Here is a 56,105-nt window from a genome sequence, read left to right on the forward strand (position 1 = left end):
CCCCCCCCCTTCTTTCTCCCCTCCCCTTCGGCGTTCCCCCGCTCGCACGCCCCCGTTGGACGCTCCGGGGTCCGCATCGTGCCGAGCGGCTCGCGGTGGCCCGCCGCCCCCGTGCCGGCGGGCCCCGCACGAGAACAATGTGCCCTGCACCGGCCCCGGTTGAAGCCCCCCGACGCGTCTTCAGAGCTTCATTTGAGGTTGGCGTACCGGCTCTACGCACGATCCCTACGCTCCCCGGCGTATGCCGTGGGCGCTGTCCCGCGGCTGCGACGGCGCCGTCACGGGGGCTGGACCCTCATCCCGGCAAGCCCACGGAGGCAACCACTGGATACTTCCAGCGAGGAGCGGTTCCCTGCGAGGTTCGCCCCCGCGAGGAGCGGTTCGCTGCGAGGTGCGGTTCCCTGCGAGGTGCGGGCGGACAGCGCGGAGCGCTCCCTCGCCGGTGTCCGGCCGGCTCGGGAGCGCTCGGTGTCGTATGACCGTCCGATGGCGCGAGGCTGGGCGCGAGTCAGTACGTTCGCGCCACCGGACGGGGTCGGTGGGCTGGGACCGCGGCGGTGGCGACGGATCCGGGGCGCCTTCCCTCAGGTCGAGAAGGGGGCCCGGGTCCTTGACCACCGCACTGGCTCGCACGCCGCCGCGGTCCTCACCTTGCCCGCCGTACCGCGCGATCACCCCTCATCCGGATCGCTCGGCGGTGGCGGGTCGGGCGCGTCCGGGCTTGACCTCCCCGTCAAGTCCCGGACGCCGTCAGGGGGTTCAGTCCTCGCGCAGGGCGCGGACCGCCTCCTCGACACGCCGCCCGTACTCGGGGTCGGCGGCGTGGAAGTGGGCCAGGTTCTTCTCGATCACGTCGTTGCGGGAGACCTGGGACAGGCTGCCCGCGATGTTCGCGACCAGGCGGGACCTCTCGTCCGCGGACATCAGCCGGTACAGCTCACCCGCCTGGAAGAAGTCGTCGTCCTTGGTGTGCTGCGGCGCCTCGTGGGTGCCGGTGTGGCCGGTCACCGCCAGCGGGGCGGACAGCGGGCGGCCGGTCTCGACCGGGCCGTCGTAGGAGTTCGGCTCGTAGTTCCTGGCGTGCCGGCCCTGGCCGTTGACCGCCATGTAGCCGTCCCGGCCGTAGTTGGCGGCGCCGCCCGGCACGGCCTTCGGCGCGTTGACCGCCAGCAGCGTGTGGTTGACGCCCAGCCGGTAGCGGTGTGCGTCGGCGTAGGCGAACAGGCGGCCCTGGAGCATCTTGTCCGGCGAGGGGCCGATGCCCGGCACGAAGTTGTTCGGGGAGAACGCGGCCTGCTCGACCTCGGCGAACACGTTGTCCGGGTTGCGGTCGAGGACGAGGCGGCCGACGCGCCGCAGCGGGTGGTCCCGGTGCGGCCAGACCTTCGTCAGGTCGAACGGGTTGAAGCGGTAGTCCGCCGCCTCGGCCGCCGGCATGAGCTGGACGTACAGGGTCCACGAGGGGCGCACGCCCCGCTCGATGGCCTGGAGCAGGTCGGTCTGGTGCGAGGTGGGGTCCTGGCCCGCGAGTTCGGCGGCCTGCTCGGCGGACAGGCAGCGGATGCCCTGGTCGGTCTTGAAGTGGTACTTGACGAAGAACGCCTCGCCGTCGGCGTTCGTCCACTGGTAGGTGTGCGAGCCGTAGCCGTTCATGTGCCGGTACGACGCCGGGATGCCGCGGTCGCCCATCAGCCAGGTCACCTGGTGCGTGGCCTCGGGGGCGTGGGCCCAGAAGTCCCAGACGTTGTCCGGTTCCTGACGGCCCGTGAAGGGGTCGCGCTTCTGCGAGTGGATGAAGTCGGGGAACTTGATCGGGTCCTTGATGAAGAACACCGGGGTGTTGTTGCCGACGAGGTCGTAGTTGCCCTCGCGGGTGTAGAACTTCACGGCGAAGCCGCGCGGGTCGCGGACCGCGTCCGCCCCGCCGAGGCTGTCCGCCACGGTCGAGAACCGCAGGAACACCTCGGTGCGCCGGCCGACCTCGCCGAGGAAGTCGGCGTGGGTGAAGCCGGTGACGTCGTCGGTCACCTCGAAGTGTCCGTAAGCGCCGGAGCCGCGGGCGTGCACCACGCGCTCCGGGATGCGCTCGCGGTTGAACCGGGCGAGCTTCTCCAGCAGGTGCTGGTCCTGGAGGAGGAGCGGGCCGCCGACGCCGGCGGTGGCGGAGTTCTGGTTGTCGGCGACGGGGGCGCCGGACTCGGTGGTGAGCACGCGCTTCGACATCGAGGACCTTCCGTGCGGGAGTCAGCGGAAATGTGTTTCCGCTTCGTGGAGCCTAGGAGTGGGCGATCGGAGCGTCAACGTTTTGTTGAAGGGGATTCCGGGCGGCGCCGCCGCCTGGGCGCGACAGGACAATGTCAGCGGCGGCGCCGCCCGGAAGTCGGGGGGAGGGGCGGTCAGACCTGGGCGCCGGACAGGCGTTCCACGGCCCGCAGCAGGGCCGAGTGGTCCAGGCCGCCGTCGCCCTGGGCGCGCAGCGACGCCACCAGCTGGGCGACCGTCGCGCCCACCGGCAGGGCCGCGCCGACGGTGCGGGCGGCGTCGGTGACGATGCCCATGTCCTTGTGGTGCAGGTCGATGCGGAAGCCCGGCTTGAAGTCGCGGTTGAGGAAGTTGTCCTTCTTGCGGGTCAGCACGGTGGAGCCGGCCAGCCCACCGTTGAGGACGTCCAGCGCGGCCTTGAGGTCCACGCCGGACTTCTCCAGGAAGACGACGGCCTCGGCGCACGCCTGGATGTTCACGGCGACGATCAGCTGGTTGGCGGCCTTCACGGTCTGGCCCGAGCCGTGCGGACCGCACAGCACGATCGTCCGGCCCAGCGCCTCGAAGATCGGCTCGGCGGCGTCGAAGTCGGCCTGCTCGCCGCCGACCATGATGGACAGCACGGCCTCGACGGCGCCCGCCTCACCGCCGGACACCGGGGCGTCCAGGACGCGGATGCCCTGGTCCGACGCGGCCTTCGCCAGGTCGACGGAGGTCTGCGGGGTGATCGAGGACATGTCGATCAGCAGGGTGCCGGGCCGGGCGTTGGCCAGGATGCCGTCGGGGCCGTAGGCGATGGCCTCGACCTGCGGGGAGGCGGGCACCATCGTGATGACGACGTCGGCGTCCCGCACGGCCTCGGCGATCGAGCCGGCCGCGGTGCCTCCCGCGGCGGCCAGCCGGTCCAGCTTGTCCCGCTCCAGGGTGTAACCGGTGACGGAGTAGCCCGCCTTGATCAGGTTCTCGGACATGGGGGAGCCCATGATGCCGAGGCCGATCCATGCGATCTTGGGAAGGTTGTCGGTGCTCATAGGGGTGCCTCTCACATACAGGGGGTCAGCGGGACAGCCACTCGAAGGCGTCGGCGCTCGGGCGGTCGCCCGGCTTGTACTCCAGCCCGACCCAGCCGTCGTAGCCCGCCTCGGCGAGCCGGTCGAGCAGCTTCTCCAGGGGGAGGGAGCCGGTGCCGGGGGCGCCGCGTCCCGGGTTGTCGGCGATCTGGACGTGGCCGGTCTTCGGCGCGTACGCGTCGATCACCGCGGGCAGGTCCTCGCCGTTCATGGACAGGTGGTAGAGGTCCATGAGGAAGCGGGCGTTGCCGAGTCCGCTCGCCGCGTTGACCTTGTCGACGATCCCGACGGCGGCCGGGGCCGACACCAGCGGGTACAGCGGTGACTCGGGCTTGTTCAGCGCCTCGATCAGCAGGATCGCGCCGATCCGGTCCGCGGCGCGCGCGGCGAGCACCAGGTTCTCCAGGGCGAGCGCGTCCTGCTCGGCCGGGTCCACGCCCTCGACGCGGTTGCCGTACAGCGCGTTGAGCGCCGTGCAGCCCAGCGACTGCGCGAAGTCGGCGGCCACGTCGATGTTGGCGCGGAATCGCTCGGACTCCTCGCCGGGGACGGAGAGGGCCCCGCGGTCCGGTCCGGGCAGCCGGCCGGCGTAGAAGTTCAGGCCGGTGAGCTGGACGCCCGCGTCCTCGACGGCCTTCTTCAGCGCGGCCGGCTCGGAGCGCTCCGGGGTGGGGGTGTCGGTCCAGGGCCACCACAGCTCGACCGCGGTGAAGCCGGCCGCGGCGGCTGCCGCCGGGCGCTCCAGGAGCGGGAGTTCCGTGAAGAGGATCGACAGGTTGACGTTGAAGCGCTGGTCTGCGAATCCCATGGATCCCGCGCTCCCTTCCGTGGTGTATTCCGTATTACGGAAGTTAGTTTCTGCTTAATGGAAGACTGCCGTCGGTGCTCGCGGCTTGTCAAGGGGTCCCGGACGGTGCCGACGGTCCGCGCCCTCCGGGGCTGCCCCGTGGGGCGTGTCGCGCGTTAGGTTGAGCGAGTGCGATTGAGAGTGGAGTTCACGACCGAACCCTTCGACCTGGACGAGGCGCCCGCGCACGCGGTGGTGGCCCGTGAGGTCGTCGAGGCGGCCGAGCTGGACGCGGTGGACGTCGGCCCGTTCGGCAACACCGCCGAGGGGCGCGCCGACGCGGTCCTCGGCGCGGTGGACGCATTGCTGCGCAAGAGCCTGGAGGCCGGCGCCACCCGTGTGTCCCTCCAGGTGAACGTCATAGAGGAGGGCGAGTGACCGGCACCGGGGAGGAGTCCTTCATCGCGGCGGTCAAACCGCTGGTCGACGCCATGGGCGGGGAGCTGCTCCCGCCCGACGAGGCCGGCCCCGAGGACGTGGTGCTCGCCTGGGCGGGTGCGGACGTCGTCGCGGTGCGCCTGCCGCAGCTCGCCGACTCCCTGGACCACATCCTGGCCGCCATGGAGCGCAGGCGGGGCAAGCCGCTCTCCGACCTGGACCGCAAGGCCAAGCAGGAGGTCGTGCGGACGCTGGAGGCGCGCGGCGCCTTCTCCGTCCGGCACGGTGTGGAGACCGTGGCGAGCGCCCTCGGCGTCAGCCGCTTCACGGTCTACAACTACCTCAACCGCCAGAAAGAGGGCTGATCGACGGCCGGCCGACCGGGCGGGGTGGCCGTGCGGCGGACCGGCAACGCGTTTGTCACCCCGAATTTTCAACAAAGTGTTGACGTGGGGTCGCGACGGGGCGTTAGCTGACCGCAGCCCGTTCAGCACGAAGGCCGAAACGGCCACGGAGGCCCCCGTGACTTCGACTTCCACGCCCCCGGGCCTGGCCCGGTTCAACGACCTGGAGGACACCGCGGCCGCCGCCGCCCTCCACGAGGCGTGTGCCTCCACCGCCTGGGCCGGCCGGCTGCTCACCGCCCGCCCCTACGCCACCGCCGACGCCCTGTACGCCGCGAGCGACGCCGCCATGGCCGAGCTGACCCCGGCGGACCTGGCCGAGGCCATGGCGGGGCACCCGCCGATCGGCCGGCCGAAACCCGGCGACCCGGCCTCTGCCCGCGAACAGCGCGGCATGGCCGGCGCCTCCGAGCGGCTCAAGGAGGAGATGCTGGAACTCAACCTCGCCTACCAGGAGAGGTTCGGCCACGTCTTCCTGATCTGCGCCACCGGCCGGACCGCCGAGGAGATGCGCGACGCGGTCAAGGAGCGCATCGGGAACGCGCCGGAGCAGGAGCGGGAGATCGTCCGCACCGAGCTGGGCAAGATCAACCGGATCCGTCTGGCCCGGCTCGTCGAAGAGGAAGCCTGACCCCATGAGCACCAGCACCACCGCTTCGGTGTCCACCCACATCCTGGACACCAGCCTCGGCCGCCCCGCCGAAGGCGTCGCCGTCCACCTCAGCGCCCGCTCCGGGCGGTCCGCCCATGACGGGCGGGAAGGGGACTGGCGGCCGCTCGGCGGCTCCGCGACCGACGCGGACGGGCGGTGCAAGGACCTGCCGGCCCTGCCGGAGGGAACCACCCACGTACGCCTCGCCTTCGACACCGAGACGTACTTCACCAAGAAGCAAGCCGCGGCCCAGCAGGACGCCCCCGCGCTTCGGGACAGCGAGAACGACCGGCCGGTGTTCTTCCCCGAGGTCACCATCGCCTTCGCGGTGGTGCCCGGCGAGCACTACCACGTTCCGCTGCTGCTCAACCCGTTCGGCTACTCCGTTTACCGAGGGAGCTGACCGACACCATGACCCGCTTCGTCCTGGGACAGAACCAGTACGGCAAGGCGGAGAACCGCGTCGTCAAGATCACGCGTGACGGCGACACGCACCACATCAAGGACCTGAACGTCTCCGTCGCCCTCTCCGGCGACATGGAGGAGGTCCACCGCAGCGGTTCCAACGCCAACGTCCTGCCGACCGACACCACCAAGAACACGGTGTACGCCTTCGCCAAGGAGCACGGCATCCGGAGCGCCGAGGACTTCGGCGTCAAGCTCGCCCGACACTTCGTGGACGACAACGAGCCCATCCACCGGGCCCGTATCCGCGTCGAGGAGTACGCCTGGGAGCGGATCGAGACCTCCCAGGGCGGCGCCCGATTCGTCGGCGCCGACGAGATCGCCCATTCCTTCGTCCGCAAAGGCCAGGAGACCCGCGTCGCGCAGATCACCTACGACGGGCACGGCATCCAGGTGCTGTCCGGGTTCAAGGACCTCACCGTCCTGAACACGACCAACTCCGAGTTCTGGGGCTTCCTGAAGGACAAGTACACGACCCTCCAGGAGGACCACGACCGCATCCTCGCCACCACCGTCTCCACCTGGTGGCGGCACAACTGGGACGGCGTCGACTCGCACGCCCCCGACTGGGACCGCTCCTACAACGGCGTACGCAAGCACGCGCTCCAGGCGTTCGCCGAGACCTACTCGTACTCGCTCCAGCAGACCCTCTTCGAGATGGGCGTGCGGGTGCTCAACACCCGCGACGAGGTGGACGAGATCCGCTTCTCGATGCCCAACAAGCACCACTTCCGCTCGGACCTGTCGCCCTTCGGGATCGACAACGAGGCCAAGGACGGCGCGGTCTACTACGCCGCCGACCGCCCCTACGGCCTGATCGAGGCCACCATCCTGCGGGACGGCGCCGAACAGCTCATCCCGGTCGACATGACCAACCTGTAAGCCACACCGGAACATCGGCACCCGTTGCCGGCGGGTACTCCGCCGGCAACGGCACTCAAATCCCCACGGGTCCTGCCGTGCCCACTCCACCTGAAGCGCAAAGGACGAATCATGGCAGCAGCCCAGCGCATCGTCATCGAGAACGCGGCGATCGCGACGGTGGACGCGAACGACACCGAGTACGCCGTCGGGCACGTCGTCATCGCGGACAACCGCATCGAGTCGCTCGGCGCGGGCAAGGCCCCCGAGGGCCTGACGGACGTCGTACGCCGGATCGACGCCACCGGGCACCTCGTCACCCCCGGCCTGGTCAACACCCACCACCACTTCTACCAGTGGATCACCCGGGGCCTGGCCACCGACCACAACCTCTTCGACTGGCTCGTCGCGCTCTACCCCACCTGGGCGCGCATCGACGAGCCGATGGTCCACGCGGCCGCCCAGGGATCACTGGCGATGATGGCCCGCGGCGGCGTCACCACCGCGATGGACCACCACTACGTCTTCCCGCAGGGCTCCGGCGACCTGTCCGGCGCGATCATCCGCGCCGCCCGCGACATGGGCGTCCGCTTCACCCTGGCCCGCGGTTCCATGGACCGCAGCGTCAAGGACGGCGGCCTGCCCCCGGACTTCGCCGTGGAGACGCTTCAGGGCGCGCTCGCCGCCACCGAGGACACCGTCCGGCAGCACCACGACACCTCCTTCGACGCGATGACCCAGGTCGCGGTCGCCCCCTGCTCGCCGTTCTCCGTCTCCACCGAACTCCTCCGCGAAGGTGCCGAGCTGGCCCGCCGCCTCGGGGTCCGGCTGCACACCCACGGCTCGGAGACGGTCGAGGAGGAGAAGTTCTGCCACGAACTGTTCGGCATGGGCCCGACCGACTACTTCGAGTCCACCGGCTGGCTCGGCGAGGACGTGTGGATGGCGCACTGCGTCCACATGAACGACTCCGACATCGACGCCTTCGCCCGCACGAAGACCGGTGTCGCCCACTGCCCCTCGTCCAACGCCCGTCTCGCGGCCGGCATCGCCCGCGTGCCCGACATGCTCGCCGCCGGAGTCCCCGTCGGCCTCGGCGTCGACGGCACCGCCTCCAACGAGTCCGGCGAACTCCACACCGAACTGCGCAACGCCCTGCTGATCAACCGGCTCGGCGCGCACCGGGAGGCCGCGCTGAACGCCCGACAGGCGCTGCGCCTCGGCACCCACGGCGGCGCCCAGGTGCTCGGCCGGGCCGCCGAGATCGGCTCCCTGGAGCCGGGCAAGCTCGCCGACCTGGTGCTGTGGAAGCTGGATACTCTCGCCCACGCCTCCATCGCCGACCCGGTCACCGCCCTGGTGTTCGGCGCCGCCGCACCGGTCACCGCGTCCTTCGTGAACGGCCGTCAGATCGTCGAGGACAACCGGCTGCTGACGGCCGACGAGGACGCGATCGCCCGGGTCACACGCGACGAGGCACGGCGACTGGCCCGGATCGCCGACCGGTAACCCGGCGCCGTCACAGGGCACTTGAGCTCCGGTCGGGAGGGACGGCTCCCGACCGGTGTCCGTGGACTCCAGCGGAGTCCACGGCGGCCGGCTCCGGGGCGCGCACGCGCGCCCCGGAACGGTCACCGTCCCGTCCTCTCCGGTCCCGCACGGCCGGCGCACCACCTCCCTGCACCCACGTCAGAGCCGACGTGCCACCGACCGGAGGAGAGCCGCAGTGTCCGCTCAGTCACCCCACCCCGTCGACGAGAAGCTCCCCGTCCTCAAGATGGCCACCACGGGTCTGCAACACGTGGCCGCCATGTACGCGGGAGTCGTCGCCCCACCCCTGATCGTCGGCGCGGCCATCGGCCTGTCCGCCACCGACCTGACCTTCCTGACCGGCGCCTGCCTGTTCACCGCGGGCCTCGCCACCTTCCTGCAGACGCTGGGCATCTGGAAGATCGGCGCCCGGCTGCCCTTCGTCAACGGCGTCACCTTCGCCGGCGTCGCCCCCATGACCGCGATCGTCGCCGCCACCGACGACAAGTCGGACGCCCTGCCGGTCATCTTCGGCGCGGTGATCGTCGCCGGTCTGCTGGGCTTCCTCGCCGCACCCGTCTTCTGCAAGGCGGTCCGCTTCTTCCCACCCGTCGTCACCGGTACGGTGATCACGCTGATCGGCGTCTCCCTGCTGCCGGTCGCCTTCGGCTGGGCACAAGGCTCCAGCCCCGCGGCGGACGACTACGGTTCCGGCACCAACCTCGGCCTGGCCGGCGCCACCCTGCTGATCGTGCTCCTGCTGCGCCGCTTCACCAGCGGCTTCGTCAAGCAGATCGCCGTCCTGCTCGGCCTGGTCGCAGGCACCCTCGTCGCCGTCCCCTTCGGCGCCACCGACTTCGGCCCGGTCGCGGACGCGGCCGTCGTCGGCTTCCCGACACCGTTCCACTTCGGCGCCCCGCAGTTCCAGCTCGCCGCGATCCTCTCGCTGTGTGTGGTCATGGTCGTCTCCATGACCGAGTCGACCGCCGACATGCTCGCCCTCGGCGAGATCGTCGACCGCCCGGCCGACGAGCGGACCATCGCGGCCGGCCTGCGCGCCGACACCCTCGGCTCGGCGCTCAGCCCGCTCTTCAACGGCTTCATGTGCAGCGCCTTCGCCCAGAACATCGGCCTGGTCGCGATGACCCGGATCCGCAGCCGCTACGTCGTCGCCACCGGCGGCGCCTTCCTGGTCCTGATGGGCCTGTGCCCGATGGCCGCATCCCTCATCGCGGTCGTCCCGCGCCCGGTGCTGGGCGGCGCCGGCGTCGTCCTGTTCGGCTCGGTCGCCGCCAGCGGCATCCAGACCCTCGTCCGGGCCGGCCTCGACAAGGACAACAACGTCCTCATCGTCGCGGTCTCGCTCGCCGTCGGCATCATCCCGATCACCGCGCCGGAGTTCTACCACGCCTTCCCGGAGACCGCGAGGATCGTCCTCGACTCCGGGATATCCACCGGCTGCGTGGCGGCGGTCCTGCTCAACCTGGTCTTCAATCACCTGGGGCGGGGTGGCGAGGCCCAGGACGTCACCCATCCGATGGAGGCGGGGGAGGAGATCGCCGCGGTGCACTGATCATGTGGGCACGGCAGCCGACCGCCCGGGGGAGATGCCGCCCCCCACGGGGCGGTCGCCTGCTCGTCGGTGATCCCCGGCCCCGTGCCGGGTGGTCTGCCCTCTTCTCGGACCACGACGGCCCGGCTCCGGAAGCCCTGCTCCGTGCTTCCTGACGGTGCCACTACGGTGATGAGCACCGGTCGCGTGCCGTCTGACCAGAGGTACTGCCATGGCCGGATCGACGATCGACACACGGGAGGAAGGCGTGCCCGACCGAGCCACGTCCGATCCGGCATCCGACGACGTCCTCAGCGGGCGCGTGCGTGAGTGGCACGAGGAGGAGGGGTGGGGTGTCCTGGTGACGCCCACCCTGCCGGACCACCACGTGTGGGCCCACTACTCGGCCGTTCAGGCCGAGGGCTTCCGCACCCTGACCGACGGTCAGCCTGTCACCTTCACGGTGGAGCGGGCCGAACAGGACGGTTTCGACTGGAGAGCCGTGCACGTCTGGCCGTCCGGGCCGTCGCAGTCACCGACGGAGTCCGGCGGAAGCGCGCACGGTACGGGCTACTCCTCCCGCCTCGACATCACCTTCGACACCTGATCGGTACGCCCTGGCCAGGACCGGCCGGCCACATGTCACGCACAGGCACGCGGATCGACTGAACAGGGCACTATGCGTTGTGGCGCCAACAGCGGGTGCTGAAGACACCTCAGCCTCCAGGAGCCGTATTCGCTCGGTCGCATGCGGGCTCACCGCAGCACGACCGTGACGCCGCACCGTTCGAGGAGCCGCACGACGTCCTCGAAGTAGGAGAGCCCGTCCTCCGGATCCCCCACGACGTCCCGAAGCGCGCGGCGCGCGATCTCGGAGTCGTGCCAGGTCAAGGTGAAGGGAGGGGCCACCCCGAAGCCACCGCCCAGACAGTCCTTGAGCGCGTTCCACTCCCGGCCGAAATAGCGGCCGGGCCCGAGCAGGGCCTCGGCGACCGCGCAGTGCAGCCCGGAAACGTCCGTGACGAATCGGCCGTCGAGATGGTGCTCACCGCCGGACCGGTCCGGGTGGAGCGCGGGCGCCCGCCAGGCACGTGTGGTGAGGTCCAACCATGCGGCCCTGCCCTGTGAGTCGTACGGCGCCCACAGGTTGGGCTCTGTCGGCGGGCCCTGGTGCCACTCCGACCAGATCGGGCGGGCCGCCAGCGGTGGCCGGTCGTCGCCGCCATCGGTGAGGGTGATGTCGACGAGCGTGCCGCCGAGCACGGATGGTCGCGCTCCGGTAATGGCCAGGCCCACGGGGCGGGAGGCCATCACAGCACCATGACGGTCCAGCACCAGGAGGTAGGCCCAGTCCCGCTCCCATCGACGGGGCCGCCGCAGCGCCGCGAGCAGGGGCTCCGCAGGCTCGCAGCCGATGAGCTGCAGCGGAACGGGAGCTGGTTCCACTCGCGCTTTGAACAGGCCGTCCACGGCGGAGCACCGGCCTGCCTTTGCCGCAACGACTGTCGTTCCCGCGAAGAGCTCGAAGCGCGGCGCCGCAGGCAGTTCGAAGAAGCCTTCCTCGTTTCTGACGCCGGCGCCGAGCACGATGTCGTACCGCGCCGGATCGGCCGAGTAGGGCTGATGGGCCACCACGACGGCATCGACGAGCGTCCACCACTGCACGGGGTTCTCGTCGTTCCAGACCTCGACGCACACGTCGCCCAGACCGCGCAGCGACGCATCGGGCTCAGCCAGAACCTTGCTCAGGAGGCCGTCGGGGCGGCATCCGCGGAGGGTGAGAACCTCCCGTGGCGGCGGGACGGGGTCGGCGAACAGTCCTTCGGCGCCCGCGCACCTCCCCCAGAGCTGTTCCACGCCGTGATCGTCCTCCTTCACCAAGAGGTACTTCACTGGAAAACCCCGGTCCCACACGGCGTGATCTGCGATACGCACCCAACCCCCGAGCATGTGAGCGACCTTCGCGCCAACGATACGGAAACGGAAAGGGGAGGCCGCAGCTCATGCACGATCACACCACGGACCGTCTGGCACGAGGGCGTCGAGCACCGACCGGTCAAGGACGGCAGCCGGGTCGAGTCCGGTTTCCTCGGCCCGTTCACGTCGCGCCGTCACCAGCGGCGTTTCGCCGGACTCGATACCGCCACCGGGGGGCTCCCAGAGCCACGTTCCGTCGAACGGGTCCCGCCAGTGCAGAAGAAGCAGGCGGTTGGCGGCGTCAAGGCAGATGACCCGGGCGGCGGGCCGGTGCGTAGTTTCCACCGTCCTGACGCTATGCCGTGCTCGAAATGTCGATCAAGAACTGTGCTGATCGACATTTCGAGCGACCTGGACTTCGCGTGAGACTCCTGACGCTCGGCGAGGGCCCCCGCGGTCCGTTCCGCCGGGGCGCCTGTCCGACCCGTGGCCCACCCTCAACGGGTATGTTCAGAGACCGAACAGGCTCAGGTCGGTGGCCAGTTTCCTGAAGTAGTCCTGCGGGTCGGCCACCATCCGCCGCTCCTTCAGGTCCAGCAGCCCGCCCACCGCCGTGATCTCGGCGGCGACCGTGCCGTCCGTCTTGCGGATGAGCTGCTCGATGCGGAAGGTCTTGCCTCCGCCCCACTCGAAGACGCACGTCACGTCGACCTCGTCGCCTGCCAGCAGTTCACGCCGGTAGCGGATGGTGGTCTCCAGTGCGACCGGGCCCACGCCCGTGCCGACCATGTCGGCCTGGCTGATGCCGGCCGCCTGGAGCAGCGACCAGCGAGCGTGCTCGGCGTAGTTGATGTACACGCTCTGGTTGAGGTGGCCCTGTACGTCGGTCTCGTAGCCGCGGACGGTCACCCGGACGGAGAACGGTTCGCTCACTGCTTCCCTTTCACGCGGTCGGTGCATGACTCACCGATCTTGACATGCCGGTCAGGTCCGGCGTGGCGAGGCGAGCAGATACCGCTGCCGCGACCGCGGGTCCGTGTGCTCACCGACCTGCCACCCGGCCCCCTCCAGCGTGCCCGCGCACGCCCGCAGGAACTCCCCGCCCGGCCCGCCGACCGCCACGGCCTCCGGCTGCGGTGTCTCCCGCACCCGGTAGCCGTCGCCGTCCGGACCGGCGGGCCGGTGCCCGGCCGCCTCCAGCGCGAGCGCGGCGGCCCGCACCAGATGCGCCCGCTCCCAGCCGCACGGCCGCTGCGTCGAACCGTCCGGATTGGTCATCCGCCGCAGCTCCAGCAGCCCCTGCCAGGCGCTGTGCACCTCGCGGGCCCGCGCCGCGGGGTCACCGGGCGCGTCCTGCTCCCCGCCGACCCGCGCCGCGAACCCACCAGTGTCCGCGCGCTCGATCGGCACCGGCACCGGTTCCGGTTCCGGCTCCGGTGTCCTCATGGCTTCCCGCGCCCGATGGCCGGCCGGTGTGAGGAAGTGGTCGTGCGGCGGCCGGGGGTGCCGGAACGCGAGCCCGCGCCTGACCAGGGCGTCCAGTTGCGCGGGCGTGGCCTTCAGCCGCCCGGTCACCGGATCGGCCGCCTCGACGACCCGCCGCTGCGCGGGGCTGAGCGGTCGGTTCACTCGGCGGCGTAGGTGAGGAAGGCGGCCCAGTGGCGGGGTTCGAAGGCGAGGCGGGGGCCGTGTATGTGCTTCGAGTCGCGGACGTGGACGGTACCGGGGACGGAAGCCACCTCGACGCAGGCCGCTCCGTCGGGATTGCTGTGGCTGCTCTTGAACCACTCCAGTTCGGTACTGACACCGGCCGTGGGCTTCAGGCTCATGTCTCTCCAAGCAGTTTCTCGATGAAGGCCAGCGACTCCCGTGGGGTGAGGGCCTGAGCTCGGATGATCCCATAGCGCAGCTCAAGGATCTGGATCTCCCTGCGGTCCGAGATCAGTCGGCTGACGAGTTGGATGTCGCTGTGCCCCACTGTGGTGCCCTCGTGCAGCCGCAGAAGGTGGAAAGGGCCGTCGAGGCCCGCGTTGTCCTCGCAATCCATGGGCAGCACCTGAATCTCGACGTTCCGCATCTGCCCCACCTCCAACAGCCGTTCGAGCTGTCGGCGCCACACCATTCTGCCCCCGACGGGCCTCCGCAGGGCAGCCTCATCATGGACGAAGCTGAAGGCGGGGATCATCTGGTCTCCCCGGATGATCTCCTGCCGGGCCAGCCGTGCCGCGACCAGTTGCTCCATCTCCTCCTCGGAGAAGGCAGGACGGCGTGAGCCGAACACAGCTCTCAGGTACTCCTCCGTCTGTAACAGCCCATTGACCACGGAGTTGTCGTAGGCACAGATCTCGACGGCCTCGGCCTCGTACTTGGCCAGATCCCTGACCTTCTTCGGATACCGAGCGTGCTCCACGTCCTTCCTGAGCCCGTCGATCAGGCCACCCGCGTCCAGAACCCGGTCGGCCTCCTCCAGGAACTTCGCGCTCGGTGCCCGGCGCCCCCGTTCCACCGACGACACCTGCTCGTCGCTGTACCCGATGGCCGCGCCCAACTCGGCCTGTTTCAGGCCCTTCCGCTCGCGGCAGGTCTTGATGACCCTGCCGACCATGCGCAGTACCGCCGCCGACTCCTCGTCGTCGACGAGTCCGTCACTCATCCCGGACACCTCCCGCGTGCCGTCCGCGCCACGCCACCCACACCGCCCGGACCGCGCCGGACAGCGACCGGACAGTGACGCTGCGTACTGCCGTTGCCGCTGTTCAGAGTAGAGTCAGCCGACCACGCTGAGTGACATGAACGTCGATATCGCGCACCGGGCGACACCTTTCACGCTCCAGCTCTCGGCGACCCGCAGGGGTGCCCGCCTGGCCCGCCGCCTGGCCGCCGGACAACTGGACGCGTGGGGTTGGCCGTACGGTGCGGAGGCGCACCGCACCGCGACGCTGCTGGTGGCGGAGCTGGTCACCAACGCCGTCCGGCACGGTGCGACGCCGGGCCGGGACTTCCGCCTCCGCCTCGTCCTCGACCCGGCGGGGCCCAGCCTGCGCGTCGAGGTGACGGACACCCGCCCGGACCGGCGCCCGCCCGCCCCCGGGGCGCTCCCGCCGGCCTCCGGCGAGTCCGGCCGGGGCCTGCTCCTGGTCGAGGCCCTGTCCACCCGCTGGGGGACGATCTGCGACGACCCGTGTACGAAGACGGTGTGGTGCGAGGTCGCGCTGAGGTGAAGGCCGCTGTCGGCCCGGAGCCGGACCGGCCGCCCTACTGCCGGTACCCGCTCAGGAACCGCCCGATCCGGCCGATCGCCGCCTCCAGGTCGTCCGCGTGGGGGAGGGTGAGGATGCGGAAGTGGTCCGGGGTCGGCCAGTTGAAGCCGGTGCCCTGGACCACCTGGATCTTCTCGCGCAGCAGCAGGTCGAGGACGAACTTCTCGTCGTCGTGGATGGGGTGCACCTTGGGGTCGATGCGCGGGAAGGCGTACAGCGCGCCCTTCGGTTTCACGCAGGACACCCCGGGGATCTCGTTCAGCTTCTCCCAGGCCACGTCCCGCTGCTCGCGCAACCTGCCGCCCGGCTCGGTCAGTTCGCGGATCGACTGGCGGCCGCCGAGTGCGGCCTGGATGGCGTACTGGGCGGGGGCGTTGGCGCACAGCCGCATGGAGGCCAGCATGGTCAGGCCCTCCAGGTAGTCCTTCGCGTGCTGCTTGGGGCCGGTCACCACGAGCCAGCCCGAGCGGAAGCCCGCCACCCGGTACGTCTTCGACAGGCCGCAGAAGGTGAGCACCACCAGGTCGGGGGCGAGCGCGGCGGCCGAGTGGTGCACGGCGTCGTCGTAGAGGATCTGGTCGTAGATCTCGTCGGCGAAGACCATCAGGCCGTGGCGGCGCGCCAGGTCGAGGACGCCCTCGACGATCTCCTTGGGATAGACCGCGCCGGTCGGGTTGTTGGGGTTGATGAGGACGACCGCCTTGGTGCGGTCGGTGATCTTCGACTCCATGTCGGCCAGATCCGGGTACCACTCCGCCTGCTCGTCGCAGAGGTAGTGGACCGCCTTGCCGCCGGCCAGTGTGGTCACCGCCGTCCAGAGGGGGAAGTCGGGCGCCGGGATCAGGATCTCGTCGCCGTCCTCGACCAGCGCCTGTACGGCCATGGAGACGAGCTCGGAGACGCCGTTGCCGAGGAACACGTCGTCGACGCCGACCTCCAGGCCGAGCGTCTGGTAGCGCTGGGCGACCGCGCGGCGGGCGGAGAGGACGCCGCGCGAGTCGGTGTAGCCGTGCGCCCGCGGCAGCATGCGGATCATGTCCTGGAGGATCTCCTCCGGCGCCTCGAAGCCGAACAGCGCCGGGTTGCCGGTGTTCAGCCGCAGCACGCTGTGGCCCGCTTCCTCCAGCGCGTTGGCGTGCTCTATCACCGGGCCGCGGATCTCGTAACAGACCTCGCTGAGCTTGTTCGACTGCCGGAACTCCATGGGTCCCTCCGGTAACTGGGGTTGCTTGGTTTTACCAAGTTGGAGCTTGGAAAGTCCAACCACTTGTCTAGACTGCGTCCCATGTCACCTCGCCGAAGCTACGACCAGTACTGTTCCGCCGCCCGCGCGCTCGACACCGTCGGCGACCGCTGGACCCTGCTGATCGTCCGGGAGCTGCTCGCCGGCCCGCGCCGCTACACCGACCTGCACGCCGACCTGCCGGGTGTGAGCACCGACGTACTCGCCTCGCGGCTGAAGGACATGGAACGCGACGGGCTGGCCGCCAGGCGTCGGCTGCCCCCGCCCGGCGCGGCGTACGTGTACGAACTGACGTCCCGGGGGCGGCGGTTGCTGCCCGTCCTGCAGGCGCTGGGGGAGTGGGGGCAGGCCGAGCTGGGCGAGCGGCGGCCCACCGACGCGGTGCGCGCCCACTGGTTCGCCCTGCCCCTGCTGCGCGCCCTGGAGGGCGAGGGGATCGTCGAAGTGCGCCTCGAAGAGGGCCACTTCCACGTGTACGTCGGCGCGGAGGACGGTCCGGTCTACGGCGAGGGCCCGGCCCCCCGCGAGCCCGACGCGCGCCTCGTGCTGGACGCCGGTACGTGGGAGGCCGTCAGCCGGGGCGACACCGGCCTGCCGCAGGCGGTGCGGGAGGGCCGGGCCGAGGTGACGGGCGAGGGCACCCTGGCCAAGGCCCTGCGGCAGCAGGCCCTTTAGGGGCGCGGGGAACTGCGCGATCAACCACAACGGCGCCGCACCCGCGCGACACACCGGAGGCCCGCCGCACGGGTACGCGCACGGCGGGCCTCCTGACACGACATCAGCCGCCCGACGGCACCCGACCGGGCCGCCCGGCACCCCGGGTCAACGTGTAACCGCCGATACCCGCCAGCGCAGCGAGAACCGCTCCGATCCCCGTCCACACCCACCGGTCGGACCACCAGCCCGACGACCAGCCGTCGTCCGGCTCGATGCTCGACAGCACGGCCGACGCCGTGTCGTCGTCCTCCTCCTTCTCCGGCCGGGCGGCGATGCCCGGCACCAGCGGCTCGGCCAGCCATCCGTCGACCGCCGCCGCGCCGCCGATGTCCTTGGAGTCGACCCGCAGTTCGGCCTGCACCGGCTGGCCCAGGTCGTCCGCGCCGAGGCCGACCGTCGTGAGCCGGACGTAGTAGGTGCCCGGCAGCGGGTCGTTGGCCCACGCCTCCGACCAGGCCCGCACCGTCCGCAGCACGCAGGCCAGTTCGACCGTGGCAGTGCCCTGGCCCGCCGTGCGCTTCTGGGCGCCGTACTGGCACGCCTGGCGGCGCCGCAGGCCGTCGTACACGTCGACCTGCCAGGTCTGCGCCGCGTGCGACTCGGGCAGCTTCACCGTGGCCTTCACGGTGGGCCGCTGACCCGCGTCGGCGGGGAAGGACCAGTACAGGTAGTCACCCGCGGAGGCGCTCGCCGTGGCGGTCTCCCCCTGGTCGATCTCCGCCGCCGAACGGAACGACGTGCCCGCCGAGGTCGGCGCGGACGACCCCTGGGACGGGCTCGCGGACGGTGAGGCGTCGGCCGCGGCGGGCGCCGCCGCCAGGCCGACCAGGACGAGAGCCGCGCCCAGGGCGCGTGTGATCCGCATCAGTTGGTCCTCCACACCGCGACACGCCAGCGCGACAGCCAGCCCCAGATCAGACCCGCCAGGAAGCCCACCAGCACCAGCAGGCCGAGCAGCCACCAGCCCCGGCCGAGACCGAAGGACGCCACGTCGTCCGCGGACGACGGACCGTCGACCACGTCCACGGTCAGCTCCACCGGCATGCCCGGCGTGGTCTTCACACCCGAGGCCGCCGAGAAGGAGTTCGTCACCAGCAGGCACACCGTCTCCGCCGGAGCGTCGTCGTCGCCGTCCGGGCGCGGGTAGCGCAGCCCGGTCGAGATCACGTCGGTGCGGCCGTTGCCCGCGGCCTCACCGCGCACGATCTCCCGGCCGTGCGTGGTGATCGCCCGCAGCAGCACCCCGTAGTCGGGGTTCATGACGCGGTCCGCGGCGACGCTCACCGAGGCGCGCAGCTCCTGACCCGGCTCGACGTCCACCCGGTACCACCGCTGCTGGCCGAACTCCTCGCGGTCGGTGTACAGACCCGACTTCAGCGCCGGTGCCTTCTCGCACGACGACGCGCCCTCGACGGCGACCGGCGTCACCACCGGGTCGGCCGCCCGGTCCACCAACTGGTTGACCTTGTCCGCAAGTTCGTCGGTGTGCTCGACCGAGGTGTACGTCCCGCCGGTCGCCTCCGCGATACAGCTGAGCTGCCTGCGCAGCTTGGTGTTCGGCACCAGGCCCAGCGTGTCGATCGTCATGCCGATGCCCTTGGCGGCGATCTCCCGCGCCACCTCGCACGGATCGAGCGGCGCGCAGGTGTCCTCGCCGTCACTGATCAGCACGATCCGCTTGGAACCGGTGCCGCCCTCCAGGTCGTCGGCCGCCTTCAGCAGCGCCGGACCGATCGGCGTCCACCCCGTGGGCTGCAGGGTGGCCACCGCGGTCTTCGCCTCGGTGCGGTCCAGGGGGCCGACCGGATACAGCTGCGCGGTGTCCTTGCAGCCCGTCTTCCGGTCGTCCCCCGGGTAGTTGGCGCCCAGCGTGCGGATGCCGAGCTGGACCTCCTCGGGCGTCGCGTCCAGCACCTCGTTGAACGCCTGCTTCGCCGCCGCCATGCGGGTTCCGCCGTCGATGTCCTTGGTGCGCATCGAGCCGCTGACGTCGAGCACCAGGTCGACCTTCGGCGCGCGTGCGCTCATCTCGTCGGCGGCCGCCTCGCCCGGGACCGCTATCCCGGCCGCCAGCGCGGCGAACAGGGCGCACACGCCCGCCGCCAGCCGTTGTGTTCTGATCATCGGCGGATCCTATTGATGCCGGGTGCCCCGCATCAAAACGGGGTCAGGAACCGGACGCCGACAAGGGGTTGGGCAGCGTGGTCCACCGGTCGCCGGTCGCCCCGTGCGACAGCCGCATCACCGTCAGCGCCTTCACCGGCAGCGGCTCCTCGCACAGCGCCACCACGTCCGGGGTGCGCGGCAGGTCCCGCACGGCCGGCCCCAGGGCCGCGCGCAGGGCCTCGCGGCCGCCCGCCACGCCCGCCAGCGCACCGCCCACCAGCGAGCCGAACAGCTTGCGGCGCAGGGCCGTCGCGTCGTCCGTGACGATCCGCGCCGGCAGCTCCGGCACCGGTACCCCGTGCCGCGCGAGCCGGGCCGGACTGACCCGGATATCTGCGAGGTCCCGGTAGACCAGGCGGCGGGGCTCACCCGACGGCCCCAGTACGACCAGCAGGTTCTGCCCGTGCGCCTCCAGCGCCACGCCCAGCTCCAGCAGCCGCAGCCCGACGGTGAGGGCGAGACGCGCCAGGTCCGCGAGCCAGCCCGGGTCGCCCGGCAGCGCGGTGGTGGCCAGGGCGGCCACCGGCACGACGTGCTCGCCGGCCTCCGCGTGCACGCGCGGCGACTCCCGCCACACGGCGCCCAGGTCGGGGGAGCCCGCCGTGGCCGCGCCCAGCGTGCGCGTCACGTGCAGCGCGCCGTCCGTGCGGGCCGCCAGGGTCTCGGCGAAGGCCGACAGGCCGGCCGAGTCGAGCACCGACGCCACGGAGATGTCCCGCACCGACGACGTCAGCCGTGCGCTCAGCGACGTCTTCACATGCGGTCCGTCCGGCACCGCCAGGGTCCGCAGCGACATCAGCGGACGGGCCTCGAAGCCCTCCGCGCAGGTCCGCTTCAGCACGTGCGCGGCCTGCCAGGGGTGCACCGGCAGCAGCAGCCGCTCCCCGTCCCTCAGCCACGCCGGCCACACCCCCGCCACCCGGCACTCGGCCGCCGCCACCGGCAGCAGCCCCAACCGCACCACCGGCCCGTGCTCCGGCCCGTACGCCAGCTGCTCGGCAACCGAGAAGCCGGGCCGCGAACGGCAGCTCGGGTGGTACGGGTGCCCGTCGACCACCCGCCGCTCCCACTCCCAGTCGGTCGCGGGCCAGGCGTCCGGCCGCGTCGGGCGCGCCGCCCGGGACAGGGCGAGCGAAGCGACGCTGTGCCCGAGTTCGGCGGCGAAGCCCGCGCCGTGCGGCACCCGCAGGTCCGTCATCAGCCGGTCCGGGGCGTCGTACTCCGTGCCGTCCAGACCGACGGCCGTGACGTACCCGGCCGTCGCGTACGGGTCCGGGTGCGGGCCGTGCAGCCGCCGGCCGTCGGCCAGCCGCAGCGTGAGGCCGTCCCGGCCGCGCTCGCGGCCGGTCACCCACGGCAGCGGCTCATGGGTCAGCGCCCGCCACAGGCGGCTCAGCACGGCGGCGCGGGCACCGGGCAGCGCGGCCGCGTACCGGGGGCCGAGAACGGGGCGCAGATCGGCCAGTTCCGCGGCCACTTCGGCCTCGGCGGCGGGGGGACGGTGCACGGACGGGCTCCCTCGGGTACGGGTTACGACGACACGGCGGGGCCGTGACGACAGCGATACTGATCGTCTCCGCCCGAATGAACCGTAGGGAACGAGTGGAACGCGTGGACCGCACCCCCCCACCCGCCGACCCCGTGCCGGCCCCCGACGCCGCCGACGCCCACGCGGCGGCGCCCCTGTTGAACTGCCTGCTGAGAGAGGTCGCCGAACCACTGCCCGAACCGGCCGGAACCCCACCCGGCGGCGCGGCGTCCCGCACCCGGCGCACCTACCGGCTGCCCGGCGGGCGGCTGCTGCGGGTGCGCGGCACCCGGCGGCCCGCCGAGCCCGAGGTGTACGCCGACGGCCGCTGGCACCGACTCGGCCACGGCGAGCTGGTCAAGCTGACCGCCGAGGTGCTGCGCCGGCACACCGGGCTGTCCAACCACGAACTGCCCGCCGAGATGCTGGACAGCCGGGCCGCCCTCGCCGCGCTTCTCGCCGCCCGCGCGCGCACCGAACCGCCCGCCGACCCGTACCTGCGCTCCGAGCAGTCCCTCGTCAGCGGCCACCCCCACCACCCCGCCCCCAAGGCGCGCGGCGGCGGGCCGGTCGCCGGCTGGCTGCCCTACGCCCCCGAGGCGCACGCCCGCTTCCCGCTCACCCTGCTCGCCGTACGGGAGGACCAGGTCGCCGAGGACGGCGACACCTCCGCGCTCGACGCGCTCGGCGCCGCCCCGCCCGGCTACCGGCTGCTGCCCGCCCACCCCTGGCAGCTCGACCTGACCGGCGCCGACCTCGCGCCCGCCTTCGCCGACGGCCGCTTGCTCCGCCTCGGTACCACCGGCCCCACCGCCTGGCCCACGGCCGCCGTACGCACCCTGTACGCGCCCGCGGCCGACGTGTTCGTGAAGTTCAGCCTCGACGTGCGGATCACCAACGACGTGCGCCGGCTGTGGCGCCACGACCTGCTGCGTACCCGCCGCACCGACGAGGCCGTCGCCCGCGCCCTGGCCGCGGCCCCCGGCGACGCTGCCTGGCTCAGCGACCGCGGCTGGCGCACCGCGCGGTTCGCCTTCGAGGAACTCGCCGTCCTGGTCCGCGACGGGCTGCGCGGCCACACCCTGCCCGGCACCACCCCGCTGCTCGCCGCCGGACTGGTGGAGGGCTTCGAGGGCAGCCCGCTGCCCGACGCCGCCGATCCGGCGGCGTGGTGGGCGGCGTACGTGCGCGCCGTCGTGCCGCCCGCCCTGACCGCCTTCGCCGACCACGGCGTCGTCCTGGAGGCGCACCTGCAGAACACCCTGGTCGCCGTCGACGCCGCCGGCACGCCGGCCCAGGCCCTGTTCCGGGACGCCGAGGGCGTGAAGCTGCTGCCCGAGGTGTCCCGGGCGGCCGGCTGGGAGCGCCTGGTGTACTGCCTGGTCGTCAACCACCTCATGGAGGTCGCCGGCGCCCTCGCCGAGCACCATCCCGGCCTCGACCCCTGGCCGGCCGTACGCCACGAGCTGGCCGCGCACGGGCTGCCCGAGGCGGCCGCCCTGCTCACCGCGCCCGCTCTGCCCGCCAAGACCAACCTGCTGCTGCGCTGGACGGGCGCGGACGGCGCCGCCGCCCGATACCGGCCCCTGCCCAACCCCCTGGCCGGCCCCTGACCGGCGCGGCGCGAGGGGGAAGAGCCGGGCCGGGTGCCCCGGCGGGCGCGCATCATGCGAGTTTTGCCAGGACATCACCCGCGGGAGGGGGCCGCGGCGGTTTACCGGGCACCGGGACGGCAACTCAAACACATCCGACGTTCTCACCGGGTGTTCAGGAGAAGTCCATGACCGAAGTCGCCGACTACGTGCTGCAGCGCCTGACCGAGTGGGGCGTGCACCGCGTGTACGGATATCCGGGCGACGGCATCAACGGGATGCTCGGCGCCTTCGACCGCGCCTCGGGCGATCCGGAGTTCATCCAGGTCAGGCACGAGGAGATGGCCGCCTTCATGGCGTGCGCCCACGCCAAGTTCACCGGCGAGGTGGGCTGCTGCACCGCCACCTCCGGGCCGGGCGCCATCCACCTGCTCAACGGGCTCTACGACGCCAAACTCGACCACCAGCCGGTGGTCGCCCTGGTCGGCCAGCAGAAGCGGCTCAGCCTCGGCGCGCACTACCAGCAGGAAGTCCACCTCGACCGGCTGTTCGCCGACGTCTCCGAGTACTGCGAGACGGTGGTGCACCCCGGGCAGGCCCGACACGTCATCGACAGGGCGTTCAAGACCGCGCTGACCACGCGCGGTGTCGCCACCGTCATCATCCCGGAGGACATCCAGGAGGCGGACGCCCAGCCCTCCCCGCCCAAACAGCACGGCTCGGTGTTCTCCAGCGTCGGCTGGAGCCGCCCGCGGGTCCTGCCCGACCCCGGCGAGCTGCGCAAGGCCGCCGACATCCTCAACGAGGGCGAGAAGGTCGCCATGCTCGTCGGCCAGGGCGCCGCCGAGGCCGAGTCCGAGGTCCTCGAAGTCGCCGAACTGCTCGGCGCCGGCGTCGCCAAGGCCCTGCTGGGCCGCGAGGTGCTCCCCGACGACCTGCCGTTCGTCACCGGCCCCATCGGCCTGCTCGGCAGCAAGCCCAGCGACGACATGATCCGCGGCTGCGACACCCTGCTGATGGTCGGCACCAGCTTCCCGTACTCCGAGTGGCTGCCCGACGAAGGCCAGGCACGCGGCGTCGAGATCGACATCGACGGCCGCATGATCGGCATCCGCTACCCGATGGACGCACACCTCGTCGGCGACTCCAAGGAGACCCTGAAGGCCCTCCTGCCGCTGCTGCGGCGCAAGGAGGACCGGTCCTGGCGCAAGGGCATCGAGAAGGGCGTCAGGGAGTGGAACGACCTGTGCGAGCGGTGGGCCGCCCAGCACTTCGGCGGCGTCATCAACCCGCAGGCCGTCGCCTCCGCGCTCTCCGACCGGCTGCCGGACAACGCCATCCTCACCGCCGACTCCGGCTCGGGCACCAACTGGTGGGCCCGCAACATCAAGCTCCGCCACGGCATGCACGCCTCGCTGTCCGGCACCCTGGCCACCATGGGGCCCGGCACGCCGTACGCCATCGCCGCACGGTTCGCCTACCCGGACCGGCCAGTGATCGCCTTCGTGGGCGACGGCGCGTTCCAGATGAACGGCATGAACGAGATGATCACCGTCAGGCGGTACCTCGACCGCCTCGGCGGCTCCCCGCCGTTCGTCTTCTGCGTCTTCAACAACCAGGACCTGAACCAGGTCACCTGGGAGCAGCGCGCGATGGCCGGCGACCCCAAGTACCCCGGCTCGCAGGCCATCCCCGACATCTCCTACGCCGGGTACGCCGAGCTGATCGGCCTGAAGGGCATCGTCTGCGACAAGCCGAAGAAGATCGGGGCGGCCTGGGACGAGGCGCTGGCCAGCGACCGGCCGGTGGTGCTGGAGTTCAAGGTGGACCGCGAGATCGCGCCGATCCCGCCGCACATCATGAAGTCCCAGGGAAAGAAGGCCGCCAAGGCCGCCCTGCACGACCCCGAGAAGGTGGGGATCGCCACCAAGGGCGTACGCCAGAAGATCACCCAGTACGCCGAGCACCTGCCGGGCCGGGGGCGCTGATGACCGGGGAACAGCGCACGGACTCCGACGGCCAGGTCGTCGTGATCACCGGCGCCAGCGGCGGCGCCGGCCGGGCCACCGCCCGCGCCTTCGCCGCCCGCGGCGCCCGCGTGGCACTGCTCGCCCGCGGCCGGGAAGGTCTGGAGGGCGCCGCCCATGACGTGCGCGAGGCGGGCGGCCGGGCCCTCCCCCTGGAGGTGGACGTCTCCGACGCGAAGGCCGTCGACGACGCCGCCGAACGCGTTGAGGCGGAGCTCGGACCGATCGACGTCTGGGTCAACGCCGCCTTCTCCACCGTGTTCGCGCCGGTGACGGAGGTACGCCCCGAGGAGTACCGCCGGGCCACCGAGGTGACCTACCTCGGCTTCGTGTACGGCACCCAGGCCGCCCTGAAACGCATGCTGCCCCGCGACCGGGGCACCATCGTGCAGGTCGGCTCCGCGCTGGCGTACCGCAGCGTGCCCCTGCAGTCCGTGTACTGTGCCGCCAAGCACGCCATCAAGGGCTTCACCGAGTCCCTGCGCTGCGAACTGCTGCACGACGGCAGCGGGGTGCGCGTCACCATGGTGCAGCTGCCTGGCCTGAACACCCCCCAGTTCAGCTGGGTGCTGTCCCGGCTCGCCCGCCATCCGAGGCCGGTCGCGCCGGTCTACCAGCCGGAGGTGGCCGCGCGCGGCATCCTGTACGCGGCCGACCACCCGAAGCGGCGGGAGTACTGGGTCGGCGGCTCCACCGTCCTCACCCTGCTCGGCCAGCGCGTCGCCGCCGGGCTGCTGGACCGCTACCTGGCCCGCACCGGCTACGACTCACAGCAGACGGGCGAGCCCCTCGACCCGTCCCGCCCGGTCAACCTGTGGGAGCCCGCCGACGGGGCGGGGGGCCACGACCGGGGTGCGCACGGCGTCTTCGACGAGGAGGCGCACCCGCGCAGCGTCCAGCACTGGATCTCCCGGCACCGTCGGCCCATCGCCCTGGCGACCGCCCTGGCCGGCTCCGCCGCCACGGCGGTCGCCGGCGGGCTGCGCTCGCACGGCAACGGGCTCGTCGGCCACGGTCACGGCGGCAGGACCGCTGTGTCGTCGAGGCGGACCGCGCACTCCAGCAGCAGGGCGTGGACGAACGCCTGGGGCAGGTTGCCGCGCAGCTGACGCTGACGCACGTCGAACTCCTCCGCGAACAGCCCGGGCGGCCCGCAGGCCGCCCGGGTCCGTTCGAACCAGCGGAAGGCGCCGACCCGGTCTCCCAGGTGGTGCGTGGCCAGCGCCATGTGGAACCCGCACAGCAGGAAGGCGCCCTCGGCGTCCCCGAGCGGCACACCGGGACGCTCGAATCGGTACAGATACCCGTCCTGGGAGAGCCGCTTCTCGATCCGGTCCCGGGTCAGTCGCGCACTCGGGTCGCCGTCGGCCACCCCGCCCCGGGCCAGCGGGACCAGCAGCGCCGCCTCGGCGCCGTCGTCGTCGGCGGCCCGCCGCCAGAACCCGTCCGGGTGCAGACAGCGCCGCCGGGTCTCCGCCAGCACGGTGTCCGCGGTCTCGGCGCAGCGCCGGCCGTCCCCGCCGGGCAGCACCCGCGCCATGTGGCGCAGCCCGCACACCACGCTCAGCCGCGAGTGCGTCCACCACCGGTCCTCCAGCTCCCACAGGCCGGCGTCCGGCTCCGTCCAGCGCCGCTCCACCGCGTCCACCGCGATCCGCGCCGCCCGCTCCGCCTCCGGGGTGAGGCGGTCGTGCCGGGCGGCGGCCGCGAACAACTGCAACGCCTCGCCGAACGTGTCGAGCTGGAACTGGGTGGCCGCCTGGTTCCCGATCCGGTCGCTGCCGCCGGGATAGCCGGGCAGCGGCAGGGACCGCTCCTGCGGCATCGACCCCCCGGCCACCGTGTAGGCGGGCCGCACTCGGTCGCCGTCGGCGAGGATCCGGTCCGCGACGAATCCCACGGCGGTGTCGAGCAGCTCGTGCGGGCCGTGCGCGGCGACCGCGAGCCCCGCGTAGCACTGGTCGCGCAGCCAGGCGTACCGGTAGTCGTAGCTGCGCCCGGAGTTGGCGCGCTCCGGCAGGGACGTCGTGGCGGCCGCGACCATGCCGCCCGACGCGCTGGTCAGCCCGAGCAGGACGGCGTACGCGTGCCCGGCGTCCCGCGGCGCGGCGAGCGCGGAGCAGTCCGGCACCGCCCGCCGCCACTCGCGCTCGGTGGCGGCCCACAGGGCGTCCGGGTCGAGACGGGGCGCGTCGGCGCCCGCGGGCCCCTCGGAGAGCTCCAGTACCAGGTCGTGCCGCTCGCCCCGGCCCAGACGGAACTCGCCGGTGAGACCGGCCTCCGGGTCCCAGGCGGCCGAACGGGCACCGAGCAGCCGCATCCGCAGGCCGCCGCCGCCCGCCGTCCACACGTCGCCGTCCAGACGGGGGTCGCGCAGGCGGTGCGCGCCGAAGCCGGGGCGGGCGTCCAGCTCCACGCGCAGCCGCGCCTCGCCCCGTACGACCCGCATCCGACGCAGGAGGACCAGGCGGTCGGTGGCCGCCGGCAGCGCCAGCGCGTCACGGCACTCGATCACACTGTCCGGGGTCACCCAGCGCTGAGTCCGGACCAGGGTGTCCTCCTCGTAGGCGCCGCCCCACACGTGCCAGGGGTCCACCGGCCGCACCGTGAAGTGCCCGGTGCCGCCGATCAGCGCGGAGAACACCGCGTCGCTGTGCCAGCGCGGGGCGCACAGCCAGACGATCCGCCCCTGCGGGTCCACGACCGCGCCGCGCTCGCCGTCGGCGAGGACCGCGTACTCCCGCAGGGCCCACGGGGGAGAGGTGCTGTCGGGTGCCGCCGGGGGCCTGCCCGTGCCGTCGTCCATCGCGCTTCCTCCCCTCACCGCGGGCCGGTGGTGCGGCTGGGACCGGTGACGAGGCCCGGCGTGGGCACCGGGGTCGCAGCGGGGGCGTGGTCGGCGATCACGTCCGAGGTCACCGCGTCGACCTGGTAGGTGTGGGTGCGCCCCGGCTCGATGGCCGCCACGGTGACGACCCAGACGGTCCGCCCCTTCTCGCCCTTGGCCAGCCGGACCTCCGTCACCTTGCCGAAGTGCTCGCTCTCCATCGCGGTCGCGGCGACCGTCTCGGCCGCTTCCTCGGGCAGGATCCGGGCGCTCTCCACCAGGGCCGACGTGCGGGCCTCGGCGTCCACCCGCCGGTCTGCGGGCTCGGGGCTGCCCAGCAGCCGGCCGAGGGTGGCGTCGACGCGCACCACGCGCACCGCGCCGTCCGGCGTGGCGACCTCGGTGCGCCATACGGGCTTCGTCTCGGACGGCTCGCGCAGCCCGACCGACAGCAGCCTGCTCTCGGGCACCTCGTCGAGCGCCTTGCGCACGGCACGGTCGAAGCGGACCTCCACCTGCGGGAACACCTCCGACCGCTCGGCGGGCGGCGGCCCGTCACAGCCGGCCACCACCAACGCGGCAGCCACCAGCGCCACACCGACCGGCCCGCCCCGCCGACGCATCCGGACGCCTCCCCTGCGAGCCCGAACCATACGTTTCCCTGCCTCTCCGCCGACCCCAGAAGCCGGCACGACCTCCGCACCGGGGGAGTAGGCCGACCTGGCCCCCCTGAAACCCGGCGCACGGCCACGGCCGCGTGCCTCCTTCTCACACGCCGCCGAACACCTTCTTGACGGCTTCCCGCGGTATGTCCGTCTCCGGGTCCGTGATCAGCACCACCTCGTCGTCGGCGCGCAGTCGCGTACCCGGGCGCAGGGAGAGCAACTGCCCGTCGCGGATGACGAGGGCCACCCAGACCGCGTCCGGCAGGTCGAGGTCCTCGATCGGGGACTCCTCCGCCGGGGCCCCGGTCCGGACCCGGCAGCGGCGCACCCCGTCCGGCGGGGACCGGAAGCGGATGCCCAGGGGCCAGGGCCGCAGCGGCGTCGTCTGCAGCGACACCCCGCAGCGCCGGGCGAGCCAGGGGATCAGCGTGCCCTGGAGGACGACGGACGCGGCCACCACGACGAAGACGATGGCGTAGATCGACGTGCCGTGCTCGGCGTGCTCGGTGAACAGGAAGCTGCCGAGCAGGATCGGCACGGCACCCTTCAGCCCCGCCAGCCCCAGGAACACCCGCTCGCCCGCCCGGATGCGAACCGGCCACAGCATCAGCGGAATCACCACCGGCCGCACCAGGAGAAGCGTCACCGCCGCCATGACCGCGCCGTCGGACCACGCCCCCAGCTCGTCGAAGTCCCCGACGGTGGCCGTCAGCCCCAGAGCCGTGAACGCGGCGATCTCCCCGAGGCTGGCCAGCGCGTCGTGGAACCGGTCGATCTCCCGCTCGAAGGGCACCCCGTGCCCGGCCAGCAGCAGCCCGGTGACGAACACCGCCAGGAACCCCGAGCCGTGCGCCACCGTGGCCAGCCCGTACACCCCGAGCGCGCCCGCCATCGCGGCGAGCGCGTACAGCCCCTGCCCGGGCAGCGGGACCAGGCGCAGGAACCGGGGCAGTGCCAGCCCGCCCACGACCCCGACGACCGCCCCGACGACGATCTGCACCGCGAACACCCAGGCGACATGGCCGACCGCCGCCCCGCCCGTCCGGCCGCCGAGCTCCAGCAGGCCGGCCAGCAGGGCGATGCCCGCCGGGTCGTTCAGGCCCGCCTCGCCGTTCAGCAGGGTGCCCGCCCGCCCCGGGATCTCCCGGCGGCCGAGCGCGGAGAACACCGCCGCCGGATCGGTCGGCGCCAGCGCCACCCCCAGCAGCAGCGCCGGCAGCCAGTCGAACCCCAGCAGCACATGGGCCAGCGAGCCCGTCGCCGCCGCGATCACCACCGTGCCGGCCAGCCCCATCCAGGACGCTGCCGCCAGCGACGGCCGCAGCCGCCGCCAGCCCAGCGAGATGCCGCCGTCGAACAGGATGAACACCAGGGCGATCGTGACCAGTTGCTGGACCAGCTCGATCGGGACCTCCCGCAGCCCAGGCACGAAGTCCGACACCACCGCCGCCGCGATCAGGAAGAACGCGGGCGCCGGCACCCGGGTGCGCTCACTGACGGGATGCAGCACCAGCGCCGCCGCCATGACGCCGCCCGTGATCAGCACGGCCCACCCCAGTGACACGACCTCCTGGGTCATTCCTCGCTCCTCACGCGCCCCAGACGCACCGTCCGACGATTCCGTGGCCTGTGGTGTACCCCCCGTCGGCCCGTTTACCTGCCCCGAGCCGGGTCACCCACTGAAGACGACAGCGGGTGTCCGATCCATGTCCGAGGGAGTACGCCATGACCCTGGCCGCCGGCGAGGCCGAGCGGGTGGAGTGCCGTGTAGACGCGGTCGACGTCCACGCTTTCGAGGTGCCCACCGACGGCCCCGACGGCCGGGAACAGGACGGCACCCTGGACTGGGACTCGACGACGATGGTCCTGGTCCGGGTGCACGCGGGCGGCATCAGCGGCCTCGGCTACACCTACGGCGACGTGTCCGTCGCCCGCTTCGTGGAGTCGAAACTCGCGTCCCTCGTCCGGGGCCGGGACGTCACCGCCCCGCCCGCCCTGTGGCACCTCATGGGCGCCGAGATCCGCAACGCCGGCCGTCCGGGGGCCGGCGCCATGGCCGTCTCCGCCGTCGACATCGCGCTGTGGGACCTCAAGGCGCGCCTGTTCGGCCTCCCCCTGGTGCGCCTCCTGCCCGCCTTCCACGACCGCGTCCCGGTGTACGGCAGCGGCGGCTTCACCAACTACTCCCTGGACCGCCTCACCGACCAGCTCGCCGGCTGGGTCGGTCAGGGCATCCCCCGGGTGAAGCTCAAGACGTCCCGCGACCCCGCACGCGACCCGGCCCGGCTGACCGCCGTACGCCGGGCGCTGGGCGACGGCCCGGAGCTGTTCACCGACGCCAACGGGGCACTCGGCCGCAAGGAGGCCCTCTACTGGGCCCACAGGTTCCACGAGGAGTGGGACGTGCGCTGGCTGGAGGAGCCCGTGAGCTCCGCCGACCTCGAAGGACTGCGCATGCTGCGCGAGCGCGGCCCGCACCGGCTGGAGATCGCCGCAGGCGAGTACGCGTTCACTTCCCGGGACTTCGTCAACCTGGTCGAACCACCCGGCGTGGACTGCCTGCAGGCCGACGTCACCCGCTGCGGCGGGATCACCGGCGTCCTGGAGGTCGCCGGCCTCGCGGCGGCCCGGCACCTGGACCTCTCCGCCCACTGCGCGCCGGCGGTCTCCGCCCACGCGTTCTGCGCCGTACGCCGGCTGCGGCACCTGGAGTACTTCCACGATCACGTACGGGTCGAGCACCTGCTGTTCGACGGCACCCTGACACCGGCCGACGGCACCCTGCGGCCCGACCCCGCCCGCCCCGGGCTGGGCCTCGACGTCAAATGGGCCGACGCCGAGCCCTACCGCGTGCACGGCACGCGGCCCACCTGACCCGGTCCGCCGGACCCGCCCGCCCCGGCTCGTCCATAGGAGAGAAGCACCCGATGGCCAAACCCACCCGCCGCACCACGCGCGACATCCCCGCCAAGACCCATCCGGACATCGCCGGACCGCCCCGCGGCCGGCAGACCCTGGACGTCGGCAAGCTCGAACGGGCCCTGCGCAAGGCGGTCGACGGCGAGGTGCGGTTCGACACCGGCACCCTGGGCCTGTACGCCCAGGACGCGTCCAACTTCCGGCAGGTGCCCATCGGCGTGGTGGTGCCACGCACCCTGGACGACGTGGTGGCCGTCCACCAGGTGTGCCACCGCTTCGGCGCCCCCGTCCTGAGCCGTGGCGGCGGCACCAGCCTGTCCGGCGAGACCGTCAACGAGGCCGTCGTCATCGACCACTCCAAGTACCTCACCGGCATCGGAGCGGTGGACGTCGAACGCCGCCTGGTCACCTGCGAACCGGGCGTCATCAACGAGGAGCTCAACCGCCACACCGGCCGCCACAACCTGATCTTCGGCCCCGACCCCTCCTCGCACTCCCGGTGCGTGATCGGCGGCAACATCGGCAACAACTCCTGCGGCATCCACTCCGTCCAGTCCCAGCTGTACGGCCCCGGCCCGCGCACCAGCGACAACGTGCACAGCCTGGAGGTCGTCACCTACGACGGCGCCCGCTTCGAGGTCGGCGTGAACGAGGAGGAACGGCTCGACGAGATCATCGCCGAGGGCGGCCGCAAGGGCGAGATCTACGCCGCCCTGCGCGCCCTGCGCGACAAGTACGCCGACGCCATCCGGGCGGGCTTCCGCTCCGCGGAGCAGGTGCCCCGCCGCGTCTCCGGCTACAACCTCGACGAACTCCTGCCCGAACGCGGCTTCAACGTCGCCCGCGCCCTGGTCGGCACCGAGAGCACCTGCGCGACCGTCCTGCGCTCCGAGCTGATGCTCACCCCCGCCATGCTCCAGCGCACCACGGTGGTGGTCGAGTACGACGAGCTGGCCGACGCGGCCGAACACTGCATGGAGATCATCGAGCACTGGAAGCCGATCGGCCTGGAAGCGCTCGACGACAAGCTCATCCACAACCAGCAGATCGGCCACATGCACCCGGAGGACCTCAAGGAGCTGCCGCGCCTGGGCGGCGGCGCCTGGCTCCTCGTGCAGTTCGGCGCCGACCGCATCGAGGAGTCCCGCGGCCGGGCCGACGAGTTCGTCCGGTGGCTCACCGACCACAAGGGCTACGCCCGCGACCGCATCCGCATCGCCCAGAGCACCCAGGAGGGCGGCACCAGCGAACACGTGTGGGCGATCCGGGAGAGCGGGCTCGGCTCGACCTCCTTCCCGCCGGACGGCAAGGACCACTGGCCGGGCTGGGAGGACTCCGCGGTGCCGCCCGACCGGATCGGGCAGTACGTGCGCGAACTGCGCAAGGTCATGGACCGGCACGGCATCACCGGCGCCATGTACGGCCACTTCGGGCAGGGCTGCATCCACTGCCGGCTCAGCTTCGACCTGCGCAGCGCCGACGGGATCGCCACCTACCGGCAGTTCATGGAGGAGGCCGCCGACCTGTGCGTGGGCATGGGCGGCTCGGTGTCCGGCGAACACGGCGACGGACAGCAGCGCGGGGAACTGCTGGAGAAGCAGTACGGGACGGAACTCGTCCAGGCCATGCGGGAGTTCAAGGCGATCTGGGACCCCGAGTGGAAGATGAACCCGGGCAAGGTCGTCGACCCGTACCGCATGGACGAGAACCTGAAGCTGGGGACCGACTACAACCCGCCGCGCACCCCCACGAAGTTCGCCTACGCGCAGGACGGCGGGGACTTCGCGCACGCCACCGTGCGCTGTGTCGGCGTCGGCAAGTGCCGGGTGCCGCAGGCGGAGACCACGATGTGCCCGAGCTACCAGGTGACCCGCGAGGAGAAGCACACCACCCGGGGCCGGGCCCGGCTGCTGTACGAGATGCTCAAGGGCGACGTCATCACCGACGGCTGGCAGTCCGAGGAGGTCTTCGACGCCCTCGACCTGTGCCTCGCCTGCAAGGGCTGCACCAACGACTGCCCGGTCAACGTCGACATGCCCACCTACAAGGCGGAGTTCCTATACCACCACTACAAGTCGCCCACCCGCAGGCGCCCGCGTCACGCCTACGCCTTCGGGTTCATCGACCAGGCGGCCCGGCTCGCCGCGCGCGTACCCGAACTGGCCAACTTCGCCACCCAGACGCCCGGGTTCGCCCGGCTGGCGAAGTTCGTGGCCGGCATCGACCGCCACCGGCCGCTGCCGAAGTTCGCCCCGATGACCCTGCAGGACTGGTTCGCCCGGCGCGGCGGCACCGCCAACCCGACCGGCCGGCCCGTGGTGCTCTTCCCCGACACCTTCAACAACCACTTCCACACCGACGTCGGCGTGGCCTGCGTGGAAGCCATCGAAGCGGCGGGCTGGCGGGTCATCATGCCCGAGGAGCACGTGTGCTGCGGACGGCCGTTGTACGACTACGGCTTCCTGGACGCCGCCGAGCGCTACCTCGGCCGCGTGCTGGAGGTGCTGCGGCCGCACCTGCGGGCCGGCACCCCGGTCGTCGGCATGGAACCGAGCTGCCTCGCCGTCTTCAAGGACGAGCTCACCAAGCTGCTGCCCCACGACGACGACGCCCGCCGACTGGCCGGCAACGCCTACCATTTCGCCGAGTTCTTCCAGACCTTCGGCGTCGAGCCGCCCCGGCTCGACGGGACGGCGCTGCTGTGGGGCCACTGCCACCAGCGCGCCACCGGCGGCATGAGCCCCGACCAGCAACTCCTGGAGAAGATGGGGCTGGAGGTGAACAACCTCCAGGGCGGCTGCTGCGGTCTCGCCGGCTCCTGGGGCTTCGAGTCCGGCAAGTACCGGATCTCCATGGAGTGCGGTGAACAGGCCCTCCTGCCCGCCGTCCGCGACACCGGCCCCGACACCCTGGTCGTCGCCGACGGCTTCTCCTGCCGCACCCAGATGAAGGACGCCGGGACGGAACACCGCCCCCTGCACCTGGGGCAGATCCTCCAGCTGGCCCGCACCAGGTCCAAGGACCCGGCCGCCCGCCCCGCTCCGCCCCTCGGCCGACGCGCCCTGCGCCTCACCCCGGCACTAGCCCTGGCGGCGACCGCCGCGGCCGTCGCCCTGCGCGCGAAGCGCCGCTGAGCCGCCGACCGGGCCCGGGAACGATCGGGCACGCCGCAGCCGCGGGCCGGGCGGGCAACGCCCGGCCCACGGCCGTGCGAGGGACACGACGACGGGCGACGGCGGGCGACGGCGGGGGAGGCAGGGCGAGGTCCTGGAGTGCCGTCCGGCCTGACGAGGCAGTCAGGCTCACCTCAGCCCGGTGGCCGCTCGGGCCGAGGCGGATCGTCGCTCCCGCCCGGCCGGGGGGAGGCGCGGGCGGCCCACCGGGCGAGGAGCAGCCCCGCCGCCAGGGATCCGGCAACGCCCGCGGCCATGTCGGCGATCGTGCCCGCGTTCCCTCCGCGCTCCCGGTGCTCGGTTCGGCCCGGGAACTGCGGCCGGTGCCCGAGCGGCACGCCCACGCCCTGCCGCGGCCGCTGGTCGCCGGAGCCGAACTACTGGTGGCCTGGCAGCTCATCGCGGGCGCGCTCTACGGGCTGGGAGCACTGGTCAAGAACGCCGGGCCGGGCTCCGGACCACCGGGCTGGGACCGCGCTGTGGTGCGCGACCTGGCCGCAGCGCGCACACCCTGGCTGGACCAGGTCGCCGAGTGACTGCGCATCCTGGGGGGATCGCCCGGCATCATCGCCGCGGTGGCGATCGTGGCACCGCTCGCCGTGGCCGTCACCCGCAGCTGGCGGCCCTTCGTCCTGCTCGCCCTGGCCCTGGTGGGGCAGGTCACCCTCTTCCTGGTCACCGTGGCGCTGGTCGCCCGGACCCGGCCCGACGTACCGCACCTGAGCGACGAGCTGCCGCCCACGGCGAGCTTTCCCTCCGGTCACGTCACCGCCACCCTGGCGCTCACGGCGTGCACGGCGATCATCGTCTTCCGGGCCACCCGCCGCACGGGGTGGCGGCTGACCGCCGTGGCGCTGGCCGTGCTGATCACGGCGGCGGTGGCCTTCGAGCGGCTGTACGCCGGCGCCCACTACCCCAGTGACGTGCTGGCCGGGCTGCTCCTGGCCGGACCCTGGACCGCGGCCTGCTGGTGGGCCACGCGCCCCGCGCCCGAGGACCGGGCGAGGGAACGGGCGACCATCCACCCGGCCGAGCACGAACTGGAACGCGAGTGACGAGGCGGAGTCACCCCGCTCACGCCGCTCACGTCAGGGGTGCTTGCCCGGCTCGACGGCGCCGACCTCGAAGACGCCGCCGCAGACCCGGAACGATTTCGCCGGTGCCCGCAGGGCCCGGGTCGATCCCGGTGGGTAGGCCTGGACCTGTGCGGCGGGAGGCCGGCAGGGCTCGTTCGTCACGCCCTGGGCGACGGTGTGGAGGGCCGCGTAGACGCTGCCCCCGGGCTCCACGGTGAGGGGCCCGGCGTCGGGGCCCCGGCGCCGGGCCGGTTCGCCGATGCGGTCACCGGCGGAGTCGAGCAGGGTGACACCGGGATATCCGTGGAGCGAACAGGGCCGCGTGCCCGTGTTGGTGAAGACCAGGGGGGCGTAGCGGTTGCCCGCGCCGGGCGAGACACGGCCGAGGGACAGGCGGAGCCGGTCGTGGGTGCAACGGGCCGGTGATACGGAAGGCGAGCCCGGCGGGGCGGCCGCGGTGCCCGTGCCGGACGCCGCCGGTGTCGTCGAGGGTGACGTCGAAGGCGGCGTCGAAGCAGTCGGGGTCGAAGCGGTCACGCCGGACGAGGCGGCGGACGCCGTCGGCGTCGACCGCCCGGCGGCACTGTCCCCACACGCCACCGCCGTCAGAACGACACCGACGCCCACGGCACCTGTGCGCAGCAGCCCAAGGGCCCGCCCGCGCTCCCGCCGGGCCGTATCCCTCACGTCACTCACGACGGCTGGCCGGGCAGGCGGGGAAACGGCGGGTAGACGTAGCCGACGCCCCAGAACGGGGCGTAGCCGTAATGCTGGTAGACGCGGTCGTAGAACTCTTCGTGGTCCACCAGCTCCGGGTCGTAGGCGGGCGCCTCGGCCACCTGGTCCCGCGTCCGGTCGATGCGCACCCGGTCCTCGGTGACGTCGGCGACCGCGTCGACCGGGATGTAGCTCTTCTTCTCGCCGATGCCGAGGAACCCTCCGTGTTCCACGAGGAGGAAGCGGACCTTGCGCTCTTCCTCGTCGACGAGCAGGTCGCCGACCTTGCCGAGTTCGTTGCCCGAGCGGTCGGTGACCTTCCGGCCCCGGACGTCTTCGTCGGTGGCGGTGATCGCCTGGCGGGACTCGGAGATCCTCGTCAGGACGGGGACATCGCCGGATTGCATGGCGCCTCCCTTGAACGGCACGGCAGGGGCAGCGCCGGGTACCTCACGGCCCGGCGCTTCGTCCCCTCCCGGTTCCCCCTTCGCGAGAGGTCATCCCCGGCCTTCGCGGCCCTTCTGTCCGGGGCCGCCCGAGGCGGGCTCCGCCCCCGCCCCGGGCGCCCATGACGGAGCGCAGCCGAGCGACAGTCGCTATGAGTGTCCTGAGCGTCGTTGCGGCTCCCGGCGGTCGGGCGTTGCAGCTCCCGGCGACGGACCCCGGCATGCCTGTCTCGGACCCCCGCGGGTGGGTACGCAGGGGGGACCGTGTGAGCGATCCCGGAGGAGCGACATCCATGAGCGAGACCAACCCCGTCGAAAGGGCGGCTCAGAAGGTCACCGATGCCGTTCAAGGCGATGGTTCGGCACCGCCGGAGGGCATCCCCGGCAAGCCCGGTCCTCAGTCACCGCCCGTGTCGGAGCCGACCCGGCCGCGCGAACCGCTGCCGCCGAAGCCCGACCAGAGCGGCCCCGACACCCTTTCGCCGACCGGACAGCCGACCGGAGCCGAACAGGCCCAGGTGGCGCAGGCGGGTGCGTTCCTGACCGACGCCCAGGGCACCCGGCGGCACGACACCGACCACTCCCTCAAGGCCGGAGCGCGGGGACCCGTCCTGCTGCAGGACCACCACCTGCGGGAAAAGGTCATGCACTTCGACCACGAACGCATCCCCGAGCGCGTCGTCCACGCCCGGGGAGCCGCGGCCCACGGCGTCTTCAGGGGGTACGGAACGGCCGGTTCCGTGACCAAGGCGGCCTTCCTGGCGAAGGACGTGGAGACGCCGGTGTTCGTGCGCTTCTCCACGGTGCTCGGTTCTCGCGGCTCGTCCGACACCGTGCGCGACACGCGAGGGTTCGCCACGAAGTTCTACACCAGTGAGGGCGTCTTCGACCTGGTCGGCAACAACATCCCGGTCTTCTTCATCCAGGACGCCATCAAGTTCCCCGACGTCATCCACGCCGGCAAGCCGCATCCGGATCGCGAGATCCCGCAGGCGCAGAGCGCCCATGACACGTTCTGGGACTTCGTCACCCTGCACACCGAAGCGACCCACCACACCCTGTGGAACATGTCCGACCGTGGCATCCCCCGTTCCTACCGGACGATGGAGGGCTTCGGAGTCCACACCTTCCGCCTGGTCAACGCCGCCGGCGAGACCACGCTGGTGAAGTTCCACTGGAAGCCGAAGCTCGGCGTGCACTCCCTGGTGTGGGAGGAGGCGCAGATCATCAACGGTGTCGATCCGGACTTCCACCGCCGGGACCTCGCCGACGCCATCGAGGCGGGCGCCCACCCGCAGTGGGAACTCGGCATCCAGACCTTCCCCGACACCCCCGACCAGACGTTCGAGGGTATCGACCTGCTGGACCCCACCAACCTCGTGCCCGAGGAACTCGCACCCGTGCAGCCCATCGGGCTGCTCACCCTCGACCGCAACCCGTCGAACTACTTCGCCGAGACCGAACAGGTCGCCTTCCACGTCGGTCACCTCGTTCCCGGCATCGACGTCACCGACGATCCGCTGCTCGCGGGGCGTCTGTTCTCCTACCTCGACACCCAGATCACCCGGCTCGGCGGGCCCAACTTCCCCCAGCTGCCCATCAACCGCCCGCACGCACCCGTCAACGACATGCTGCGCGACGGCATGCACCAGGCGGCCGTCCACCGCGGGGTCGCCCCCTACCGGCCCAACTCCCTGGACGGCGGCTGCCCCTTCACCGCCGGAGCGGACACCGCGGCGTACGTCGAGGCGCCGGTACGCGTCCCGGAGGCGGCCAAGGTACGCGAGGCGCCGGAGTCCTTCTCCGATCACTTCAGCCAGGCCCGCCGGTTCTGGCTGAGCATGAGCCCGGTCGAACGCGAGCACATCATCGGCGCCTACACCTTCGAACTCGGCAAATGCTACGAGCAGGCCGTCAAGGAGCGCGCCTTGCAGGTACTGGCCAACATCGACGGTGACCTGTGCGCCCAGGTCGCCGAGGGGCTGGGTCTGCCGGCGCCGGAGCCCACCGTGCCGCTCGCCGAGGTGGAGCCGAGCCCGGCCCTGTCCCAGGTCGGGCGGACCTGGCCCACCGACGGGCGCGTCGTCGGCATCGTCACCGGTCCCGGCGGCGACCTCGACGGCGTGCGCGCCGTGCGGGAAGCGATCCTGCGGGCCGGCATGGTGCCGCTCGTCGTCGCGCCGACGGGCGGCACCCTGAACACGGACGACGGGCCCTTGACCGTTCAGCGGACCTTCGTCACCGCCCGGTCCGTCGAGTTCGATGCTCTGCTGCTCGCCGGCCCGCCCGGCCTGGGCGGCGACGCCCACGGGGCCCGGGACGCCAAGGCCGGAGCCGCGGGCGCGCGCCAGGGGACGCACGACCCGCGCGTCGGCCTGCTGCTGTCCGAGGCGTTCCGGCACGGCAAGGCGATCGGCGCCTGGGCGGGCGGCGAGACGGTCCTGGAGGCGGCGGCCGTGCCCGCCGACGCACCCGGCGTGATCGTCGGCGACGGCGCGACGGCCACGCTGGAACAGCTCAGCCGGCTGATGGCCTCCCACCGTGTCTGGGAGCGCTTCACCGACCATGCCTGAGCGGGCCCCGGGACGTCCCTGAGCGACCCCGCGACGTCCCGGAGCGGACCCCACGACGCCTCTGGGCGGGGTCCGCGGGAGCGAGCGGCGGGCTGCTGCGGCAGTCCGCCGCCGGGTCCGGACGGCCCGGATCGTCCTCCCCGGCTGTCTCGCTCGGTCATCATGCTCGCTCCCGGACGCAAGGTGACCGAGCGAGGGAGACTCCGGTTCCGCCCTGTCGGCCTCCCCGCCCCACGCGCCGGGGTACCACCTGGAGCGGCTGTACCGCCGTACGTGCGCGGCCGCGCCGCACAGCCGAGCTCCGCCTACGGTGTGCCCGGTTCCGTGCCTGCCACATAGACGGTGTTGGCCGAGGTACCGCCCTGCAGGGGGTTGTCGAACTCGACGACATGGGCCGCTGCTCGGGCGAAGACCTCGGTGAGGGCGGAGGTGAACGTCTCGTCCGGGGGATCGTTCGACCACAGGGCGAACACCCCGCCAGGGTGAAGATGTCCGGCGAGGGCGCGGAGCCCGGCCGGCCGGTAGAGCGCCGCGTGGCGGGGGTGGAGCACATGGCGCGGTGAGTGGTCGACGTCCAGCAGGACGGCGTGGAAGCGGCGGCCCGGCTCGGTCGGGTCCAGACCGCGGGGGTCGGCGGCCAGCGCGAAGAAGTCCCCGTGGACCAGGCGGCAGCGGGCGTCCGCGGACAGCCGGGTCCCGAGGGGCACCAGGCCCCGCTGGTGCCAGTCGATGACTTCGGCGAGCGCGTCGATCACAGTCAGTGAGCGCACCCGGGGGTCGTCCAGGGCCGCCCGGGCGGTGTAGCCGAGCCCGAGGCCGCCGACGACCACGTCCAGTCCGGTGTCCGGCAGTTCCGCCAGGCCCCGTTCCGCGAGCGCGACCTCGCCGGTGGTGAAGAGGCTGGACATCAGGAACTCGTCGCCGAGCTTCACCTCGTACACGTCCTCGCCCGACACCGGGTCGCGGCGGCGGCGCAGACTGATCTCACCGATCGGTGTCCGCCGCCAGTCGATCTCCTCGAAACGCAGGCCCATCCGTTCCCCTTCTCCGGCCCTTCGGTGTGCTGCTGCGGGGGTGGCCCGGTCAGGCGTCGATGATGACGGGGATGATCAGCGGCCTGCGGCGGTGCGTGCGGAAGGCCCAGTTCGCCACGGCGCGGGCGATGAGCTGTTCGAGCTGGTGGGCGTCGCCGACGCCTTCCTGAGCCGCGTTGGCCAGCGTTTTCTCGATGACGGGGATGACCGGTTCGAAGGTGGTCTCGTCGTGGACGAAGCCGCGCGCCAGGAAGTCGGGGGCCTCGGCGAGGACGCCGGTGTCGGCGTCGACGATGGCCACGACCGTGATGACGCCCTCCTGCGAGAGGGTGAGACGGTCCTTGAGGGACGCCTCCGTGGCGCCGCCGACTTCCATGCCGTCCACGTACACGTTCCCCGCGGGCACCTTGCCCGTGATGGAGGCACGGCCGTCGACGAGGTCGACGACGACACCGTCCTCGGCGATCACGACCCGCTCGGGATCCACGCCGGTACGGATGGCGAGGTCGGCGTTGGCCCGCAGGTGGCGGAACTCGCCGTGGACCGGCATGACGTTGCGAGGGCGGACGATGTTGTAGCAGTAGACGAGTTCCCCGGCGCTGGCGTGGCCGGAGACGTGCACCTTGGCGTTGCCCTTGTGGACGACGTTGGCGCCCCACCGGGTCAGGCCGTTGATCACCCGGTAGATGGCGTTCTCGTTGCCGGGAATGAGGGAACTGGCGAGCAGGACGGTGTCGCCCTTGCCGATGCGGATCTGGTGGTCGCGGTTGGCCATCCGGGACAGGGCGGCCATCGGTTCCCCCTGGGAGCCCGTGCACACCAGGGTGATCTTGTGGTCGGGGAGCTTCTCCAGCTCCTTGGTGCTCACGATCAGGCCGGAGGGGACCTTCAGATACCCCAGGTCGCGGGCGATGCCCATGTTGCGGACCATGGAGCGGCCGACGAAGGCCACCTTGCGGCCGTGCGCGTGGGCCGCGTCCAGGACCTGCTGGATGCGGTGCACGTGGCTGGCGAAGCTGGAGACGATGACCCGGCGCGGCGCGGTGCGCATCACCTGCTCGATCGCGGGGTTCAGCTCGCGTTCGGAGGTGGTGAAGCCGGGGACCTCGGCGTTGGTGGAGTCGGTGAGGAACAGGTCCACCCCCTCCTCGCCGAGCCGGGCGAAGGCACGCAGGTCGGTGATCCGGTCGTCCAGCGGGAACTGGTCCATCTTGAAGTCACCGGTGTGCAGCACCAGCCCGGCCGCGGTACGCAGGGCCACCGCGAGGCTGTCCGGGATGGAGTGGTTGACGGCCACGAACTCGCAGTCGAAGGGGCCGAAGCCACGCCGGTCTCCCTCGCGTACCCGCACCGAGCGGGGCCTGATCCCGTGCTCCTTGAGCTTGGCCTCCAGGAAGGCCAGGGTGAGCTTCGAACCGACGACGGGAATGTCCGACCGCTCCCGCAGCAGATAGGGCACGCCGCCGATGTGGTCCTCGTGGCCGTGGGTGAGCACGATGGCCACGATGTCGTCGAGGCGGTCCCTGAACGAGGTGAAGTCGGGCAGGATCACGTCCACGCCGGGCTGGTTCTCCTCCGGGAACAGCACACCGCAGTCCACGATCAGCAGCTTGCCGGCATGCTCGAAGACCGTCATGTTGCGGCCGATCTCGCCCAGACCGCCCAAGGCGGTGACCCTCAGCCCTCCGTGGGGCAGCGGCGGTGCGGCTTTGAGTTCGGGGTGCGGATGGCTCATAGCCCGACGTTACCGGAGAGCCCGCCGAGGTGATCCACTGCCCGTGGGTCTCCGACGCCCACATCCGGGACACCTCCTCGGTCACCGCCCTGGACGCGATCGAGAACGAGTACGCCCGGCGGGCGAACCCGCCGACCGTCTCGATCTGCGCGAGCGCATCCGCACCGCCTTGGGACGACGGCCCGTCAACCTCAGGTCGCACATGGTCGCGACCTGGGTTTGATGTGGGGACGGCAGTCGGGCATCCAGCATGACGGTGTGACTGAGACACTGCCGGGTCTTCACATGTCCCTCCTGGAAACCGTGGTTGTGGCAGGTGCCGCCGCGCTCGTGACGGCCCGCTGGCTTCCCCAGCGGATGCGTCGCCCGACCGCGTTCGGTGCCTCGGTGCTGGTGCTGCTGTCCGGCATCGCACTGGTGTGGGGTCCGGTGCGCTGGCAGATGGTGCCCGTCCTGGCCGGCGCGGCACTCGTCCTGCCGTTCGCCGTCGCAGCCGAGCTGCGCACGCGCGGCGGCCGGCCGCCGCGCAGGACTCGGTGGTGGGCGGCGCTGCCGGTGTCACTGGCGTGCCTGTGTTTGGTCGCGGTCGGTCCGGCCGCCTCCTGGGCCTTTCCCGTGCCGGCGTTCCCGGCGCCGTCCGGCCCCTTCGCCGTGGGCACCAGCGTCGTGCAGTGGACCGACGCCGACCGTCCCGAAGACGCCACCCCCGACGGGGAGGACCGGCGCACCGTGGTGGTGCAGTTGTGGTACCCGGCGCGGAAGAACCCGACGGATGCGCGACGTGCCGGCTACCTCGGGCGCACGGACCGCGAGGCGGACATCGTCTCCGATGCCCTCGCCGACTACGTCGGCATGCCCGGCTTCCTGCTCGACGGCCTGCCCCGCGCCCGTACCCACGCGGTGGCCGACGCGCCGGTGGCCGACGGCACCGGACGCTTCCCGGTCGTGGTGTTCTCCCCGGGACTGGGCGGAGTGCGCACCCAGAACTCGGCATGGGCGCAGGAACTGGCCAGCCACGGCTACGTCGTCGCAGCCCTCGACCACCCCTACGACTCCGCCGCCGTCGTCCTCGCCGACGGCCGGACCATTCGCACGAAGGTCACCGCCACGGGCGACGCCGACCGTGACGAAGCGCTGGCGGTCAAGTGGACCGCGGTCCGCGCCGCCGACCTGGGTTTCGTCCTCACCCAGCTGGACCGTGTCGCCCGAGGCGAGATACCGGGCCCCGTGGGCGGGCGCATGGACACCGGCCGAGTGGCCGTCGCAGGTCACTCCCTCGGCGGAGGTGCCGCCCTGCAGGCGGCCCGTCAGGACCACCGGTTCGATGCCGTCATCGACCTCGACGGCTTTCCGCACGACCCCGACGCGCAGCCCTTCCCGCAGCCGGTGCTGGCGCTGACCCAGGACGTCCACCAGGACATCGACCCCGACTACATCCCCCGCCTCACCCATGTGCTCGCCCTGAGCGGTGCGACCAGCTACCGGCTCAGCGTCCCCGGCGCGGCGCACCTCACGTTCACCGACGCCCCGCTCTACCTCCCCCCGGTGGAGTCGATCGTCGGATCACGCGGCCGCACCGAGGGACCGCACATCACCGCCGCCGCCTCGCTCGCCTTCCTCGACACCACGCTGCGCGACCAGCCGGATGACCTGGCCACCCGTCTGACCGCGCACGGTGCCCTCACCGTCTACCCGCCGCGCGACGGTACCTGAACGCACGGGAGCGCCTGACGAAGCCGGGTGCGGTCCCGCGCACTTCCGCCGGCGTCCGACGAAGCTCTGCGCGGCCGACGCCCTGGAGCGATCCGGCCCGCGGGCGGTGCTGGGTGGTACCGGGACAACGCAGGAGGCGGGAGAATCCGTGGTGACTGCGGCTCGGCGGCCCGGGCACTCCTCGCCGACCATCAACCCCCGGTTACTATGGTCACTTCATGCTGTAGGCCGGAAGCAAGGGGCCGGGACGGCCACGGACGAACTGCTGGGGAGGCGGGGAGATCTGCATGCCGGTCGAAACTCCCCGGATTCTCCCCAGCGCTGGTGACGGGCAGTTCCCGCTGTGGGACACCTCCGAGGCTCGCCCTGGATCGCAAGGTCGACGGCGGGAGAGGTGAGGAAATGCTGAGAAGGGTCACCGCGACCCGCTACATCGAGCCCCTGCACTCCGGCGGCTCCGTCCCCGGCGTCGTCGAGGCCGACGACCTCGGCTCGTACGTCGTGAAGTTCACCGGCTCCGCCCAGGGGCGCAAGGCGCTGGTCGCCGAGGTGATCGTGGGGGAGCTGGCCCGGGCGCTCGGGCTGCGCTTCCCCGAGCTGGTGCTGGTGCGTTTCGACCCGGCGATCGCCGCGCACGAGCCGCACCAGGAGGTGCGGGAGCTGCATGCCGCCAGCGCGGGCGTCAACCTGGGCATGGACTATCTGCCGGGCGCCCGCGACTTCACCCCCGAGAGCGCGGGGACCTTCCCCGTGGACCCGGTGGAGGCCGGCCGGATCGTCTGGCTGGACGCCCTGACCGCGAACGTCGACCGTACGGTCCACAGCACCAATCTGATGATCTGGCCGACCCTGGGGACGGTCCCCCCGCGCCTGTGGCTGATCGACCACGGCGCGGCCCTGGTCTTCCACCACCGCTGGGATGCCTCCGACCCCGAGAAGGCCTACGACTTCCGCCATCACGCCCTCGGCTCCTACGGCCCCGACGTGCGGGCCGCCGACGCCGAGCTGGCGCCCCGGGTGACGCCCGAGCTGCTGCGCTCGGTCACGCAGTGCGTCCCGGACGCCTGGCTCGCCGGGGAGGAGGAGGCCACGGCTCCGGACGACGTCCGGGCGGCGTACGTGGATCATCTCCACGCGCGCGTGCGTGCCTCCGCCGCCTGGCTGCCCACCGACTTCCCCGCCCGGGAGGAGCTGGCCGCCGAGGACGCCCGGCGTGCGGCGCGCTCCCAGCGGGGCCGCCCGGACTGGCTCAAGCGCGTCCCCGACCTGCACGGCAGGCCGGCGGCCGAACAGGACTGGTCGGTGCACCTGGGATGAGCGCGGCCGTACAGATCGAGTACTGCACCCAGTGCCGCCGGCTGCCCAGGGCGGCCTGGCCGGCGCAGGAGCTGCTGACGACCTTCGAGACCGAGCTGACGGAGCTGTCTCTCAAGCCCGGCACGGGCGGGGTCTTCGTCGTCCGCGTCGACGGCGAGGTGGTGTGGGACCGCCGCGAGCAGGGTTTCCCGGAGCCCACCGCGGTCAAGCGGGCCGTACGCGACCGAGTGGCCCCGGGCAGACCCCTGGGCCACTCGGACCGTCCGGGTGGGTCGGGCCCGCCCTGCGTCAGCCCGTGAGCCGCTCGTACGCGGGCAGGGTGAGGAAGTCCGCGTAGTCCTCGTCGAGCGCCACCTGCAGCAGCAGGTCGTGGGCCTGCTGCCAGTGGCCGGCGGCGAAGGCTTCCGCGCCGATCTCCTCCCGGATGGCGGCCAGTTCCTCGGCGGCGACCTTGCGGGCCAGCTCGGGGGTGGCCTTCTCGCCGTTCTCGAACTCGACGCCCGCGTTGATCCACTGCCAGATCTGCGAGCGGGAGATCTCGGCGGTGGCCGCGTCCTCCATGAGGTTGAAGATGGCCACGGCGCCGAGGCCGCGCAGCCAGGCCTCGATGTAACGGATGCCCACCTGCACGGCGTTGACGAGACCGGCGTACGTCGGCTTCGCCTCCAGGGAGCCGACGGCGATCAGGTCCGCGGCCTCGACGTGCACGTCCTCGCGCAGCCGGTCCTTCTGGTTCGGCTTGTCACCGAGGACCCGGTCGAACGACTCCATGGCGATCGGCACCAGGTCGGGGTGGGCGACCCAGGAGCCGTCGAAGCCGTCGTTCGCCTCGCGGTCCTTGTCGGCGCGGACCTTCTCGAAGGCGACCTTGTTGACCTCGGCGTCCCGGCGGGACGGGATGAACGCCGCCATGCCGCCGATGGCGTGCGCGCCGCGCTTGTGGCAGGTGCGGACCAGCAGCTCCGTGTAGGCGCGCATGAAGGGGGCCGTCATCGTCACCGCGTTGCGGTCCGGGAGGACGAACTCGGCGCCGCCGTCACGGAAGTTCTTGACGATGGAGAACAGGTAGTCCCAGCGGCCGGCGTTCAGCCCGGAGGCGTGGTCCCGGAGTTCGTAGAGGATCTCCTCCATCTCGTACGCGGCCGTGATCGTCTCGATCAGGACGGTGGCGCGGACGGTGCCCTGCGGGATGCCGACGTGGTCCTGCGCGAAGACGAACACGTCGTTCCAGAGGCGGGCCTCCAGGTGGGACTCCGTCTTCGGGAGGTAGAAGTAAGGGCCCTTGCCGAGGTCGAGCAGGCGGCGGGCGTTGTGGAAGAAGTACAGGCCGAAGTCGACCAGGGCGCCCGGGACCTGCTGCCCGTCGACCTGGAGGTGACGCTCGTTCAGGTGCCAGCCGCGGGGCCGCATGACCACGGTGGCGAGCTCGTCGTCCGGGCGCAGGGCGTACGTCTTGCCGGACCCGGGGTCGGTGAAGTCGATGCTGCGGGTGTAGGCGTCGATCAGGTTGAGCTGGCCGAGGACGACGTTCTCCCAGGTCGGCGCGGAGGCGTCCTCGAAGTCCGCGAGCCAGACCCTTGCCCCCGAGTTGAGGGCGTTGATGGTCATCTTGCGGTCGGTGGGGCCGGTGATCTCGACGCGCCGGTCGTTCAGCGCGGCGGGGGCGGGGGCGACCCGCCAGGAGTCGTCCGCGCGGATGGCGGCGGTCTCCGGGAGGAAGTCGAGCGTGGCGGTGCGGGCGATCTCGGCGCGGCGCGCCGCCCGGCGGGCGAGGAGTTCGTCACGGCGCGGCGTGAACCGCCGGTGCAGTTCGGCCACGAAGGCCAGTGCCGCGTCGGTGAGGACCTCTTCCTGCCGGGGCAGGGGCTCGGCGTCGACGATGGCCAGCGGGGACGGCGCTGGTGCGGACATGAGCTGTCACTTCCTTCAGCGGTGGCACCGGGTGCCGAGAGGTACGAACGGGGACTTTTGGCGCCCGCGGTTCGGTCGGGCGCTTCTGATCAGTGGATAGTAGTTTCCTCATTGTGGAACTTCAATGATTTGTTGATGTCGAGATTCTCCGGGTCGAGGGAAGGTGGCTCTCGGTGCCACCGCGCTCACTCAAGGTGGCTCAGGTCCGCCTCGGTGTCGATGTCGTACGGCCGGGCCACGTCCCCGCACTCCACGAGCCGGACGTCCTGCGCGTGTGCCCGCAGATAGGCGCGCGCCCCCTGGTCCCCCGTGGCGCTCGCCGCGATGCCGGCCCAGTGGGCCGCCCCGAACAGCACGGGATGCCCGCGCACCCCCTCGTAGGACGCCGCGGCCAGCGAGGTCTCGTCCCGGTACGCGGCGAGGACCCGTCCCGCCGCCTCCGCCCCGATGCCCGGCTGGTCCACGAGCAGCACCAGCGCGGCCCGCGCCCCGCTTTCGGCGAGCGAGTCGAGCCCGGCCCGCAGCGACGACCCCATGCCTTGCTCCCAGTCCGGGTTCGTCACGACCGCGCAGCCGTCGAGCCGCGCGCGCTCGAGTACGGTGCCGGCGGCGGCTCCGAGCACCACGTGCAGGCGCGCGCAGCCCGCCGCGCGCAGCACGCCCACCGCGTGCTCCACCAGGGGGCGGCCCCGGTGCTGCAACAGCGCCTTGGGGCGTCCTCCGAGCCGCCGCCCGCCGCCGGCCGCCAGCAGCAGCCCGGTGACCTGGTCCTCGCAACGCGTCATGTGCCGTCCTCGTCGATGGTCGTTCTCCCTGCCTACCCCGGCCGGGCCGGCCGTGACGGTCTCCCGCGGCTGAATTTCCGTCACGGCTGTGGCGCGGTGGCGCGGGGTGGCGTTTACTGACCCGCGTCCCTCGGCGGCCGGGCGCCGTCACGGGGCGGCGAGGCGGGAGACGACGGACTCGCGCACAAGGACGTGCGAGGGGGCGGGAGCTGTGTTGCGGAGCTTGGGGCAGAGGCCAGTGACCGGCAGCGACAAGGATCCGAGAGTGGCGGGACTGCGGGTCGCCGTGTCCCGGCTGCGCCGCCAACTCGCGGCGCACCCGGCGGAGTTCCCGGACCGCGCCATCGCCGAGGACGAATTGGCGACGCTGGCCGCGATGATGATCGACGGCGTCCCCGACATCCCCCGGCTGCGCCGCTCCTTACTGGTCATCGCCGGCGCGATCGGCTCCGTCAGCGCCCTGTCCCCGGGGCTGTCGGAGGTCCGCGCGGCGGTGGACCTGTTCGGCGAACCGCACGGACGGTAGCGGGGCGGCGCGCCCGCCGGGAAGGCGGCGGATCGGCGCGCCCGCCAGGATGCCGCCGGACCGGCGATCGGCGCGCCCGCCGGGAAGGTCGGGCGCGCCGTCGTGTGCGCGCGAGGTGCGGGGTCGCGGTGGCGGGGTGGTGCGGCGGGCTTCGGTGTCGACTCGAGTGAGTGCCGCCCGGGCGGGGCCGGGTGCCGGTTCGGCTCGGGCCGGGTGCCTCAGAGCTGGTGCTGGCCGGCCAGGGCCTCGGACAGTTCGGCCGCGATCTGCTGCAGCACCGGCACGATCTTCTCCGTGGCGGCCTCGGTGACGCGGCCCGCCGGGCCGGAGATGGAGATGGCCGCGGCGGTGGGGGAGTCGGGCACCGGGACCGCGAGGCAGCGCACGCCGATCTCCTGCTCGTTGTCGTCCACCGCGTACCCGGCCCGGCGCACATCGCCCAGTGCGGCCAGGAACCCGTCGGGCGTGGTGATCGTCTTCTCGGTCGCGGCCGGCATCCCGGTGCGGCCCAGCAGGGCGCGTACCTCCTCGTCCGGGAACGAGGCGAGCAGCGCCTTGCCGACGCCCGTGGAGTGCGGCAGCACCCGTCGCCCGACCTCGGTGAACATCCGCATCGAGTGCTTCGACGGCACCTGGGCGACATAGACGATCTCGTCGCCGTCCAGCAGTGCCATGTTCGCCGTCTCGCCGGTCTCCTCCACCAGCCGCGCCAGGTGTGGCCGGGCCCAGGTGCCCAGCAGCCGGGCCGCCGACTCACCGAGGCGGATCAGGCGCGGCCCCAGCGCGTACCGGCGGTTGGGCTGCTGGCGGACGTAACCGCAGGCCACGAGGGTGCGCATCAGACGGTGGATGGTCGGCAGCGGCAGGCCGCTGCTCGCCGAGAGCTCGCTCAGCCCCACCTCGCCGCCCGCGTCGGCCATCCGCTCCAGAAGATCGAAGGCGCGCTCGAGGGACTGGACGCCTCCGCCGGCGGACCGGGCGGAGTCGGTGGTGCTGGCGCTGGACGTCGGCACGGCGCGTTCCTTTCGGGACTGACGGGAGGGCAGAAGCCTACCCGGCAGTCGGTTGACTCCCGGTTGGTACGTAACTACGTTCTGCCTTGTGGAAGTCTAATTCCGCCTTGTGGAAACGTCCAGAGTTCGCGTCAGCGGTGCATGGTGGAGAGTGTGCCCCTTGACGGGCCCCCGGAGGGAGTGAAGACTCCTTCAACAGAAAGTTGAATTCCGTCACGTGGAAGTCAACGGCGGCAGAGAGGGGTCCGGGTGTCCGACGCTGAACTGGTGCTGCGCTCGACGCGCGTCATCACCCCGGAGGGGATGCGGCCCGCCACGGTCACCGTCTCCGCCGGCGAGATCACGGCCGTGCTCGGACACGACGCCGAGGTACCCGCCGGCGCCCGCCTGGAGGACCTGGGCGACGACGTCCTGCTGCCCGGCCTGGTCGACACCCACGTGCACGTCAACGACCCCGGCCGCACCGAGTGGGAGGGCTTCTGGACCGCCACCCGCGCCGCGGCGGCCGGCGGTATCACCACCCTCGTCGACATGCCGCTCAACTCCCTCCCGCCGACGACCACGGTCGAGCACCTGCGGACCAAGGAGGCGGTCGCCGCCGACAAGGCACACGTCGACGTCGGCTTCTGGGGCGGCGCGCTGCCCGACAACGTCAAGCACCTGCGCCCGCTGCACGACGCCGGGGTCTTCGGCTTCAAGGCCTTCCTGTCCCCCTCCGGAGTGGACGAGTTCCCGCACCTCGACCAGGACCGGCTCGCCCGGTCCCTGGCCGAGATCGCGGACTTCGGCGGACTGCTCATCGTGCACGCCGAGGACCCGCACCACCTCGCCGCCGCCCCGCAGCAGGGCGGCCCCCGGTACGCCGACTTCCTCGCCAGCCGCCCGCGCGACGCCGAGGACACCGCGATCGCCGCGCTCATCGCCCAGGCCCGGCGCCTGAACGCGCGCGTGCACGTGCTGCACCTGTCCTCCAGCGACGCGCTGCCGCTGATCGCCGAGGCCAGGGCCGCGGGGGTGCGGATCACGGCCGAGACCTGCCCGCACTACCTGACCCTGACCGCGGAGGAAGTCCCCGACGGCGCCAGCGAGTTCAAGTGCTGCCCGCCCATCCGCGAGGCGGCCAACCAGGACCTGCTGTGGCAGGCACTGGCGGACGGCACCATCGACTGCGTGGTCACCGACCACTCGCCGTCCACCGCCGACCTGAAGACCGACGACTTCGCGACCGCCTGGGGCGGTATCTCGGGGCTGCAGCTGAGCCTGGCGGCCGTGTGGACCGAGGCCCGCCGACGCGGTCACGACCTCACCGACGTCGTGCGGTGGATGTCGTCCCGCACGGCCGGACTGGTCGGCCTGGACCGCAAGGGCGCCATCGAGGCGGGCCGCGACGCCGACTTCGCCGTCCTCGCCCCCGACGAGACCTTCACCGTCGACCCGGCGGCACTCCAGCACCGCAACCGCGTGACGGCGTACGCCGGCCGGACCCTGTACGGCGTGGTGAGGTCCACCTGGCTGCGCGGCGAACGCATCGCCGCCGACGGCGAGTTCACCGAGCCGAAGGGCCGGCTGCTCCACCGCACCTCCTGAGTCCCCGCGCCCGCAGCGGGCCGAACCCGAAAGGAACCCCTGATCCCCGTGACGGCGATACCGAGTTTCACCGGCGACGCGAACCCCTACGGCGGCGGCGACCCGTACGCGGACTACCGCACCGCCGACTTCCCCTTCACCCAGTACGCCGACCTCGCCGACCGCCGGCTCGGCGCCGGTGTCATCGCCGCCAACGACGAGTTCTTCGCCCAGCGTGAGAACCTGCTGGTGCCGGAGCGCGCCGAGTTCGACCCCGAGCACTTCGGGCACAAGGGCAAGATCATGGACGGCTGGGAGACCCGGCGGCGGCGAGGCGTCTCAGCCGAGCACCCGTGGCCCACCGCAGACGACCACGACTGGGCACTGATCCGCCTCGGCGCCCCGGGCGTGGTCCGGGGGATCGTGGTGGACACGGCCCACTTCCGGGGCAACTACCCGCAGGCCGTGTCCGTCGAAGGGGCCTGCGTGCCCGGCTCGCCGTCCCCGGAGGAACTGCTCGCCGACGACGTCAAGTGGACGACGCTGGTGCCGCGCACCCCGGTCGGCGGCCACGCGGCGAACGGATTCGCCGTGTCGGCCGAGCAGCGCTTCACCCACCTGCGGGTCAACCAGCACCCCGACGGCGGCATCGCGCGCCTGCGCGTGCACGGCGAGGTCGTGCCGGACCCCCGGTGGCTCGCGGCGCTCGGCACCTTCGACGTGGCCGCGCTGGAGAACGGGGGCCAGGTCGAGGACGCCTCCGACCGCTTCTACTCGCCGGCCGGCAACACCATCCAGCCGGGCCGCTCCCGCAAGATGGACGACGGCTGGGAGACGCGCCGCCGCCGCGACCGGGGCAACGACTGGATCCGCTACCGCCTGGCCGTGCAGGCGCGGATCCGGGCGATCGAGATCGACACGGCGTACCTCAAGGGCAACAGCGCGGGCTGGGCGTCGGTGTCGGTCAAGGACGTCGACGGCGGCGGGGCCGGTGAGTGGCGCGAGGTCCTTCCCCGCACCCGCCTCCAGCCCGACACCAACCACCGCTTCGTCCTGCCGACCCCGGTCGTCGGCACCCACGCGCGCGTGGACATCTACCCCGACGGCGGCATCTCCCGCCTGCGCCTGCACGGCTCCCTCACCGACGAGGGCGCCGCCCGCCTGTCGGCCCGCGACCAGGAACTCGGCGGCTGACCGCCCCGGGCCCGCCCCCCGGCGACTCGGCGGCGGGCCCGCCCCCGGCACGTCCCCCGGCCGACGCCCCCAGCCCGAGGTCGCCCGGCCTCCAGCTCCCGGGCCGGCCTCTCACGGTTGCCCGGCCGGCGCCGAGCGGTCACCCGCGCGGGTGCGTTCCGTACCGTGGGCGGGGGACGGGCCGGGAGACGGACGGACGGCTACGCAGCGTGCCCCCCGTCCACCGAGAACTCCGCCCCGGTGACGTACCTCGCCTCCGCGCCCGCGAGGTACGCCACCATGGAGGCGACCTCCTCGGCCGTGCCGAAGCGCCCGAGCGCGGTCATCGCCGCCTGCGGGGCCGCGTACGGGCCGTCCGCCGGGTTCATGTCCGTGTCCGTCGGCCCCGGATGCACGATGTTGGCGGTGATGCCCCGCCCGCCCAGCTCCCGGGCGAGTGCCCTGGTCAGTCCGACCAGGGCCGACTTGCTCATCGTGTACAGCGTTCCGCCGGGCCCGGGCACCCGTTGCGTCATACAGGTCCCGACGGTGACGATCCGCCCGCCGTCGCCCATCCGTCCGGCTGCCGCCCGGGACGCGAGGAACACCCCGCGCACGTTCACGGCCAGCACCCGGTCCACGTCGGCGGGCGTCAGGTCCTCCAGCGGGCCGAGCACCCCGACTCCCGCGTTGTTCACCAGCACGTCGAGCCCGCCCAGCGCGTCCGCCGCCCGGTCCACCGCACCTGCGGCCTCCTCGGCGTCGCCGGAGTCGGCCCGCACGGCCACCCCCCGCCGGCCCAGGGCCTCCACGGCCCGTACGACGTCCAGCGCCGCGTCCTTGCCGTTCACATAGGTCAGTGCCACGTCCGCGCCCTCCCGCGCGAGACGCAGTGCCGTGGCCGCCCCGATCCCCCGGCTGCCGCCGGTGACGAGCGCCGTCCTGCCGTTCAGCGGTCCCTCAGTCGTTGCCATGCCTCCATCCCACCGGGCGCGACGAGCGGACGCTGGCGGGGAACGGACACGGAGGGAACCTTCGGGGCACCCCGCCGCGTTCCCCCCACGTGACACTTCAGCAAGAGATCGTCGGCAACGCGATGCAGATGGCCGTGGTCAGCCTGAGCCCCGGCCAGACCGTGTACTGCGAGGCCGGCAAGTTCCTGTTCAAGACGACAGGCGTGACGATGGAGACCCGCCTGTCCGGCCCGTCGGACGGCGCGGGCCGGCAGGGCGGCGGCTCGGGCGGCGTCGGCGGCATGCTGCGCCAGGCCATGGGCACCGCCGTGCAGGCCGGCCAGCGCATGCTCGCCGGCGAGTCACTGGCGTTCCAGTACTTCACCGCACAGGGCGGCGAGGGCACCGTCGGGTTCGCGGGCGTGCTCCCCGGCGAGATGCGCGCCCTGGAGCTGGACGGTTCGCGCGCGTGGTTCGCCGAGAAGGACGCCTTCGTGGCCGCCGAGTCCACGGTCGACTTCGGTATCGCCTTCAAGGGCGGACGCACCGGCATGAGCGGCGGCGAGGGCTTCGTCCTGGAGAAGTTCACCGGCCGTGGCACCGTGATCATCGCCGGCGCCGGCAACTTCATCGACCTGAACCCGGCCGACTTCGGCGGCCGCATCGAGGTGGACACCGGCTGCGTCGTCGCCTTCGAGGAGGGCATCCGGTACGGCGTCCAGCGCGTCGGCGGCCTCAACCGGCAGGGCATGATGAACGCCGTCTTCGGCGGTGAGGGCCTCTCCCTGGCCACCCTGGAGGGCAACGGCCGGGTCGTCCTGCAGTCCCTGACCATCGAGTCCCTGGCCAACGCCCTGAAGAAGGCCCAGGGCGGCGACAAGCAGGGCCCCACGGGAGGACTGTTCTCCACGCACGCGGGCTGACCGATGAGTTGCGGGTGCCGCGGGGGTCTGAGCTGATGACAGACAGGACCCACACGGAAGAAGGCACCCGCCATGGGCAAGCTCGTCTCCACCATCTTCGTCACCCTCGACGGTGTCTACCAGGCCCCCGGCGGCACCCAGGAGGACACCCGCGGCGGCTTCACCCAGGGCGGCTGGAGCTTCCCCTACGGGGACGACGACTTCGGCCGCTTCGTCACGGAGGTCTTCGCACGCGCGGGGGCCTTCCTCCTCGGCCGCAGGACCTACGACATCTTCGCCGGCTACTGGCCCAAGGTGACCGACCCCGGCGACCCGATCGCCGGACCCCTGAACACCCTGCCGAAGTACGTTCCCTCGGCGAGCCTGACCGACCCGTCCTGGGCACACACCACGGTGCTCAAGGGTGACCTCGCCAAGGAGGTCGCCGAGCTCAAGGAGCGTACCGACGGTGAACTGCAGGTGCACGGCAGCGGAGCCCTGCTGCGCTCCTTGCTCGACCTCGGCCTGGTGGACACCCTGCACCTGCTGACCGTGCCGGTGGTACTCGGCGCGGGCCGCCGCCTGTTCACCGAGGGCACCCGACCCACCGCGTTCCGGCACACCGGCGGCAGCGTCACCGGCTCGGGCGTGTCCATCCAGTCCTACGACCGGGCCGGCCGGCCGGAGTACGGCACGTACGAGCTGCCCGAAAGCTAGTACCGCCCCGATCCCGCACTGGTCCCGCGCGGGGCGGGGCGGGATCGAGGCAGGCGGGCGACCGCGATCCGCGGAGGCCGGCGGGGTCACCCCGGGCCCTGACTCTCCGCGGCGGCGAACAGGGCGAAGGCCAGCACCACCAGCGCGCCGCTCGCGTACACCTCGTAGCCGTCGAGGAAGCCGATCCGCTGCACGAAACCCACGTGCCAGTCGGTGAACTCGTGCACCAGCCCCAGCACCCCCTGCACGAGGGCGATGAATCCGACTACTTCCAGCAGCTGTTTCATGCCCCCGAGCCTCGCCCCCGAGGACGCGACGACGGCATCGGCCACGAGGCCTGACGAGGACGACGGACGTCGCCGTTCGGGGCGGCCGTCCGCGACGAAAGTCGCCGTTCGCACGACGTGAGTCGGCGATCCCGCCGAGGGGGAGGTCCCACGGTGACGCGCTGCGTAGATTTGGCGACCGTGAACGGGCACGGGGACGGGGACGGGGACGGTATGGCGCTCACGGCGGAACCCACGGGACGGCGGTGGTGGCTGCCCTCCGCGCTGGTCCACGACCCCGGCCCCGACGCGGCACGCCCGCGTCGGCCCAAGCGCACCGTGCGCGACTGGATCGTCGACTTCTCCTGCTTCCTGCTCGCCGTCCTCATCGGCTTCGCGGCCGCCGACACGATGTCGGACAACCCGGACCTGCCGCACACCGTCGCCGTCGCCGACCAGCTGCTGGGCGCGCTGGCCTGCGCCGCGGTCTGGCTGCGCCGCCGCCGGCCGGTCGCGCTGGCCGCCGCGCTGACCCTCGTCGGCTTCTTCTCCGACACCGCCGGCGGCGCGGCCCTGGTCGCCCTGTTCACCGTCGCCGTGCACCGGCCGTTCAAGTACGTCGCGTGGATCGGCGCCGCCCAGATCGCCCTGGTCCCCGTGTACTACCTGATGCGCCCGGACCCCGACCTGCCCTATCTGGGCGCCATCGTGTTCGTCGACCTGCTCACCGTCGCCGTCATCGGCTGGGGCATGTTCGTACGGTCGAAGCGGCAGCTCGTGGTGAGCCTGCGCGACCGGGCCCGGCGTGCCGAGACGGAGGCGCGGCTGCGCGCCGAACAGGCGCAGCGGCTGGCCCGGGAGGCCATCGCCCGGGAGATGCACGACGTGCTCGCCCACCGGCTCACGCTGCTCAGCGTGCACGCGGGCGCCCTGGAGTTCCGGCCGGACGCGCCCCGGGAGGAGATCGGCAGGGCGGCCGGCGTCATCCGGGAGAGTGCCCACGAGGCCCTCCAGGACCTCCGGGAGATCATCGGCGTGTTGCGGGCCGGTGAGGGCGACGACGCCGGCCGCCCGCAGCCCACCCTCGCCGCCCTGGACTCGCTGGTCGCCGAGTGCCGCGCGGCCGGCATGAAGGTGGTCCTCGACCAGCGGGTCACCGAGCCTGCCGCGGTCCCCGCCTCGGTCGGCCGCACCGCCTATCGCATCGCCCAGGAGGCGCTGACCAACGCCCGCAAGCACGCGCCCGGCACCGAGGTCGCGGTGGCCGTCACCGGTGCCCCGGGCGACGGTCTGACCCTCGCGGTGCGCAACCCCGCCCCGGGGGGCGAGGTACCGCACGTACCCGGCTCGGGGCAGGGCCTGATCGGCCTGACCGAACGGGCTGCCCTCACCGGTGGGCGGCTCCACCACGGCACCACCGGCGACGGGGGTTTCGAGGTGCGCGCCTGGCTGCCGTGGCCGGCCGCCTGATGAGCCGGGGCCCGCGCCCCTGCCCGGTGACCGCCTCCCCGGCCGCCCCCGCCCTCGTACCCGCCGCCCCGCCTCGGGCACTTGCCGTCGCCGCGCCTGCTGCCGCGCGAGTCGTCATGGACGCCGTCCTTTACGTCGGTCACGTCCGTCACGCCTC

The 56,105-nt window shown here is 72.5% G+C and carries 52 protein-coding genes; 27 read left to right on the forward strand and 25 right to left on the reverse strand.

Annotated elements, in window-relative coordinates:
* Positions 1-759: 759 nt before the first annotated feature.
* The 3 genes from ACSLTV_RS14220 to ACSLTV_RS14230 form a co-directional block, all read right to left on the reverse strand.
* The gene (locus ACSLTV_RS14220) at positions 760-2,223 is read right to left on the reverse strand and encodes a catalase (protein WP_432156470.1); all 1,464 of its coding nucleotides are present in this window, start codon (positions 2,221-2,223) and stop codon (positions 760-762) included.
* A gap of 173 nt (positions 2,224-2,396) precedes the next feature.
* Positions 2,397-3,293, reverse strand: coding sequence for a 2-hydroxy-3-oxopropionate reductase (locus tag ACSLTV_RS14225; protein WP_432137054.1), 897 nt, complete (start codon positions 3,291-3,293; stop codon positions 2,397-2,399).
* Positions 3,294-3,318: 25 nt separating this feature from the next.
* Positions 3,319-4,140, reverse strand: a complete 822-nt coding sequence (locus ACSLTV_RS14230) for a TIM barrel protein (protein ID WP_432137055.1) — start codon at positions 4,138-4,140, stop codon at positions 3,319-3,321.
* 168 nt (positions 4,141-4,308) lie between these two features.
* Between ACSLTV_RS14230 and ACSLTV_RS14235 the strand changes: the two genes are divergently transcribed.
* The 8 genes from ACSLTV_RS14235 (at position 4,309) to ACSLTV_RS14270 (ending at position 10,628) form a co-directional block, all read left to right on the forward strand.
* Entirely contained in the window at positions 4,309-4,557 is a 249-nt protein-coding gene (locus ACSLTV_RS14235) for a hypothetical protein (RefSeq protein WP_432137056.1), read from the forward strand.
* Positions 4,554-4,922, forward strand: coding sequence for a helix-turn-helix domain-containing protein (locus ACSLTV_RS14240; protein ID WP_432137057.1), 369 nt, complete (start codon positions 4,554-4,556; stop codon positions 4,920-4,922). Before ACSLTV_RS14235 ends, ACSLTV_RS14240 begins: the two co-directional genes overlap by 4 nt.
* 157 nt (positions 4,923-5,079) lie before the next feature.
* Positions 5,080-5,592, forward strand: coding sequence for a 2-oxo-4-hydroxy-4-carboxy-5-ureidoimidazoline decarboxylase (uraD, locus tag ACSLTV_RS14245; protein WP_435612246.1), 513 nt, complete (start codon positions 5,080-5,082; stop codon positions 5,590-5,592).
* Positions 5,593-5,596: 4 nt separating this feature from the next.
* Complete coding sequence (gene uraH / locus ACSLTV_RS14250) at positions 5,597-6,016, forward strand: hydroxyisourate hydrolase (protein WP_432137059.1); 420 nt, start codon at positions 5,597-5,599, stop codon at positions 6,014-6,016.
* A gap of 8 nt (positions 6,017-6,024) precedes the next feature.
* Positions 6,025-6,960, forward strand: coding sequence for a factor-independent urate hydroxylase (gene pucL, locus ACSLTV_RS14255; protein ID WP_432137060.1), 936 nt, complete (start codon positions 6,025-6,027; stop codon positions 6,958-6,960).
* Between the two features lie 111 nt (positions 6,961-7,071).
* Positions 7,072-8,448, forward strand: coding sequence for an 8-oxoguanine deaminase (locus ACSLTV_RS14260; RefSeq protein ID WP_432137061.1), 1,377 nt, complete (start codon positions 7,072-7,074; stop codon positions 8,446-8,448).
* 217 nt (positions 8,449-8,665) lie between these two features.
* Positions 8,666-10,042 carry a nucleobase:cation symporter-2 family protein gene (locus ACSLTV_RS14265; RefSeq protein ID WP_432156468.1) on the forward strand — a complete coding sequence of 459 codons (1,377 nt, stop codon included), beginning with the start codon at positions 8,666-8,668 and terminating at the stop codon, positions 10,040-10,042.
* A gap of 211 nt (positions 10,043-10,253) precedes the next feature.
* The gene (locus ACSLTV_RS14270; protein WP_432137063.1) at positions 10,254-10,628 is read left to right on the forward strand and encodes a cold-shock protein; all 375 of its coding nucleotides are present in this window, start codon (positions 10,254-10,256) and stop codon (positions 10,626-10,628) included.
* Between the two features lie 149 nt (positions 10,629-10,777).
* Here ACSLTV_RS14270 and ACSLTV_RS14275 read toward each other — a convergent pair whose 3' ends face one another.
* The 6 genes from ACSLTV_RS14275 to ACSLTV_RS14300 all read right to left on the reverse strand — a co-directional run bounded on the left by ACSLTV_RS14275 (position 10,778) and on the right by ACSLTV_RS14300 (position 14,591).
* Complete coding sequence (locus tag ACSLTV_RS14275) at positions 10,778-11,878, reverse strand: barstar family protein (RefSeq protein WP_432137064.1); 1,101 nt, start codon at positions 11,876-11,878, stop codon at positions 10,778-10,780.
* A 144-nt stretch (positions 11,879-12,022) separates the two neighbouring features.
* Entirely contained in the window at positions 12,023-12,283 is a 261-nt protein-coding gene (locus tag ACSLTV_RS14280; RefSeq protein WP_435612247.1) for an NUDIX domain-containing protein, read from the reverse strand.
* Between the two features lie 165 nt (positions 12,284-12,448).
* Positions 12,449-12,871 (reverse strand): acyl-CoA thioesterase, encoded by a 423-nt coding sequence (locus ACSLTV_RS14285; protein WP_432137066.1) that lies wholly within the window; start codon positions 12,869-12,871, stop codon positions 12,449-12,451.
* Between the two features lie 51 nt (positions 12,872-12,922).
* The gene (locus tag ACSLTV_RS14290) at positions 12,923-13,567 is read right to left on the reverse strand and encodes a hypothetical protein (RefSeq protein WP_435612248.1); all 645 of its coding nucleotides are present in this window, start codon (positions 13,565-13,567) and stop codon (positions 12,923-12,925) included.
* Positions 13,564-13,767, reverse strand: a complete 204-nt coding sequence (locus tag ACSLTV_RS14295) for a DUF397 domain-containing protein (protein ID WP_435612249.1) — start codon at positions 13,765-13,767, stop codon at positions 13,564-13,566. The genes ACSLTV_RS14290 and ACSLTV_RS14295 overlap by 4 nt, the downstream gene beginning before the upstream one ends.
* Positions 13,764-14,591 carry a helix-turn-helix domain-containing protein gene (locus ACSLTV_RS14300; protein WP_435612250.1) on the reverse strand — a complete coding sequence of 276 codons (828 nt, stop codon included), beginning with the start codon at positions 14,589-14,591 and terminating at the stop codon, positions 13,764-13,766. The genes ACSLTV_RS14295 and ACSLTV_RS14300 overlap by 4 nt, the downstream gene beginning before the upstream one ends.
* 136 nt (positions 14,592-14,727) lie before the next feature.
* Between ACSLTV_RS14300 and ACSLTV_RS14305 the strand changes: the two genes are divergently transcribed.
* Positions 14,728-15,159, forward strand: a complete 432-nt coding sequence (locus ACSLTV_RS14305; RefSeq protein ID WP_435612251.1) for an ATP-binding protein — start codon at positions 14,728-14,730, stop codon at positions 15,157-15,159.
* Between the two features lie 34 nt (positions 15,160-15,193).
* Here ACSLTV_RS14305 and ACSLTV_RS14310 read toward each other — a convergent pair whose 3' ends face one another.
* Positions 15,194-16,402 (reverse strand): pyridoxal phosphate-dependent aminotransferase, encoded by a 1,209-nt coding sequence (locus ACSLTV_RS14310; RefSeq protein WP_432137071.1) that lies wholly within the window; start codon positions 16,400-16,402, stop codon positions 15,194-15,196.
* Positions 16,403-16,483: 81 nt separating this feature from the next.
* Between ACSLTV_RS14310 and ACSLTV_RS14315 the strand changes: the two genes are divergently transcribed.
* Positions 16,484-17,116: a winged helix-turn-helix transcriptional regulator gene (locus tag ACSLTV_RS14315; protein ID WP_432137072.1), complete on the forward strand. Its 633-nt coding sequence runs from the start codon at positions 16,484-16,486 to the stop codon at positions 17,114-17,116.
* 103 nt (positions 17,117-17,219) lie between these two features.
* Here ACSLTV_RS14315 and ACSLTV_RS14320 read toward each other — a convergent pair whose 3' ends face one another.
* From ACSLTV_RS14320 to ACSLTV_RS14330, 3 genes are read right to left on the reverse strand one after another with little or no spacing between them, the layout of a single operon-like run.
* Complete coding sequence (locus ACSLTV_RS14320; protein WP_432156460.1) at positions 17,220-18,023, reverse strand: hypothetical protein; 804 nt, start codon at positions 18,021-18,023, stop codon at positions 17,220-17,222.
* A complete protein-coding gene (locus ACSLTV_RS14325) occupies positions 18,023-19,282 on the reverse strand; it encodes a VWA domain-containing protein (protein WP_435612252.1) in 1,260 nt (419 codons plus the stop codon). Before ACSLTV_RS14325 ends, ACSLTV_RS14320 begins: the two co-directional genes overlap by 1 nt.
* A 43-nt stretch (positions 19,283-19,325) precedes the next feature.
* The gene (locus ACSLTV_RS14330; RefSeq protein WP_435612253.1) at positions 19,326-20,831 is read right to left on the reverse strand and encodes an IucA/IucC family protein; all 1,506 of its coding nucleotides are present in this window, start codon (positions 20,829-20,831) and stop codon (positions 19,326-19,328) included.
* A gap of 95 nt (positions 20,832-20,926) precedes the next feature.
* Between ACSLTV_RS14330 and ACSLTV_RS14335 the strand changes: the two genes are divergently transcribed.
* From ACSLTV_RS14335 to ACSLTV_RS14345, 3 genes are all read left to right on the forward strand, one after another.
* A complete protein-coding gene (locus tag ACSLTV_RS14335) occupies positions 20,927-22,465 on the forward strand; it encodes an IucA/IucC family protein (RefSeq protein WP_432156458.1) in 1,539 nt (512 codons plus the stop codon).
* Between the two features lie 167 nt (positions 22,466-22,632).
* Positions 22,633-24,432: a thiamine pyrophosphate-requiring protein gene (locus ACSLTV_RS14340; RefSeq protein WP_432133741.1), complete on the forward strand. Its 1,800-nt coding sequence runs from the start codon at positions 22,633-22,635 to the stop codon at positions 24,430-24,432.
* Positions 24,432-25,580: an SDR family oxidoreductase gene (locus ACSLTV_RS14345; protein WP_435612254.1), complete on the forward strand. Its 1,149-nt coding sequence runs from the start codon at positions 24,432-24,434 to the stop codon at positions 25,578-25,580. The genes ACSLTV_RS14340 and ACSLTV_RS14345 overlap by 1 nt, the downstream gene beginning before the upstream one ends.
* Here the strand turns inward: ACSLTV_RS14345 and ACSLTV_RS14350 are convergent.
* The 3 genes from ACSLTV_RS14350 to ACSLTV_RS14360 all read right to left on the reverse strand — a co-directional run bounded on the left by ACSLTV_RS14350 (position 25,487) and on the right by ACSLTV_RS14360 (position 29,542).
* Positions 25,487-27,277, reverse strand: a complete 1,791-nt coding sequence (locus ACSLTV_RS14350; RefSeq protein ID WP_432156457.1) for a glycoside hydrolase family 15 protein — start codon at positions 27,275-27,277, stop codon at positions 25,487-25,489. The two genes, ACSLTV_RS14345 and ACSLTV_RS14350, sit on opposite strands and share 94 nt — an antisense overlap.
* A 14-nt stretch (positions 27,278-27,291) precedes the next feature.
* Positions 27,292-27,921: a PepSY domain-containing protein gene (locus tag ACSLTV_RS14355; RefSeq protein WP_432133744.1), complete on the reverse strand. Its 630-nt coding sequence runs from the start codon at positions 27,919-27,921 to the stop codon at positions 27,292-27,294.
* A 145-nt stretch (positions 27,922-28,066) separates the two neighbouring features.
* A complete protein-coding gene (locus tag ACSLTV_RS14360; protein ID WP_432133745.1) occupies positions 28,067-29,542 on the reverse strand; it encodes a cation:proton antiporter domain-containing protein in 1,476 nt (491 codons plus the stop codon).
* Between the two features lie 146 nt (positions 29,543-29,688).
* Here ACSLTV_RS14360 and ACSLTV_RS14365 point away from each other — a divergent pair, with 146 nt between their 5' ends.
* From ACSLTV_RS14365 to ACSLTV_RS14380, 4 genes are all read left to right on the forward strand, one after another.
* Positions 29,689-30,837, forward strand: coding sequence for an enolase C-terminal domain-like protein (locus ACSLTV_RS14365; RefSeq protein WP_432133746.1), 1,149 nt, complete (start codon positions 29,689-29,691; stop codon positions 30,835-30,837).
* Between the two features lie 53 nt (positions 30,838-30,890).
* The gene (locus tag ACSLTV_RS14370) at positions 30,891-34,016 is read left to right on the forward strand and encodes an FAD-binding and (Fe-S)-binding domain-containing protein (RefSeq protein ID WP_435612255.1); all 3,126 of its coding nucleotides are present in this window, start codon (positions 30,891-30,893) and stop codon (positions 34,014-34,016) included.
* Between the two features lie 362 nt (positions 34,017-34,378).
* Positions 34,379-34,591: a hypothetical protein gene (locus ACSLTV_RS14375; RefSeq protein WP_435612256.1), complete on the forward strand. Its 213-nt coding sequence runs from the start codon at positions 34,379-34,381 to the stop codon at positions 34,589-34,591.
* 39 nt (positions 34,592-34,630) lie between these two features.
* Positions 34,631-35,110: a phosphatase PAP2 family protein gene (locus ACSLTV_RS14380; protein ID WP_435612257.1), complete on the forward strand. Its 480-nt coding sequence runs from the start codon at positions 34,631-34,633 to the stop codon at positions 35,108-35,110.
* A 33-nt stretch (positions 35,111-35,143) separates the two neighbouring features.
* Here ACSLTV_RS14380 and ACSLTV_RS14385 read toward each other — a convergent pair whose 3' ends face one another.
* Together ACSLTV_RS14385 and ACSLTV_RS14390 are read right to left on the reverse strand one after the other, a co-directional pair.
* Positions 35,144-35,668, reverse strand: a complete 525-nt coding sequence (locus ACSLTV_RS14385; RefSeq protein WP_435612258.1) for a DUF4232 domain-containing protein — start codon at positions 35,666-35,668, stop codon at positions 35,144-35,146.
* A gap of 155 nt (positions 35,669-35,823) precedes the next feature.
* Complete coding sequence (locus tag ACSLTV_RS14390) at positions 35,824-36,255, reverse strand: PRC-barrel domain-containing protein (RefSeq protein ID WP_435612259.1); 432 nt, start codon at positions 36,253-36,255, stop codon at positions 35,824-35,826.
* Positions 36,256-36,587: 332 nt separating this feature from the next.
* On the opposite strand from ACSLTV_RS14390, the gene ACSLTV_RS14395 reads away from it, so the two are divergent.
* Positions 36,588-38,867 carry a catalase gene (locus ACSLTV_RS14395; protein ID WP_432133751.1) on the forward strand — a complete coding sequence of 760 codons (2,280 nt, stop codon included), beginning with the start codon at positions 36,588-36,590 and terminating at the stop codon, positions 38,865-38,867.
* Between the two features lie 305 nt (positions 38,868-39,172).
* On the opposite strand, the gene ACSLTV_RS14400 is transcribed toward ACSLTV_RS14395, so the two are convergent.
* Together ACSLTV_RS14400 and ACSLTV_RS14405 are read right to left on the reverse strand one after the other, a co-directional pair.
* Complete coding sequence (locus ACSLTV_RS14400; protein ID WP_432133752.1) at positions 39,173-39,901, reverse strand: spermidine synthase; 729 nt, start codon at positions 39,899-39,901, stop codon at positions 39,173-39,175.
* 49 nt (positions 39,902-39,950) lie between these two features.
* Positions 39,951-41,636: a ribonuclease J gene (locus ACSLTV_RS14405; protein WP_432156451.1), complete on the reverse strand. Its 1,686-nt coding sequence runs from the start codon at positions 41,634-41,636 to the stop codon at positions 39,951-39,953.
* A 222-nt stretch (positions 41,637-41,858) separates the two neighbouring features.
* On the opposite strand from ACSLTV_RS14405, the gene ACSLTV_RS14410 reads away from it, so the two are divergent.
* The 3 genes from ACSLTV_RS14410 (at position 41,859) to ACSLTV_RS14420 (ending at position 44,965) form a co-directional block, all read left to right on the forward strand.
* Positions 41,859-43,349 (forward strand): alpha/beta hydrolase family protein, encoded by a 1,491-nt coding sequence (locus tag ACSLTV_RS14410; protein WP_435612260.1) that lies wholly within the window; start codon positions 41,859-41,861, stop codon positions 43,347-43,349.
* 402 nt (positions 43,350-43,751) lie between these two features.
* Positions 43,752-44,666 carry a HipA family kinase gene (locus tag ACSLTV_RS14415; RefSeq protein ID WP_432156449.1) on the forward strand — a complete coding sequence of 305 codons (915 nt, stop codon included), beginning with the start codon at positions 43,752-43,754 and terminating at the stop codon, positions 44,664-44,666.
* The gene (locus tag ACSLTV_RS14420; protein WP_432133756.1) at positions 44,663-44,965 is read left to right on the forward strand and encodes a SelT/SelW/SelH family protein; all 303 of its coding nucleotides are present in this window, start codon (positions 44,663-44,665) and stop codon (positions 44,963-44,965) included. Before ACSLTV_RS14415 ends, ACSLTV_RS14420 begins: the two co-directional genes overlap by 4 nt.
* Here ACSLTV_RS14420 and aceB read toward each other — a convergent pair.
* A complete protein-coding gene (gene aceB, locus ACSLTV_RS14425) occupies positions 44,955-46,577 on the reverse strand; it encodes a malate synthase A (RefSeq protein ID WP_435612261.1) in 1,623 nt (540 codons plus the stop codon). The genes ACSLTV_RS14420 and aceB overlap by 11 nt on opposite strands.
* A gap of 185 nt (positions 46,578-46,762) precedes the next feature.
* The gene (locus tag ACSLTV_RS14430; RefSeq protein WP_435612262.1) at positions 46,763-47,362 is read right to left on the reverse strand and encodes a nucleotidyltransferase family protein; all 600 of its coding nucleotides are present in this window, start codon (positions 47,360-47,362) and stop codon (positions 46,763-46,765) included.
* Between the two features lie 238 nt (positions 47,363-47,600).
* Between ACSLTV_RS14430 and ACSLTV_RS14435 the strand changes: the two genes are divergently transcribed.
* Complete coding sequence (locus tag ACSLTV_RS14435; protein ID WP_435612263.1) at positions 47,601-47,888, forward strand: DUF5955 family protein; 288 nt, start codon at positions 47,601-47,603, stop codon at positions 47,886-47,888.
* 218 nt (positions 47,889-48,106) lie between these two features.
* On the opposite strand, the gene allR is transcribed toward ACSLTV_RS14435, so the two are convergent.
* Positions 48,107-48,901: an allantoin degradation transcriptional regulator AllR gene (allR, locus tag ACSLTV_RS14440; RefSeq protein ID WP_432133760.1), complete on the reverse strand. Its 795-nt coding sequence runs from the start codon at positions 48,899-48,901 to the stop codon at positions 48,107-48,109.
* Between the two features lie 249 nt (positions 48,902-49,150).
* Here allR and allB point away from each other — a divergent pair, with 249 nt between their 5' ends.
* Together allB and alc are read left to right on the forward strand one after the other, a co-directional pair.
* The gene (gene allB, locus ACSLTV_RS14445) at positions 49,151-50,488 is read left to right on the forward strand and encodes an allantoinase AllB (protein ID WP_432133761.1); all 1,338 of its coding nucleotides are present in this window, start codon (positions 49,151-49,153) and stop codon (positions 50,486-50,488) included.
* Positions 50,489-50,536: 48 nt separating this feature from the next.
* Positions 50,537-51,661 carry an allantoicase gene (gene alc, locus ACSLTV_RS14450; protein WP_435612264.1) on the forward strand — a complete coding sequence of 375 codons (1,125 nt, stop codon included), beginning with the start codon at positions 50,537-50,539 and terminating at the stop codon, positions 51,659-51,661.
* 200 nt (positions 51,662-51,861) lie between these two features.
* Here alc and ACSLTV_RS14455 read toward each other — a convergent pair whose 3' ends face one another.
* Entirely contained in the window at positions 51,862-52,614 is a 753-nt protein-coding gene (locus ACSLTV_RS14455) for a 3-oxoacyl-ACP reductase family protein (RefSeq protein ID WP_432133763.1), read from the reverse strand.
* A gap of 89 nt (positions 52,615-52,703) precedes the next feature.
* Between ACSLTV_RS14455 and ACSLTV_RS14460 the strand changes: the two genes are divergently transcribed.
* Together ACSLTV_RS14460 and ACSLTV_RS14465 are read left to right on the forward strand one after the other, a co-directional pair.
* Positions 52,704-53,516: an AIM24 family protein gene (locus ACSLTV_RS14460; RefSeq protein WP_432156444.1), complete on the forward strand. Its 813-nt coding sequence runs from the start codon at positions 52,704-52,706 to the stop codon at positions 53,514-53,516.
* Between the two features lie 72 nt (positions 53,517-53,588).
* The gene (locus ACSLTV_RS14465) at positions 53,589-54,212 is read left to right on the forward strand and encodes a dihydrofolate reductase family protein (RefSeq protein WP_432156443.1); all 624 of its coding nucleotides are present in this window, start codon (positions 53,589-53,591) and stop codon (positions 54,210-54,212) included.
* An 86-nt stretch (positions 54,213-54,298) separates the two neighbouring features.
* On the opposite strand, the gene ACSLTV_RS14470 is transcribed toward ACSLTV_RS14465, so the two are convergent.
* Positions 54,299-54,499: a hypothetical protein gene (locus tag ACSLTV_RS14470; RefSeq protein ID WP_432133766.1), complete on the reverse strand. Its 201-nt coding sequence runs from the start codon at positions 54,497-54,499 to the stop codon at positions 54,299-54,301.
* Between the two features lie 213 nt (positions 54,500-54,712).
* Here ACSLTV_RS14470 and ACSLTV_RS14475 point away from each other — a divergent pair, with 213 nt between their 5' ends.
* Positions 54,713-55,948, forward strand: coding sequence for a sensor histidine kinase (locus ACSLTV_RS14475; RefSeq protein ID WP_432133947.1), 1,236 nt, complete (start codon positions 54,713-54,715; stop codon positions 55,946-55,948).
* The last annotated feature ends 157 nt before the right edge of the window (positions 55,949-56,105 follow it).

The sequence above is a fragment of the Streptomyces sp. bgisy159 genome (assembly GCF_965341775.1).
In the GTDB taxonomy this organism is placed as follows: domain Bacteria; phylum Actinomycetota; class Actinomycetes; order Streptomycetales; family Streptomycetaceae; genus Streptomyces.

What these genes read in the sequence shown, in the direction of transcription:
- ACSLTV_RS14305 (WP_435612251.1), top strand. Translation starts at nt 14,728, where the DNA reads ATGAACGTCGATATCGCGCACCGGGCGACACCTTTCACGCTCCAGCTC.
- ACSLTV_RS14360 (WP_432133745.1), bottom strand. Translation starts at nt 29,542, where the DNA reads ATGACCCAGGAGGTCGTGTCACTGGGGTGGGCCGTGCTGATCACGGGC.
- ACSLTV_RS14225 (WP_432137054.1), bottom strand. Translation starts at nt 3,293, where the DNA reads ATGAGCACCGACAACCTTCCCAAGATCGCATGGATCGGCCTCGGCATC.
- ACSLTV_RS14315 (WP_432137072.1), top strand. Translation starts at nt 16,484, where the DNA reads ATGTCACCTCGCCGAAGCTACGACCAGTACTGTTCCGCCGCCCGCGCG.
- ACSLTV_RS14470 (WP_432133766.1), bottom strand. Translation starts at nt 54,499, where the DNA reads ATGAAACAGCTGCTGGAAGTAGTCGGATTCATCGCCCTCGTGCAGGGG.
- ACSLTV_RS14270 (WP_432137063.1), top strand. Translation starts at nt 10,254, where the DNA reads ATGGCCGGATCGACGATCGACACACGGGAGGAAGGCGTGCCCGACCGA.
- aceB (WP_435612261.1), bottom strand. Translation starts at nt 46,577, where the DNA reads ATGTCCGCACCAGCGCCGTCCCCGCTGGCCATCGTCGACGCCGAGCCC.
- ACSLTV_RS14415 (WP_432156449.1), top strand. Translation starts at nt 43,752, where the DNA reads ATGCTGAGAAGGGTCACCGCGACCCGCTACATCGAGCCCCTGCACTCC.
- pucL (WP_432137060.1), top strand. Translation starts at nt 6,025, where the DNA reads ATGACCCGCTTCGTCCTGGGACAGAACCAGTACGGCAAGGCGGAGAAC.
- ACSLTV_RS14220 (WP_432156470.1), bottom strand. Translation starts at nt 2,223, where the DNA reads ATGTCGAAGCGCGTGCTCACCACCGAGTCCGGCGCCCCCGTCGCCGAC.
- ACSLTV_RS14295 (WP_435612249.1), bottom strand. Translation starts at nt 13,767, where the DNA reads ATGAGCCTGAAGCCCACGGCCGGTGTCAGTACCGAACTGGAGTGGTTC.
- ACSLTV_RS14390 (WP_435612259.1), bottom strand. Translation starts at nt 36,255, where the DNA reads ATGCAATCCGGCGATGTCCCCGTCCTGACGAGGATCTCCGAGTCCCGC.
- uraH (WP_432137059.1), top strand. Translation starts at nt 5,597, where the DNA reads ATGAGCACCAGCACCACCGCTTCGGTGTCCACCCACATCCTGGACACC.
- ACSLTV_RS14345 (WP_435612254.1), top strand. Translation starts at nt 24,432, where the DNA reads ATGACCGGGGAACAGCGCACGGACTCCGACGGCCAGGTCGTCGTGATC.
- ACSLTV_RS14230 (WP_432137055.1), bottom strand. Translation starts at nt 4,140, where the DNA reads ATGGGATTCGCAGACCAGCGCTTCAACGTCAACCTGTCGATCCTCTTC.
- ACSLTV_RS14340 (WP_432133741.1), top strand. Translation starts at nt 22,633, where the DNA reads ATGACCGAAGTCGCCGACTACGTGCTGCAGCGCCTGACCGAGTGGGGC.
- ACSLTV_RS14325 (WP_435612252.1), bottom strand. Translation starts at nt 19,282, where the DNA reads ATGATCAGAACACAACGGCTGGCGGCGGGCGTGTGCGCCCTGTTCGCC.
- ACSLTV_RS14260 (WP_432137061.1), top strand. Translation starts at nt 7,072, where the DNA reads ATGGCAGCAGCCCAGCGCATCGTCATCGAGAACGCGGCGATCGCGACG.
- ACSLTV_RS14430 (WP_435612262.1), bottom strand. Translation starts at nt 47,362, where the DNA reads ATGACGCGTTGCGAGGACCAGGTCACCGGGCTGCTGCTGGCGGCCGGC.
- ACSLTV_RS14410 (WP_435612260.1), top strand. Translation starts at nt 41,859, where the DNA reads ATGTGGGGACGGCAGTCGGGCATCCAGCATGACGGTGTGACTGAGACA.
- ACSLTV_RS14350 (WP_432156457.1), bottom strand. Translation starts at nt 27,277, where the DNA reads ATGGACGACGGCACGGGCAGGCCCCCGGCGGCACCCGACAGCACCTCT.
- ACSLTV_RS14310 (WP_432137071.1), bottom strand. Translation starts at nt 16,402, where the DNA reads ATGGAGTTCCGGCAGTCGAACAAGCTCAGCGAGGTCTGTTACGAGATC.
- ACSLTV_RS14455 (WP_432133763.1), bottom strand. Translation starts at nt 52,614, where the DNA reads ATGGCAACGACTGAGGGACCGCTGAACGGCAGGACGGCGCTCGTCACC.
- ACSLTV_RS14355 (WP_432133744.1), bottom strand. Translation starts at nt 27,921, where the DNA reads ATGCGTCGGCGGGGCGGGCCGGTCGGTGTGGCGCTGGTGGCTGCCGCG.
- ACSLTV_RS14365 (WP_432133746.1), top strand. Translation starts at nt 29,689, where the DNA reads ATGACCCTGGCCGCCGGCGAGGCCGAGCGGGTGGAGTGCCGTGTAGAC.
- ACSLTV_RS14465 (WP_432156443.1), top strand. Translation starts at nt 53,589, where the DNA reads ATGGGCAAGCTCGTCTCCACCATCTTCGTCACCCTCGACGGTGTCTAC.
- ACSLTV_RS14320 (WP_432156460.1), bottom strand. Translation starts at nt 18,023, where the DNA reads ATGCGGATCACACGCGCCCTGGGCGCGGCTCTCGTCCTGGTCGGCCTG.
- ACSLTV_RS14370 (WP_435612255.1), top strand. Translation starts at nt 30,891, where the DNA reads ATGGCCAAACCCACCCGCCGCACCACGCGCGACATCCCCGCCAAGACC.
- ACSLTV_RS14395 (WP_432133751.1), top strand. Translation starts at nt 36,588, where the DNA reads ATGAGCGAGACCAACCCCGTCGAAAGGGCGGCTCAGAAGGTCACCGAT.
- ACSLTV_RS14400 (WP_432133752.1), bottom strand. Translation starts at nt 39,901, where the DNA reads ATGGGCCTGCGTTTCGAGGAGATCGACTGGCGGCGGACACCGATCGGT.
- ACSLTV_RS14475 (WP_432133947.1), top strand. Translation starts at nt 54,713, where the DNA reads ATGGCGCTCACGGCGGAACCCACGGGACGGCGGTGGTGGCTGCCCTCC.
- ACSLTV_RS14420 (WP_432133756.1), top strand. Translation starts at nt 44,663, where the DNA reads ATGAGCGCGGCCGTACAGATCGAGTACTGCACCCAGTGCCGCCGGCTG.
- ACSLTV_RS14300 (WP_435612250.1), bottom strand. Translation starts at nt 14,591, where the DNA reads ATGAGTGACGGACTCGTCGACGACGAGGAGTCGGCGGCGGTACTGCGC.
- ACSLTV_RS14405 (WP_432156451.1), bottom strand. Translation starts at nt 41,636, where the DNA reads ATGAGCCATCCGCACCCCGAACTCAAAGCCGCACCGCCGCTGCCCCAC.